46 protein-coding genes and 6 pseudogenes (2 of these 52 cut by a window edge) are annotated in these 57,671 nt (G+C 63.2%); 25 read left to right on the forward strand and 27 right to left on the reverse strand.

Annotated elements, in window-relative coordinates:
- On the forward strand, positions 1-610 hold the 3' end of the coding sequence (locus LOY22_RS07080; protein WP_258596973.1) for a DEAD/DEAH box helicase. 716 nt of this gene lie to the left of the window's left edge; 610 of the gene's 1,326 nt are visible here — the last part of the coding sequence; its start codon lies off the left edge, out of view; the stop codon is at positions 608-610.
- 96 nt (positions 611-706) lie between these two features.
- Here LOY22_RS07080 and LOY22_RS07085 read toward each other — a convergent pair whose 3' ends face one another.
- Complete coding sequence (locus LOY22_RS07085) at positions 707-976, reverse strand: hypothetical protein (protein WP_045193398.1); 270 nt, start codon at positions 974-976, stop codon at positions 707-709.
- 126 nt (positions 977-1,102) lie between these two features.
- Between LOY22_RS07085 and LOY22_RS07090 the strand changes: the two genes are divergently transcribed.
- A complete protein-coding gene (locus tag LOY22_RS07090; protein WP_093385881.1) occupies positions 1,103-1,495 on the forward strand; it encodes a transcriptional regulator in 393 nt (130 codons plus the stop codon).
- A gap of 109 nt (positions 1,496-1,604) precedes the next feature.
- Positions 1,605-2,532: pseudogene (locus tag LOY22_RS07095) on the forward strand (DMT family transporter).
- Here LOY22_RS07095 and LOY22_RS07100 read toward each other — a convergent pair.
- Positions 2,483-3,665, reverse strand: a pseudogene (locus tag LOY22_RS07100) (YbfB/YjiJ family MFS transporter). The pseudogenes LOY22_RS07095 and LOY22_RS07100 sit on opposite strands and share 50 nt — an antisense overlap.
- Positions 3,666-3,771: 106 nt before the next feature.
- Here LOY22_RS07100 and ptrR point away from each other — a divergent pair.
- Both ptrR and LOY22_RS07110 read left to right on the forward strand, forming a co-directional pair.
- Positions 3,772-4,665, forward strand: coding sequence for a putrescine utilization regulator PtrR (ptrR, locus tag LOY22_RS07105; RefSeq protein ID WP_045193394.1), 894 nt, complete (start codon positions 3,772-3,774; stop codon positions 4,663-4,665).
- A 124-nt stretch (positions 4,666-4,789) separates the two neighbouring features.
- The gene (locus tag LOY22_RS07110; protein ID WP_010223057.1) at positions 4,790-4,915 is read left to right on the forward strand and encodes a PA1414 family protein; all 126 of its coding nucleotides are present in this window, start codon (positions 4,790-4,792) and stop codon (positions 4,913-4,915) included.
- Between the two features lie 54 nt (positions 4,916-4,969).
- Here the strand turns inward: LOY22_RS07110 and LOY22_RS07115 are convergent, their stop codons facing one another.
- Entirely contained in the window at positions 4,970-6,349 is a 1,380-nt protein-coding gene (locus LOY22_RS07115; protein ID WP_045193393.1) for a sodium:solute symporter, read from the reverse strand.
- 145 nt (positions 6,350-6,494) lie between these two features.
- The gene (gene speB / locus LOY22_RS07120; protein WP_045193392.1) at positions 6,495-7,445 is read right to left on the reverse strand and encodes an agmatinase; all 951 of its coding nucleotides are present in this window, start codon (positions 7,443-7,445) and stop codon (positions 6,495-6,497) included.
- Positions 7,446-7,667: 222 nt separating this feature from the next.
- Between speB and LOY22_RS07125 the strand changes: the two genes are divergently transcribed.
- The 4 genes and pseudogenes from LOY22_RS07125 to LOY22_RS07135 all read left to right on the forward strand — a co-directional run bounded on the left by LOY22_RS07125 (position 7,668) and on the right by LOY22_RS07135 (position 10,940).
- The gene (locus LOY22_RS07125) at positions 7,668-8,561 is read left to right on the forward strand and encodes a LysR family transcriptional regulator (protein WP_045193391.1); all 894 of its coding nucleotides are present in this window, start codon (positions 7,668-7,670) and stop codon (positions 8,559-8,561) included.
- Between the two features lie 141 nt (positions 8,562-8,702).
- A pseudogene (locus tag LOY22_RS27025) lies at positions 8,703-9,008 on the forward strand (PAS domain-containing protein); the annotation flags it as partial.
- A 279-nt stretch (positions 9,009-9,287) separates the two neighbouring features.
- Positions 9,288-10,262, forward strand: a pseudogene (locus LOY22_RS27030) (methyl-accepting chemotaxis protein); the annotation flags it as partial.
- A 78-nt stretch (positions 10,263-10,340) separates the two neighbouring features.
- Positions 10,341-10,940 (forward strand): tRNA-uridine aminocarboxypropyltransferase, encoded by a 600-nt coding sequence (locus tag LOY22_RS07135; RefSeq protein WP_258596978.1) that lies wholly within the window; start codon positions 10,341-10,343, stop codon positions 10,938-10,940.
- A 15-nt stretch (positions 10,941-10,955) separates the two neighbouring features.
- Here the strand turns inward: LOY22_RS07135 and LOY22_RS07140 are convergent, their stop codons facing one another.
- The 3 genes from LOY22_RS07140 to LOY22_RS07150 are packed head-to-tail and all read right to left on the reverse strand — an operon-like array spanning position 10,956 to position 15,883.
- On the reverse strand, positions 10,956-12,311 hold the full coding sequence (locus LOY22_RS07140; RefSeq protein ID WP_045193388.1) for an HlyD family type I secretion periplasmic adaptor subunit: 1,356 nt from the start codon (positions 12,309-12,311) through the stop codon (positions 10,956-10,958).
- 10 nt (positions 12,312-12,321) lie between these two features.
- Positions 12,322-14,469, reverse strand: coding sequence for a type I secretion system permease/ATPase (locus LOY22_RS07145; protein WP_371128686.1), 2,148 nt, complete (start codon positions 14,467-14,469; stop codon positions 12,322-12,324).
- Positions 14,470-14,509: 40 nt separating this feature from the next.
- Complete coding sequence (locus LOY22_RS07150; protein ID WP_045193386.1) at positions 14,510-15,883, reverse strand: TolC family outer membrane protein; 1,374 nt, start codon at positions 15,881-15,883, stop codon at positions 14,510-14,512.
- A gap of 520 nt (positions 15,884-16,403) precedes the next feature.
- Between LOY22_RS07150 and LOY22_RS07155 the strand changes: the two genes are divergently transcribed.
- A complete protein-coding gene (locus tag LOY22_RS07155) occupies positions 16,404-25,745 on the forward strand; it encodes a retention module-containing protein (protein WP_258596979.1) in 9,342 nt (3,113 codons plus the stop codon).
- Positions 25,746-25,761: 16 nt separating this feature from the next.
- On the opposite strand, the gene LOY22_RS07160 is transcribed toward LOY22_RS07155, so the two are convergent.
- Both LOY22_RS07160 and LOY22_RS07165 read right to left on the reverse strand, forming a co-directional pair.
- Complete coding sequence (locus LOY22_RS07160; RefSeq protein WP_045200076.1) at positions 25,762-26,127, reverse strand: YbaN family protein; 366 nt, start codon at positions 26,125-26,127, stop codon at positions 25,762-25,764.
- 10 nt (positions 26,128-26,137) lie between these two features.
- Complete coding sequence (locus tag LOY22_RS07165; protein ID WP_045200079.1) at positions 26,138-26,725, reverse strand: YecA family protein; 588 nt, start codon at positions 26,723-26,725, stop codon at positions 26,138-26,140.
- 245 nt (positions 26,726-26,970) lie between these two features.
- Between LOY22_RS07165 and recQ the strand changes: the two genes are divergently transcribed.
- Both recQ and LOY22_RS07175 read left to right on the forward strand, forming a co-directional pair.
- Positions 26,971-29,109, forward strand: coding sequence for a DNA helicase RecQ (gene recQ, locus LOY22_RS07170; RefSeq protein ID WP_258596980.1), 2,139 nt, complete (start codon positions 26,971-26,973; stop codon positions 29,107-29,109).
- 118 nt (positions 29,110-29,227) lie between these two features.
- On the forward strand, positions 29,228-29,662 hold the full coding sequence (locus tag LOY22_RS07175) for a MarR family transcriptional regulator (protein WP_045200083.1): 435 nt from the start codon (positions 29,228-29,230) through the stop codon (positions 29,660-29,662).
- A gap of 6 nt (positions 29,663-29,668) precedes the next feature.
- On the opposite strand, the gene LOY22_RS07180 is transcribed toward LOY22_RS07175, so the two are convergent.
- Positions 29,669-31,858, reverse strand: coding sequence for a patatin-like phospholipase family protein (locus LOY22_RS07180; RefSeq protein ID WP_258597792.1), 2,190 nt, complete (start codon positions 31,856-31,858; stop codon positions 29,669-29,671).
- Between the two features lie 70 nt (positions 31,859-31,928).
- Here LOY22_RS07180 and LOY22_RS07185 point away from each other — a divergent pair, with 70 nt between their 5' ends.
- Positions 31,929-32,213: a SelT/SelW/SelH family protein gene (locus LOY22_RS07185; protein ID WP_045200087.1), complete on the forward strand. Its 285-nt coding sequence runs from the start codon at positions 31,929-31,931 to the stop codon at positions 32,211-32,213.
- 3 nt (positions 32,214-32,216) lie between these two features.
- Here LOY22_RS07185 and LOY22_RS07190 read toward each other — a convergent pair whose 3' ends face one another.
- Positions 32,217-33,101 carry a DMT family transporter gene (locus LOY22_RS07190; protein ID WP_093385851.1) on the reverse strand — a complete coding sequence of 295 codons (885 nt, stop codon included), beginning with the start codon at positions 33,099-33,101 and terminating at the stop codon, positions 32,217-32,219.
- Positions 33,102-33,179: 78 nt separating this feature from the next.
- Positions 33,180-33,943: pseudogene (locus LOY22_RS07195) on the reverse strand (AraC family transcriptional regulator).
- A 135-nt stretch (positions 33,944-34,078) separates the two neighbouring features.
- Here LOY22_RS07195 and LOY22_RS07200 point away from each other — a divergent pair.
- The gene (locus tag LOY22_RS07200; protein ID WP_258596983.1) at positions 34,079-34,918 is read left to right on the forward strand and encodes a UDP-2,3-diacylglucosamine diphosphatase; all 840 of its coding nucleotides are present in this window, start codon (positions 34,079-34,081) and stop codon (positions 34,916-34,918) included.
- On the opposite strand, the gene LOY22_RS07205 is transcribed toward LOY22_RS07200, so the two are convergent.
- Together LOY22_RS07205 and LOY22_RS07210 are read right to left on the reverse strand one after the other, a co-directional pair.
- Positions 34,892-35,485, reverse strand: a complete 594-nt coding sequence (locus tag LOY22_RS07205; RefSeq protein ID WP_258596985.1) for an HD domain-containing protein — start codon at positions 35,483-35,485, stop codon at positions 34,892-34,894. The genes LOY22_RS07200 and LOY22_RS07205 overlap by 27 nt on opposite strands.
- 96 nt (positions 35,486-35,581) lie before the next feature.
- The gene (locus tag LOY22_RS07210) at positions 35,582-35,893 is read right to left on the reverse strand and encodes a DUF962 domain-containing protein (RefSeq protein ID WP_045200097.1); all 312 of its coding nucleotides are present in this window, start codon (positions 35,891-35,893) and stop codon (positions 35,582-35,584) included.
- A 161-nt stretch (positions 35,894-36,054) separates the two neighbouring features.
- Here LOY22_RS07210 and LOY22_RS07215 point away from each other — a divergent pair, with 161 nt between their 5' ends.
- Entirely contained in the window at positions 36,055-37,134 is a 1,080-nt protein-coding gene (locus LOY22_RS07215) for an AraC family transcriptional regulator (protein ID WP_045200099.1), read from the forward strand.
- On the opposite strand, the gene LOY22_RS07220 is transcribed toward LOY22_RS07215, so the two are convergent.
- Positions 37,091-38,545 (reverse strand): TrkH family potassium uptake protein, encoded by a 1,455-nt coding sequence (locus tag LOY22_RS07220; protein ID WP_093385829.1) that lies wholly within the window; start codon positions 38,543-38,545, stop codon positions 37,091-37,093. The genes LOY22_RS07215 and LOY22_RS07220 overlap by 44 nt on opposite strands.
- A gap of 100 nt (positions 38,546-38,645) precedes the next feature.
- Between LOY22_RS07220 and LOY22_RS07225 the strand changes: the two genes are divergently transcribed.
- Entirely contained in the window at positions 38,646-39,200 is a 555-nt protein-coding gene (locus LOY22_RS07225) for a nitroreductase family protein (RefSeq protein ID WP_213602085.1), read from the forward strand.
- 86 nt (positions 39,201-39,286) lie between these two features.
- On the opposite strand, the gene LOY22_RS07230 is transcribed toward LOY22_RS07225, so the two are convergent.
- From LOY22_RS07230 to LOY22_RS07255, 6 genes are all read right to left on the reverse strand, one after another.
- Positions 39,287-40,621, reverse strand: coding sequence for a cell wall metabolism sensor histidine kinase WalK (locus tag LOY22_RS07230; RefSeq protein ID WP_258596989.1), 1,335 nt, complete (start codon positions 40,619-40,621; stop codon positions 39,287-39,289).
- Positions 40,622-40,684: 63 nt separating this feature from the next.
- Complete coding sequence (locus LOY22_RS07235; protein WP_045200107.1) at positions 40,685-41,101, reverse strand: Spy/CpxP family protein refolding chaperone; 417 nt, start codon at positions 41,099-41,101, stop codon at positions 40,685-40,687.
- A gap of 119 nt (positions 41,102-41,220) precedes the next feature.
- Complete coding sequence (locus LOY22_RS07240) at positions 41,221-41,898, reverse strand: response regulator transcription factor (RefSeq protein ID WP_045200109.1); 678 nt, start codon at positions 41,896-41,898, stop codon at positions 41,221-41,223.
- A gap of 7 nt (positions 41,899-41,905) precedes the next feature.
- Positions 41,906-42,310: a translation initiation factor 2 gene (locus LOY22_RS07245; RefSeq protein ID WP_045200111.1), complete on the reverse strand. Its 405-nt coding sequence runs from the start codon at positions 42,308-42,310 to the stop codon at positions 41,906-41,908.
- Positions 42,311-42,431: 121 nt separating this feature from the next.
- The gene (locus LOY22_RS07250; RefSeq protein ID WP_258596991.1) at positions 42,432-42,731 is read right to left on the reverse strand and encodes a YciI family protein; all 300 of its coding nucleotides are present in this window, start codon (positions 42,729-42,731) and stop codon (positions 42,432-42,434) included.
- 1 nt (position 42,732) lies between these two features.
- Positions 42,733-43,341: a septation protein A gene (locus LOY22_RS07255; protein WP_195883338.1), complete on the reverse strand. Its 609-nt coding sequence runs from the start codon at positions 43,339-43,341 to the stop codon at positions 42,733-42,735.
- Positions 43,342-43,407: 66 nt separating this feature from the next.
- Here LOY22_RS07255 and LOY22_RS07260 point away from each other — a divergent pair, with 66 nt between their 5' ends.
- From LOY22_RS07260 to LOY22_RS07285, 6 genes and pseudogenes are all read left to right on the forward strand, one after another.
- On the forward strand, positions 43,408-44,271 hold the full coding sequence (locus LOY22_RS07260; protein ID WP_045200118.1) for a PHP domain-containing protein: 864 nt from the start codon (positions 43,408-43,410) through the stop codon (positions 44,269-44,271).
- 13 nt (positions 44,272-44,284) lie between these two features.
- Positions 44,285-44,914: an L-threonylcarbamoyladenylate synthase gene (locus LOY22_RS07265; RefSeq protein ID WP_045200120.1), complete on the forward strand. Its 630-nt coding sequence runs from the start codon at positions 44,285-44,287 to the stop codon at positions 44,912-44,914.
- A 128-nt stretch (positions 44,915-45,042) separates the two neighbouring features.
- Positions 45,043-45,741, forward strand: a complete 699-nt coding sequence (locus tag LOY22_RS07270; protein WP_213604460.1) for a ScpA family protein — start codon at positions 45,043-45,045, stop codon at positions 45,739-45,741.
- Positions 45,742-45,756: 15 nt separating this feature from the next.
- Positions 45,757-46,515 (forward strand): annotated as a pseudogene (scpB, locus tag LOY22_RS07275) (SMC-Scp complex subunit ScpB); the annotation flags it as partial.
- A gap of 171 nt (positions 46,516-46,686) precedes the next feature.
- Positions 46,687-47,817, forward strand: a complete 1,131-nt coding sequence (gene rluB, locus LOY22_RS07280; protein ID WP_258596994.1) for a 23S rRNA pseudouridine(2605) synthase RluB — start codon at positions 46,687-46,689, stop codon at positions 47,815-47,817.
- Between the two features lie 627 nt (positions 47,818-48,444).
- Positions 48,445-49,866 carry an amino acid permease gene (locus tag LOY22_RS07285; RefSeq protein ID WP_045200547.1) on the forward strand — a complete coding sequence of 474 codons (1,422 nt, stop codon included), beginning with the start codon at positions 48,445-48,447 and terminating at the stop codon, positions 49,864-49,866.
- A 45-nt stretch (positions 49,867-49,911) separates the two neighbouring features.
- Here the strand turns inward: LOY22_RS07285 and LOY22_RS07290 are convergent, their stop codons facing one another.
- From LOY22_RS07290 to LOY22_RS07315, 6 genes are all read right to left on the reverse strand, one after another.
- Complete coding sequence (locus LOY22_RS07290) at positions 49,912-51,039, reverse strand: DUF1120 domain-containing protein (RefSeq protein WP_176794288.1); 1,128 nt, start codon at positions 51,037-51,039, stop codon at positions 49,912-49,914.
- An 87-nt stretch (positions 51,040-51,126) separates the two neighbouring features.
- On the reverse strand, positions 51,127-53,589 hold the full coding sequence (locus LOY22_RS07295) for a fimbria/pilus outer membrane usher protein (protein WP_258596997.1): 2,463 nt from the start codon (positions 53,587-53,589) through the stop codon (positions 51,127-51,129).
- Entirely contained in the window at positions 53,586-54,302 is a 717-nt protein-coding gene (locus tag LOY22_RS07300) for a fimbria/pilus chaperone family protein (protein ID WP_093385785.1), read from the reverse strand. The genes LOY22_RS07295 and LOY22_RS07300 overlap by 4 nt, the downstream gene beginning before the upstream one ends.
- A gap of 138 nt (positions 54,303-54,440) precedes the next feature.
- On the reverse strand, positions 54,441-55,082 hold the full coding sequence (locus LOY22_RS07305) for a DUF1120 domain-containing protein (protein WP_256326755.1): 642 nt from the start codon (positions 55,080-55,082) through the stop codon (positions 54,441-54,443).
- Positions 55,083-55,126: 44 nt separating this feature from the next.
- Positions 55,127-55,765 (reverse strand): DUF1120 domain-containing protein, encoded by a 639-nt coding sequence (locus LOY22_RS07310; protein ID WP_258597000.1) that lies wholly within the window; start codon positions 55,763-55,765, stop codon positions 55,127-55,129.
- A gap of 164 nt (positions 55,766-55,929) precedes the next feature.
- Positions 55,930-56,583, reverse strand: coding sequence for a DUF1120 domain-containing protein (locus LOY22_RS07315; RefSeq protein WP_093385776.1), 654 nt, complete (start codon positions 56,581-56,583; stop codon positions 55,930-55,932).
- Between the two features lie 313 nt (positions 56,584-56,896).
- On the opposite strand from LOY22_RS07315, the gene LOY22_RS07320 reads away from it, so the two are divergent.
- The 3 genes from LOY22_RS07320 to arfB form a co-directional block, all read left to right on the forward strand.
- Positions 56,897-57,262 carry a helix-turn-helix domain-containing protein gene (locus tag LOY22_RS07320; RefSeq protein WP_249744369.1) on the forward strand — a complete coding sequence of 122 codons (366 nt, stop codon included), beginning with the start codon at positions 56,897-56,899 and terminating at the stop codon, positions 57,260-57,262.
- Positions 57,263-57,366: 104 nt separating this feature from the next.
- Positions 57,367-57,573: a hypothetical protein gene (locus LOY22_RS07325; RefSeq protein ID WP_093385766.1), complete on the forward strand. Its 207-nt coding sequence runs from the start codon at positions 57,367-57,369 to the stop codon at positions 57,571-57,573.
- A gap of 22 nt (positions 57,574-57,595) precedes the next feature.
- On the forward strand, positions 57,596-57,671 hold the 5' end (the start) of the coding sequence (gene arfB / locus LOY22_RS07330) for an alternative ribosome rescue aminoacyl-tRNA hydrolase ArfB (RefSeq protein WP_093385761.1). The gene runs 338 nt beyond the window's last position; the window shows 76 of its 414 coding nt (coding positions 1-76); it begins with the start codon at positions 57,596-57,598; its stop codon lies beyond the right edge, outside the window.

Below are 57,671 nucleotides of genomic sequence, written 5' to 3' on the forward strand. Positions count from 1 at the left end.
GAACGAGACCTACGACAAGGCGATCATCTTCACCAACACCCGGGTGATGGCCGACCGCATCTACGGTCACCTGGTGGCCAAGGACTACAAGGCTTTCGTCCTGCACGGCGACAAGGACCAGAAAGATCGCAAGCTGGCCATCGAGCGCCTGAAGCAGGGCGGCGCCAAGATCCTCGTGGCTACTGACGTTGCCGCCCGCGGCCTGGACGTCGATGGCCTGGACCTGGTAATCAACTTCGACATGCCGCGCAGCGGCGACGAATACGTGCACCGCATCGGCCGTACCGGCCGTGCCGGTAACGAAGGCCTGGCGGTGTCGTTGATCTGTCACGGCGACTGGAACCTGATGTCGAGCATCGAGCGCTACCTGAAGCAGACCTTCGAGCGCCGGGTCATCAAGGAAGTCAAAGGCACCTACACCGGGCCGAAGAAGGTCAAGGCCTCGGGCAAGGCGGCCGGTGTGAAAAAGAAAAAGACCGATAAAAAGGGCGACAAGAAGGTTGTGGCCAAGCGCAAGCCAACAGCCAAGCCAAAGCCTAACACGCCGCTGGCCAGCGCCGACGGCCTGGCACCGCTCAAGCGCCGCAAACCGGCGCCGGCTGCGGAGTAAGCGCAGGCTTCATAGTCCTCCCACAGGTTCTTTGCAGCCCTTGTGGGAGCGGCGGTGCGGCGACCCGACTTGACCCGCGATTGTTTCACCCCGATTTCAAGTCTTCTTCTCAGCGGTCTTCAATTCCTGCATCCGCTTGTCGATCAGTTGGCACTTGTCCGGCAAGTCCTTGCTGGCCGTGCCCAGCTCCATCTTCTGCAGCTCGTCGTTGATCTCCTTGGCCTTCTGCGGGTTCTGCTCGGTGAGCTTGCTCACTTCCTTGGCCAGTTCTTCGCGCTTGGCCGTCGCTTCCTCCAGCGTGCACGCCCAGCCGGGCAGGGCCAGCAGCAGGCTGGCGGCGGCTGCAATGTTCAACAGGGTTTTCATCGGCAGGCTCCTGGGCAATCAAGGTGAAGTCTTGCGGTTGAGCCTGGCCGGGCGGCGAAAGTTCAGTCGAACCGCAGCCGCGTACACCGGTCACAATCTTACCTACCCCTGATTGAGGCTATGCCGATGACCACCTACGACTGGGACCTGATCGAACGCCTGTTGCACGAAGCGCAGAACAGCGCCGGCCACAGTTTTACCCCCAGGCCCTACGCCGAGCAGCATGCGGCCCAGCTGGCGGCCGAAGGCGCAGCCCCTGGCGATCTCGATCATCTGAAAACCCTGGCATGTGAGTATGAAAAGCTGCTGTTCGAGCGCGGTTACTTTGCCTCACGCCCGGAAGACGAGGGCGGCAACGGCGAGAACTTCATCCTTACCGAGCGGGGCTCGCGGCTGCTGAGCCTGCTGGACAGCAGCATTCCGGGCAACGATCACCCGCGCCAGGTGCTGGATGAACAGGAGGATGCATTGGACGAGGCGACTTTCGATCATTTGGCCTCCAAGGCGCAGATTGCCTGAAGCAGGTAACACAAGGCTGGCATTGAGCGGCCGCCGCCGCTGATAATCGGCGCTGGATCCACTTCTGCCGAGAGCCTGCCATGTTGCTGCCAGAAACCGGGGGCGCCCGATGAGCGCCAGCCGCCGCAATACCGATGCCTTTGCCCTGCAAGTGATGCTGGTGCTGTGCCTGATCTGGGGCATCCAGCAGGTGATGATCAAGTGGGCCGCACCGGATATTGCCCCGGTGATGCAGCAAGCCATGCGCTCGGGGATGGCGGCAGTGCTGGTCGGCCTGCTGATGTGTTTTCGTGGCGGCTGGGACCAGGTCTCCAGCACCTGGCGCGGCGGGCTACTGGCCGGTTCCCTGTTTGGCCTGGAGTTTCTGTTCATCGCCGAAGGCCTGAAGCTGACCTCGGCGGCGCACATGTCGGTATTCCTCTACACCGCACCGGTGTTTACCGCCCTGGGCTTGCATTTCATGCTGCCCAGCGAGCGGCTGCGGCCCTTGCAGTGGCTGGGCATCCTGCTGGCCTTTGGCGGTATTGCCTTCGCCTTTGCCGGTGGCGTTTCCCTTGAGCATCTGGACGCACAAATGCTGCTGGGTGATGCCTTCGGGGTGCTGGCGGGCCTGGCCTGGGGCGCAACCACCGTGGTGGTGCGCGCTTCGCGGCTGTCGGAGGCGCCAGCGACCCTGACGCTGTTCTATCAACTGGCGGTCGGTTTTGTCGGCCTGCTGTTGATCGCTGTCGCCAGTGGCCAGGTTACCCAGGTGCAGTTCACCCCGCTGTCGATCGGCAGCCTGCTGTTTCAGGGCCTGATCGTGTCGTTTTTTCAGTTACCTGACCTGGTTCTGGCTGCTGCGCCGCTATCTGGCCTCGAACCTGGCGGTGTTCTCGTTCATTACTCCGTTGTTCGGGGTGACTTTCGGCGTGCTGTTGCTGGGCGAGCCGTTGAGCCTGAATTTCGTCCTCGGCGCGATCATGGTGCTGCTCGGGGTGACCCTGGTCAGCGCTGAACAGTGGGTGCGCCGGCGCCTGCGCAGCCTGCTCGGCTAGCCTGCGGGCGCAACAGCAGCAGGCCGGCGAGCACCAGGCCCGCTGGCGGCGATCAGCAGCGCTGCCTGCAGGCTGCCGGCGAACTGATTGCTCAGCGCCGCCAGCAGCGGTCCACTGAGCTGGCCCAGGGCAAAACAGGCGGTCAAAAGCCCGGCATTGCGCTGGCTGGCGTGCGGTGCCAGCTCCCGCGAGCGTTGCATTACCAGTTGCATGCAGGCCAGGAACGGGCCGCCACAGAGGATTACCCCCAGCGCCAGGCCCGGGCCGTTGCCCAGCAGGCAGGCGAACACGCCGGCGGCCTGCAGCCACAGGGTTGCGATCAGCCAGCTTGAGGTGCTGCCCATGCCTGGGCGGCGCAGGCTGACCAGCAGCACGCCCAGCGCCGCCGCGAGACCAAAGCCGGGCCAGAAAAGGTCGGCCAGCCACTGCCCGTGAAAGCGCGCGCTGGCCATCTGCGACATGAAGGTCGCGGGGATGATGTAGCCGATACCGTACAGCGCATACACCAGGCCCAGGCGGGCAATTCCTTGCCCGGCTGGCTGGACGCGCGCCCCGCTGACAGTAGGCGCTAGCGTCTGCGGGCGTGGCAGCGCTGGCAGCACGATCAGCAGCATCAACAGGGCAACGGCGGCATAGATCAACCACAGCGGCGCCGAGCCCAGTCCGTTGAGGTTGGCGATCAGCGCCAGCATTCCGGTTAAAAAAATTCCCACCCCGGGCCCGGCAAACACCAGGGCGCCGAGCCGTGGCCGATTGCTGGCCGCTGCCACCTGCTGGCTGAGGCTGGTGAGCATCACCAGCACCCAGGCGCTGGCAACGCCGGTGCCAAAGCGCAGCAGCAGGTGAGCCCAGAAACCGCTGGCCGAGAACGACGCCAGGGTCAGCACGACGCACAGCCACAGCCCACCGTGCAGGCGCGCGCTGACCTGGCCCGGGCGGCGGGCGAACATCGCATCCAGGGCGCCGAGCAGATAGCCCAGGTAGTTGGCGGCGGCGATCAGGCCGGCGGCGGTCAGGCTGACCTGCCCTTCGCTGATCAGGTGCGGCAGCTGTGGGGTGAGGGCGAAGCGGCCGATGCCCATGGCCATCATCAGGGCAACGGCACAGGCGAGAAGGCGAACAACTGGCGACATGGCGGCAATTCCTGCACAAGCGTGAATGACCGTCAGGCTAAAGCCGGTTGACTTTCAATAAAATTGAATAATGATGAGTAACTTGTTCTGTTTTGGAGAATGGCTCGTGGAGCTCAGCCAATTGCGGATTTTCCAGGCGGTGGCCGAGGAGGGCTCGGTGACCCGCGCCGCCGAGCGCCTGCACCGGGTGCCGTCGAACCTGTCGACGCGCCTGCGCCAGCTCGAAGAGCAACTGGGCGTTGAGCTGTTTCGCCGCGAGCGCCAGCGCTTGCAGCTGTCGCCGGCGGGCAAGGTGCTGCTCGATTACGCCGGGCGCATGCTCGCCCTGCACGATGAGGCCTTTGCCGCCGTGCAGGGCGGGCAGCCGGCCGGGGAGTTCGTGCTGGGCTCGATGTACAGCACTGCGGCCATTCATTTGCCCGACTTGCTGGCCCGTTACCACAGCGCTTACCCGGCGGTGAACCTGCAGGTGCAGGCGGCGCCCAGCGGCGAGTTGCTCGAAGGCTTGCTCAGCGGCCGCCTGGATGCCGCCCTGGTGGATGGGCCGCTGGCCCTGGCCGGGCTCGACGGCGTGCCGCTGTGCGACGAAACCCTGGTGCTGATCACCGAACCCGGCCATGGGCCGGTGCGCAGTGCCCGCGATGTCGCCGGGCGGGCGGTGTTCACCTTTCGTCAAGGCTGTTCGTACCGGATGCGCCTGGAGGCCTGGTATGCCCACGATCACGCGGCCATGGGCCGGGTCATGGAGATCGAGTCGTACCCGAGCATGCTCGCCTGTGTGATAGCCGGGGCTGGGGTTGCGTTGATGGCGCAGTCGATGCTCGACAGCCTGCCGGGCCGCGAACGGGTGGCGGTGCATCGCCTGCAGGCGCCGTTCGATCAGGCCACCACCTGGCTGATGTGGCGCAAGGGCATGCGCGGGGCGAATTTGAGCGCCTGGATCGATTTGCAACAAGGGGAAACAGTTACCCAGGCAGCGCAGATGGCGCAGGAGGCTTGATTGAGATCAAACTTGCCCTCAAGTCATGTTGCACAGACATGCGCATTGCAATACTTGGGACTATGATCTGTATGAAGCATCGCAGGATTTATTCGCCGTGCAGGCTGACCCGTAAGGGGGAGTTATGAGAAACCATCTGTTCAACTGGCTCCACGACCTGGCCGCTGCCCTGGGCCTGATCCCGCCACCGCTGCAGCCGGTGCCGATCCCTACCGACGAAGAACAGCGCAAGCGCCAGCCACGTCGCTAAAACACATCGGCCGCCGCATCATTGCTGATGCGACGGCCGTGGTGCACCTGTCTATCAGGCCAGGTTGACGGCGCCTACCGGGCGGCGCGACATCAGGCTGACTACCACAAAGCTCACCAGACCGATCGCCAGGCTGTAGTAGATCGGCGTGTTGGCATCCATCCCATCCATGATCATGAACGCCAGGGCGGTAACGAAGCCCAGGGTCATGCTGGTGATCGCCGCCGCAGTGGTGGCGCGTTTCCAGTAGATGGCGCCGATCAGCGGAATCAGCATGCCGCCCACCAGCAGGTTGTAGGCCAGGGTCAAGGCGCTGATCACATCGGTTACCACCAAGGCGATACCCAGTACGGCAATACCGGTCAGCAGGGTGAACAGGCGGTTGATGCCCAGGCTCGACTGCTTGCCGCCGCGCAGTTTCGGCAGCAGGTCTTCAGTCAGGACCGTGGAGGCGGCCAGCAGGCCAGCACTGGCGGTGGACATCATCGCTGCCAGCGCAGCGGCAATCACCAGGCCACGGATACCGTCAGGCAGGGTGGATTTGACGATCGCGGCAAAGGCGTTGTTGGCGTTGTCCAGGTCCGGCAGGAGGACATGCGCGGCCATGCCGATCAGTGCGCACACCAGGCCGTAGATCACGCAGTACACGCCAGCAGTGGTGCCCGCGTACTTGGCGACTTTCTCGTCACGGGCGGTGAACACCCGTTGCCAGATGTCCTGGCCGATCAGGATGCCGAAGAAGTAGATCAGGAAGTAGGTGATGATGGTGTCCCAGCCGATGGTGGTCAGGCTGAAGTTGCTGGCCGGCAGCTTGGCCACCAGTTGATCCCAGCCACCGACCTTGTACAGGCAGATGGGCAGCAGGACAAACATCAGGCCGACGGTCTTGATCACGAACTGGACGATGTCGGTCAGGGTCAGCGACCACATGCCGCCGATGGTCGAGTACACCACCACGACGCCACCACCGAGCAGGATCGCGCCCCAGAACGGCAGGTCGAACAGCACTTGCAAAACGGTGCCGATGGCCAGGGTCGAGGTCACCGCGATCATCAGCGCGTAGGCAAGCATGATCACCGCACTGGCCTGGCGGGCCATGGGGTTGTAGCGTTTTTCCAGCACCTGGGTAACGGTGAAGATCTTCAGGCGCAGCAGCGGCTTGGCCAGGAACAGGTTCAGGGCGATGATGCCCAGGCCCAGCGCGGCGCACAGCCAGAAGCCGGAAATCCCGTGGACATAGCCCAGGCGTACGGTGCCGACGGTCGACGCGCCGCCCAGTACCGTGGCGGCCATGGTGCCCATGTACAGGCTAGGGCCCAGGTTGCGCCCGGCCACCAGGTAATCTTCATGGGTTTTTGCCCGGCGCATGCCGAACCAGCCGAGCGCGAGCATGCCGGCGGCATAAATCAGAACAACGAATATGTCCAAGGCCATGGGTGTCTCCAATTATCTTTATTATGGTGAGATCGACCCCGGCGCCAGGCAAGCCTGGCGCCGGGTCATTCGTCTACTCAGTGGGCCGTCGTTGCGGCCCGACTGTCATGGCTCCTGCCCTGTTGCAACTCCTGGTGTACTACCGTTAGCGGCGAACCACGCCCGGCAGTGCACAGAGCATTTCGTACAGCAGGTTGGCACCGAGCAGCGAGGTGTTGCCGGTGGTGTCGTAAGGTGGCGAGACTTCAACCAGGTCGCAGCCGATCAGGTCCAGGCCCTGGCAACCACGGATGATTTCCATCGCCTGGATGGTGGTCAGGCCGCCGATTTCCGGGGTGCCGGTGCCCGGTGCCCAGGCCGGGTCGATACCGTCGATGTCGAAGCTCAGGTACACCGGGCCGCCACCGACTTTCTCGCGCACTTCGGCCATCAACGGCTCCAGCGACTTGTGCCAGCACTCTTCGGCCTGGACCACACGGAAGCCCTGCTTGCGGCTCCAGTTGAAGTCTTCGGCGGTATAGCCCTGGGCGCGCAGGCCGATCTGCACCACGCGGTCGCAGTCCAGCAGGCCTTCTTCGACGGCGCGGCGGAAGGTGGTGCCGTGGGCGATCTTCTCGCCGAACATGTGATCGTTGACGTCGGCGTGGGCATCGATGTGCACCAGCCCGACCTTGCCGTGCTTCTTGTGGATAGCGCGCAGGATCGGCAGGGTGATGGTGTGGTCGCCGCCCATGGTCATGGGGATGACGTTGTGTTCGAGGATCTCGTCGTAGGCTTCTTCAATGATCCGCACGGCGTCGAGCAGGTTGAAGGTGTTGATCGCCACGTCGCCGATATCGGCAACCGACAACGAATCGAAGGGCGCAGCGCCAGTGGCCATGTTGTACGGGCGGATCATCACCGATTCGGCGCGGATCTGCCGTGGGCCGAAGCGGGTGCCGGAGCGCAGCGAGGTGCCGATGTCCAGGGGGATGCCGATGAACGCGGCATCCAGGCCTTCGGCGCTTTGCAGGTGAGGGAGACGGAGCATGGTGGCGATGCCGCCGAAGCGCGGCATTTCGTTGCCGCCCAGTGGTTGGTGCAGAATCTTGTCCACGGTCGGGCCTCATCGATTCGATTGTTCTAGTTGTTGGAACCTGTCTGGCTGGCCTGGGGCAACCCCTGAAATGCCGGCAAGCAGGTGCATTGCGGCAGAGTCTGCAAAAGGTAGTGGATGAAAAGAATCGCTACAGGCAAATACTTAGTTCAGGTTTTTCTGAACTAATGCCGGTATTGCGGTTAGAATCCGGCCATCTGTAGCCCTGCGGACCGCGATCACATGGCCTCTGCCTTGCCCGACCTGAAACTCCTGCGCATCTTCGTCAGCATCGTGCGCCACCAGGGGTTTGCCAATGCCCAGCGCGAGCTGAACCTGTCGACCTCGGCCATCAGTACCTACATGAGCCAGCTCGAGGCGGCCCTCGGCATCGTCCTTTGCCATCGCGGCCGTGGCGGTTTCAGCCTGACCAGCAAGGGTGAACTGTTCCACCAGGAGACCTTGCGCCTGCTGGCAGAAATGGACGGTTTCGAGCAATACGCGGCGGCGCTCAAGGGGGAATTGCGCGGTACCCTCAACCTTGGGGTGATCGACTCCACCGTCGGTGATCGGGCCTTGCCTTTGGCTGAAGCTATCGGTGCCTACAGCCAGGAGCACCCGGCGGTGCACTTGCACCTGTCGGTGTCGAGCCCCTACGAGCTGCAACTGGGGGTGCAGGACAACCGCCTGGACCTGGCCATCGGCGCCTTTTCGACGCGCATGAGCGGGCTGGTGTATCAGCCGTTGTACCGCGAGCAACATTGGCTGTATTGCAGCAACCGCCATCCGCTGTTCAACGAGCGGCGCATTCCCGAGCAGGTGATTACCCAGCAGCGCATGGTCGGTCGCGGTTACTGGAGCCAGGCTGAACTTGCCCGCCACGGCTTCAAGCACAGCGCGGCAACGGTGGAGAGCATGGAGGCGCAACTGATCCTGGTGTTGTCCGGCGCCTATATCGGCTACCTGCCGGAACACTATGCCCAGGCCTGGGCTGACAAGGGCGATTTGCGGGTGCTATCGCCGGCGACCTTCGGCTATCAGGCACCGTTCTCCATGATCATTCGCCGTGGCCGCAGCCGCGAACCCTTGATCCAGACCTTTCGCGATCTGCTCAAGGCGCAACTCACTCCAGCCTGAACGAAACGGCCCCTAATAAATTTAGTCTTGGCTGCAAAAATTCCTGAAAATATCGGCCGCAACCCCGTAATTGCTCTGCTAAACCTGTATTGGCTTGATGAAATTTCCCATCTCTCCTTTGCAGGGATCGCCCAGATGCGCATGAATTTGCCCGTCACTGAGCATGAAAGAACCTTTCCGAGCGAACAGCGGCTGATTTCCACTACCGACCTCAATAGCCGCATCACCTATTGCAACGACGCCTTTGTCGCCATCAGCGGTTTTACCTACGAGGAATTGCTCGATCAGCCGCACAACCTGGTGCGTCATCCGGACATGCCCCCCGCGGTGTTCGGGCATATGTGGGAAACCATCAAACAGGGCAAACCCTGGATGGGCGTGGTGAAGAACCGCGCCAAAAACGGCGACTTCTACTGGGTCAGCGCTTACGTTACGGCGATTTACGAAAACGGCCGGATCAGCGGCTACGAGTCGGTGCGCTCGGTACCGACCCGCGAGCAGATCCGCCGGGCCACGGCGTTGTATGCACGGTTGCGCCAGGGGCGCAGCCCGGTGCCGCTGGCGGCTCGACTGGGCGCGACAGTGGAACACGGCTGGCCCTTGGTCGGCGCTGGTATTTTGTCTGTGATCAGCTATTTGTGGCTGCCCCAGTACGCCGCCCTGGGTGTGCTGATGGCCAGCCTGCTCAGCGCCTGGTACCTGATCGAGGCGCGGCAGAACCGGGTGATCCGCCGCACCCTGGGCGAACACCCGAAAGCCTTCACCAGCCCTCTGGTGGCCCTGACCTACAGCGACAACAGCGGCCTGCAGGGCCAGCTGGACCTGGCGATCATCAGTGAAGAAGCCCGCTTGCAAACGGCCCTGACGCGCCTGGTGGATGCCGGTGTCGGGGTCAAGACGCGCGCCGCGCAATCCTCCGACCTGTCCGGGGCCCAGGCGCAGATGCTCGACAAGCAACGCAGCGAAACCGATCAGTCGGCCACGGCGATTGCGCAAATGGCAGCGACCATCCAAGAAGTGACGCACAACGTGCAGAACACCGCTACGGCCGCCTCCGATGCCGATCACCTGGCCCAGCAGGGCAGTGACCTGGCGCAGCAAAGCCTGCGCGCCATGGGCAGTATGGCCGAGGCGGTCAGCGACATCGGCCAGGCGGTCAATGCCCTGGCCGATCAGACCCAGTCGATCGGCAGCGTGGTCGATGTCATCACCTCGATTGCCGAGCAGACCAACCTGCTGGCGCTCAACGCGGCGATCGAGGCGGCGCGGGCCGGCGAGCAGGGCCGGGGCTTTGCCGTGGTCGCCGACGAGGTGCGCTCGCTGGCCCAGCGTACCCGTACCTCGACCGAGGAGATCCACCAGATTATCGCCTCGTTGCGCGCCGGCGCCGAGCGGGCGGTGTCCAGTGCCAGCAAGGGCGAGCAGATCTCCCGCGACAGCGTGCACAGCGTCGAGGCGGTGCAGTCGGCGCTGGTGGGCATCACCCAGGCGGTCAGCCGTATCACCGGCATGAGCCAGCAGATGGCCACGGCCTCGGAACAGCAGAGTCATGTCGCCGAGGACATCAACCAGCAGATCACCCGCATTGCCCAGCTCTGCGATCACAGCGCCGGGCAGGCCAAGCAGGGCGCCGAGATCAGCCAGGACCTCGAACGCATGGCCGATTACCTGTACAGCCTGGCCGAACGTTTCAACCGCTGAAGCTTTTCGTCTCTCCCACAGGGAAGTGGGCTTTTTTCGGGGCTGCTGTGGCACACTTTGCCCGCTCAGGAGAACCCGATGTCCAGAATCCACTGCGAGCGCTGCCTGCGCCCACAAGCCCATTGCCTTTGTCCGCTAATCCCTTCCCTCGACAGCCGTACCCGCGTGCTATTGCTGCAGCATCCCAGTGAAGTGCGCCATGCGCTCAATACCGCCAAGCTGGCGGCGCTTGGCTTGCGCAATGCGCAATTGCACGTGGGCGAAGTGTTTGAGAATCTGCCTGAGCTGCTGCAAGCACCGGGGTACCGCAGTGCCTTGCTGTTTCCGGGCGATGCGGCGCAGCCGCTGGTGGCCTATGCCGACGGCGAGGATCAGCGACCGTGGCAACTGGTGGTGCCTGATGGTACCTGGCGCAAGGCGAGCAAGTTGTTGCATGTGAACCCGTTGCTCGGCACGTTGCCGCGAGTGACCCTGGCCCAGGTCCTGCCTTCGCGCTATCGCCTGCGCAAAGCGCCGCAGGCGGGGGCAGTATCGACTCTGGAGGCACTGGTGCAGGCGCTCAACGTGCTGGAGGCGCCGGTTAATTTTGACGCGCTGTTAAAACCGTTCGAGGCGCTGATCGAGGGGCAGATTGCGGCGATGGGGCGCGAGACCTACGAGCGCAATCATCTGCGTTGAGCCACTGCGAGCGCCTCAGCGTTCGCGCATGGCTTCGGTACGTGCCTTGAGCACCGGCTTGAGCAGGTAATCGAGCACGCTCTTGTGGCCGGTGATGATATCCACCGTGGCAGTCATGCCGGGGATGATCAAAAGCGGTTTGTTATCACCACCCAGGTGGTTCTTGTCGGTGCGCACCTGGATCAGGTAAAAGGCGTTGCCCTTGTCGTCGGTGACGGTGTCGGCGCTGATCAGTTCGAGCTTGGCCTTCAGGCCGCCGTAGATGGTGTAGTCGTAGGCGCTGAACTTGACCATCGCCGACTGCCCGGGGTGCAGGAAGGCGACATCTTGCGGGCGCACCTTGGCCTCGATCAGCAGGTTGTCTTCCAGCGGCACGATCTCCAGCAGGTCACTGCCGGGCTGGACCACGCCGCCGATGGTGTTGACCTTGAGCAGCTTGATGATCCCGTGTACCGGTGAAACCACGGTGGTGCGGGTTACCCGGTCATCGATGGCAATGCTTGAGGCGGTGATCTTCGACAGGTCGGTGCGTTTTTCGTTGAGCTCCTTGGCCGCCTCTGAGCGAAACCCGGCTTCGGACTCTTCGATCTTGCTCTTGATCTCGGCCACCGCCGCTTCGGCGCGCGGGATTGCCAGGCTGGTGGCGTTGAGCGAGCCGCGGGCCTCAACGGCGCTGCGCTTGAGGCGCAGGATTTCCACCGGTGAGATCGCCCCGGTGCCAACCAGCGGCGTCGACATGTTCAGTTCCTGCTGCAACAGCGCCAGGGCCGAGCGGTACTGCTCGACCTTGGAGCGAAATTCGGCCAGTTCCTGGGTTTTTTGCCGCAGTTGCTCGTTGAGGGTCTGCTTTTCGCTGCTTAGCCGACGCTGGCGCGACTGGTACAGCGAGAGTTCGTCTTCAGCCACTTGTGGCGCCTTGCTGCGCACTTCTTCGGAGAGCTGGAACGGCCGGCCTTCGGCTTCGGCGGCAAGGCGCTCGACCTGGGCGGTGAGGGCAAAACGGTCAGCTTCGCTCTCGCCCTTGTTGGAGAGAAAACGCGTGTCGTCCAGGCGCAGCAGGGTATCGCCCTTGTTCACCATCTGCCCTTCACGGACGAAGATCTCGGTGACGATGCCGCCTTCAAGGTTCTGGATCACCTGGACCTTGCTCGACGGAATGGCCTTGCCTTCGCCCATGGTCACTTCATCGAGCACGGCGAACTTGGCCCACAGCAGCGCCACCAGCAACAGCCCCGCGGCCAGCCACACGGTGATCCGCGACAGACGCGGCGAGTCCTGCAGGGTGGCGCCGGCCACATCGGGCATGAACTCGCGTTCGGCGGTCTTGCCGAAACTCTGGAAGTAGCTGCGCAGGCCTTGGCTTACGGACATGAATGACCCCCTAGAGTGCCGCGCCAACGCGGCCTTTGCGCAGTGCATCGATGACCGCTTCCTTCGGCCCGTCGGCAACGATCTTGCCGTTGTCCAGTACCAGCAGCCGGTCGACCAGGCTGAGCATTGAGGTGCGGTGGGTGACCAGCAGCAGGGTTTTGCCCTGCACCCAGCCATGCAGGCGCTGGCGCAGCTGGTCTTCGCTGCTGTTGTCCATGTGGCTGGTGGGTTCGTCGAGGATCATGATCGGCGGTTCGAGCAACATCGCCCGGGCCAGCAGCACGGCCTGGCGCTGGCCGCCGGAAAGCAGCTGGCCGCGCTCGCCGACCGGGCGGTCGAAGCCTTGCGGGTGCTGGCGGGCCAGCTCGCTGACGCCGGTCAGCTCGGCCACTTCAAGCATGCGCGCGTCACTCACATAGCGCGCGCCAAGGGTCAGGTTGTCGCGCAGGCTGCCGGCCAGCAGCGGCAGGTCATGAGCGACGTAGCCCAGTTGGTGGCGCAGGTCGGCGATGTCCAGTTGGCGCAGGTCGAGGTTGTCGAGCAGGATCTGCCCTTCGTCCGGGGCATAGAACCCCATCAACAGGCGCGCCAGGGTGCTCTTGCCCGAGCCGCTGCGGCCGATGATGCCGATGCGTTCGCCCGGCTTGACGCTGAAGCTGATGTCATTGAGGGCGGCAGCGTTCTGGCCGTGGTAGCGAAAGCTCACATGGCTGACGTCGAGGCCGCCGTGCAACTGGGTGCGCTCCAACGGTTGCTGGCCGGCCTGGCGCTCCTGCGGCAGGGCCATCAGCGCGTCGGTGCTGCGCATGGTCAGCTGTGCCTGCTGGTAGCGGGTGATCAGCCCGGCGATTTGCCCGAGCGGTGCCAGCACCCGGCTGCCGAGCATGTAGCTGGCAACCAGGGCGCCGACGCTGAGGTTGCCGGCAATGATGCTGTAGACCCCGGCAACGATGGTGGCCATGCCGCAGAACTGCTGGATGAACAGCGTGCCGTTGGTGGCCAGTGCCGACAGGTTGCGGGCGTGGGCGTCGAGGCGGGTGAGGGCGCCGTGGGTGCTTTCCCACTGGTACTGGCGCTCGCTTTCGGCGCTGCAGGCCTTGAGGGTTTCCAGGCCGCCGAGGGTTTCGATCAGCAGCGCCTGGCGCACCGCGCCCAGGGCCAGGCTTTTTTGCACGGTATCGCGCAGCCGCACCTGGATGAACAGGGCAAAGAAAATGGTCACCGGGAAGGCAATCAGCGGGATCACCACCAGCCAGCCACCGAGCAGGCCGATCACCGCCAGCATCAGCACCACGAAGGGCAGGTCGATAATGCTGGTCAGGGTCACTGCGGTAAGGAATTCACGCAGGCCCTGGAAGTCATGAATGCTCTGGGCAAAGCCGCCAACCGTGGCCGGCCGGGCTTTCATCGACATGCCGGTGATGCGTTCGAACAGGGTGGCGGAAAGAATCAGGTCGGTCTTTTTCCCGGCCTGGTCGAGCAGGTGGGCGCGGACCACGCGCAGGGTCAATTCGAACAGGGTGCCGATCAGCAGGCCGGCGCTCAGTACCCACAGCGTCGAGGTAGCCTGGTTGGGCACCACGCGGTCGTAGGTCTGCATGACGAACAGGGGCACCATCAGCCCCAGCAGGTTGATCAGCAGGCTGGCGAGAATGGCGTCGCTGTAGAGCCAGCGTGAGAGTTTGAGGGTGTCGCGAAACCAGGCGTTGACCCGTGGCATCAACGGCGCACGCAGGTCTTCGAGTTCATGGCGGGGGCGGGCGAACAGCGCCTCGCCGGCGTAGGCTTGCAGCAGTTCTTCGCGGCTGACCCACTGCTCGCCGCCTTCGGCTTCACAGGGCAGGATCAGCGCCCGGCCGTCATCGCCCCAACGCCGCAGCACCGCGCAGCGGCCGTCCTTGAGCAGCAACAGCACCGGCAGGTTGAGCGCCGAGATCGCTCCCAGCTCACGCCGCAGGATCCGCGCCTGCAAACCGGCCCGTGCCGCTGCCCGGGGCAGCAGTTCAAGGCTCAGGCGTTGCTCGGGCAGCGGCAGGCCGGCACTCAGGCCGGCGCGACTGACAGTGCAACCATGCAGCTTGCAAAGGATCAGCAAGCCATCGAGTAGCGGGTCATCGAAACTCTGGCGCGGATCTATTGCCGAGCTCGCAGGTTGCATGCTGGTCACAGTCGCCTACTCCTGCCGCAGTTGGAGGGGTTTAGCGCATATCGGGCAGGCGCGCCTCGCTCTTCACTTCGCTCTTGGCGATCGCCTCGGGTGGCAGCGAGATGCGCTGCTTGTTCAGCAGTTCACCCATGTTGGCCAGCACCCGGTACATGGAGAACTCTTCGGTGTAGCGCACTTCGGTGTAGCGGCGGTTGGCGTTGTACAACTCGTTTTCACTGTCGAGCAAATCGAGCAGGGTGCGTTGGCCGAGGCCGAACTGGTCCTGATAAGCGGCGCGCACACGGGTGGTGGTCTCGGCGTACTCGCGGGCCGCCGGCAGTTGCACGCGGGCGTTGTTCATGGCGTTCCACGACAGCGACAGGTCTTCGGTCAGCTGGCGCAGGGCGTTGTTGCGGATGTCCATGGCCTGGTTGATCTTGTGCGCATCGGACTGCAGGCGGGCCTTGTCGCTGCCGCCGCGAAACAGGTTGTAGCTGAGCTCGACACCGGCCTGCCAGTCGTTGTTGTCGTGGCCGACCTGACCTGCAGTGTTGTTGTTGGCACCGGTTGCCAATACTGCGTCAATACGCGGGTAGAACGGCGACTTGGCCACTTCGTATTGCTGCTCGGCCGCATTGACGTCGGCCTGGGCGGATTTCAGGTAAGGGTTGTTTTCGAGCATGTCCTGGCGTGCAGCAGCCAGGTCAGCAGGCACTTCACCCTTGATGGTCACCGGGGTTTCCAGCTCATCGGGCTGGCGACCGACGACGCTATAGAACCTGGCCTCGGCATCGGCCAGGTCGACCTCGGCGGTGTACAGGTTGTTCTCGGCCAGGGCGCGACGGGCGGTGGACTGGTCGCGGTCGGCATTGCTGCCGACCCCGCGCTCACTGCGCAGGCCGATCTGGTCGTTGACCCGCAGGTGCGCCTGCAGGTTGTTCTTGGCCAGGGTTACCAGCTCGCGGCGTTTGAGCACTTCAAGGTACACCTCGACGGTACTCAGGGCGACGGACTGGGCGGTGGCCTGGGTGTAGTAGGCCCGCGAGTTCACCACTGCCTCGGTACGGCCGACTTCGTTGGCGGTGTTGAAGCCGTCGAAGAGCATCTGCCGCAGGCGCAGGTCGGACTGGGTGTAGGTCAGTGTCTCTTTATTATGATTACGCGTGCCGTCGGCATTGAAGCCACGGGTATTGGTGTTGTCGGAGCGTTGTCGACCGTAACCGGCCACCAGGTCGACGGTGGGGAAGTAACCGCCTCGGGCGAACTTCACGTCTTCATCGGCCGACAGCCGGCTGTTTTTGCTGGAGCCGATTTCCGGGTGGTAATCCACGGCGCTTTGCACAGCCTCATTAAGTGACATCGCCTGGGCATTGGCACATGCCATGGCCAACAGAATTGCGCTGGTGATGGGGGTCAAAACGCGCATGGGTTACTTCTCCCTGATTTCTAATAATGGTCCTGCGATTCGTCAAAAAAGTGACGAAAACCTGAGGTCAAACCGTATCAGGCTTGTAACAACAGAGCTAAGAACATTTACGCGCGAAGCTAAGAAGATTTTTTCATAAGAGTTATGCGAAAAAAAACTTATGCGGTCTAAGAAATCCGAGACATTGTTCATATCAGGCAGCCCGTGGAATCAGCGCTAGGGTGCATTTTTTCGGGCGTCAGAGAAAGTTCCCGTGTTTTTGCAGCAGAGGGCATGGATGTAGCGGAGGGGATGGAGGCGGGGCGAAGTTTGGCGACAAATTTTTGGCAGGTGTCACTAGGCCACTTCGCTCAATCACTTTCACCGCAGCTCTGGCAGGCGAAGTCATTGATTTCATTGAAATCATCTCGCACTCCAGGGCTGTTTTAGCGTTGGCCCGGGTTAATTCCGCCGGGCTGGCCACGCGATAGTTCAGCGCACGTTGCTGCAATCAACCGATTTGCAGTGGAGGAGTGCGCTCATGGCTAAGTTAATCGGTGTCGTCAGCAAGGTGGTGGGCGAAGTCTTCGCTGTAGGCAGCGATGGCAGCCGCCGGCCGCTGATCGAGGGCGACAAGGTATATGCCGGCGAGCAGCTGGACACAGGCCTTGCTGGCGCAGTCGCCGTCCACCTGCAAAACGGTGCCGAACTGACCCTCGGCCGTGACAGCAACCTGACCCTGACCCCCGAGCTGTTGGCGGATCGCGCGCCGCATGTTGATACACCGGAGTCGCAGACCCCCAGCCAGGCGCAACTGTCTGATGTCGAGAAACTCCAGCAAGCCATCGCTGCGGGTGCCGACCCGAGCCAGGACGCCGACCCCACTGCAGCCGGGCCAAGCACTGGCGGTGCAACGGGGGCACTGGGCGGCGGGCATACCTTCGTGATCCTCAACGAGGTGGCCGGGCGCGTTGATCCGCAGATCGGCTTTCCCACTGCAGGCTTCAACGGCTTTCCCGAGTTGCCGCAGCTGGACGTCGGCCTGATCAACAACAATGACGAAGCCCCGCCAGTGCCGGTGATCGACAACCCGGTCAGCCTCGAAGGGCTTGCCGTCGAGGGCGGCGAGCTGTCGTTGAACGAGGCCAATCTACCCCAGGGCTCGGCCAGCAATCCGGCGGCCCTGACCCAGGCGGGCAGTTTTACCGTGCAGGCACCCGATGGGGTGTTCAACCTTAACGTCGGCGGCATCAATGTGGTCACCGCCGGTGCGGTGACCGGCATCGGCCAGTCGATCACCACTGGCCTGGGCAATTTGCTGACCATCACCGGCTATGACCCTGCCACTGGCGTGGTCAGCTACAGCTACACACTCAACGGTGCCGAAACCCACCCCAGTGGCGCGGGTGCCAACGGGCTTGGTGAAAGCATCGCGGTACTGGTCAGTGATACCGACGGCGACGTAGCCACTGGCTCGCTGGATGTCACGGTGATTGACGACGTACCGCGGGCAGTGGCCGATAGCAATGCCGTCACCGCCACCGAGAACCAGCTGACCCTGACCGGCAACGTGCTGACCAATGACGTGCAAGGCGCAGACCGGGTACCAACCGGGCCGATTACCGCCGGCACCTTCGTCGGTACCTACGGCACTTTGGTGCTGGCCGCCGACGGTTCCTACACCTATACGCTGAATACTGCCGATCCGGATTTCATCAATCTGCATGGCGGTGGTAATGGCGTCGAGACCTTCACCTACACCCTCACCGATGCCGACGGTGATGTTTCCAGCGCCAATCTGGTGCTCAACGTCAGCAACCTCAATGACCCGGTGGAACTCAACGGGCTGAGCATCAATGGCGGCGAGCTGGTGCTGTTCGAGAAGAACCTGGCAGCTGGCAGCAGCCCTGATGCGGCGGCACTGACCCAGAGTGGAACCTTCACCGTGACCGCCGCCGACGGCCTGCAATCGCTGACGGTGGGCGGTATCAATGTGATCAGTGCCGGGGTGGTCAATGGCTTCCCGCAATCACTCACCACGGCCCTGGGCAACACCCTGACCATCAACGGTTTTAACCCGGCCACCGGGGAGGTCACCTACAGCTACACCCTCAATGGCAGCGAAGCGCATGCCGCCGGCAATGGCAGCAACTCACTGGGCGAGAGTTTCAACGTGGTTGCCACCGATACCGATGGCAGCAGCGCGAGCATGAGTATCGATGTTTCCATCGTCGACGACGTGCCGAACGCGGCGGCAGATACCAACGCCGTTACCGCTACCGAGAACCAGCTGACCCTTACCGGTAATGTGCTGACCAACGACGTGCAGGGTGCGGACCGTGTACCCACCGGGCCAATTACTGCCGGCACCTTCGTCGGCACCTACGGCACCTTGGTGCTGGCCGCCGACGGTTCCTACACCTACACGCTGAACACTGCCGATCCGGACTTCTTCAACCTGCATGGCGGCGGTAACGGGGTCGAGACCTTTACTTACACCCTGACCGATGCTGATGGCGATGTGTCCACCGCCAACCTGGTGCTCAACGTCACCAACCTCAACGACCCGGTGACCCTCAATGGCTTGAACGTTGAAGGCGGCGAGCTGACTGTTTTCGAGAAGAACCTTGGCGACGGCAGCAACCCGGATACGCCAGCGCTGACGCAAACTGGCAGCTTCACGGTGACCGCGCTGGACGGTGTGCAAACCCTGACCGTCGGTGGCATCACCGTAGTCAGTGGCGGGGTGGCCAGCGGCTTCCCGCAATCGGCGACCACCGCCCTGGGCAACACCTTGACCATCACCGGTTATGACGCCTCGACCGGCGTGGTGACCTACAGCTACACCTTGCTCGACAACGAGGCCCACCCGAACGCCAACGGCACCAACAGCCTGGGCGAGAGCTTCACGGTGAGCGTGACGGACACCGACGGCAGCACTGCCAGCGGGTCGATCGATGTGAACATCGTCGACGACGTGCCGACCGCGGCAGGCGATACCAACGCCGTCACCGCCACCGAGAACCAGCTGACCCTGACCGGCAACGTGCTGACCAACGACGTGCAGGGTGCGGACCGTGTACCCACGGGGCCAATTACTGCAGGCACCTTCGTCGGCACCTACGGCACCTTGGTGCTGGCCGCTGACGGTTCCTACACCTACACGCTGAACACTGCCGATCCGGACTTCTTCAACCTGCATGGCGGCGGTAACGGGGTCGAGACCTTTACCTACACCCTGACCGATGCTGATGGTGACGTATCCAACGCCAACCTGGTGCTCAATGTCACCAACCTCAACGATCCGGTGACCCTCAACGGCTTGAACGTTGAAGGCGGCGAGCTGACGGTTTTCGAGAAGAACCTTGGCGACGGCAGCAACCCGGATACGCCAGCACTGACGCAAACTGGCAGCTTCACGGTGACCGCGCTGGACGGTGTGCAAACCCTGACCGTCGGTGGTATCACCGTAGTCAGCGGCGGCGTGGCCAGCGGCTTCCCGCAATCTGCGACCACCGCCCTGGGCAACACCTTGACCATCACCGGTTATGACGCCTCGACCGGCGTGGTGACCTACAGCTACACCTTGCTCGACAACGAAGCCCACCCGAACGCCAACGGCACCAACAGCCTGGGCGAGAGCTTTACCGTAACGGCTACGGACACCGATGGCAGCACTGCCAGCGGGTCCATCGATGTGAACATCGTCGACGACGTACCGACCGCGGCAGGCGATACCAACGCCGCTACCGCCACCGAGAACCAGCTGACCCTGACCGGCAACGTGCTGACCAACGACGTGCAGGGTGCGGACCGTGTACCCACGGGGCCAATTACTGCAGGCACCTTCGTCGGCACCTACGGCACATTGGTGCTGGCCGCTGACGGTTCCTACACCTACACGCTGAACACTGCCGATCCGGACTTCTTCAACCTGCATGGCGGCGGTAACGGGGTCGAGACCTTTACCTACACCCTGACCGATGCTGATGGTGACGTATCCACCGCCAACCTGGTGCTCAATGTCACTAACCTCAACGATCCGGTGACCCTCAACGGCTTGAACGTTGAAGGCGGCGAGCTGACGGTTTTCGAGAAGAACCTCGGCGACGGCAGCAACCCGGATACGCCAGCACTGACGCAAACTGGCAGCTTCACGGTGACCGCGCTGGACGGTGTGCAAACCCTGACCGTCGGTGGCATTACCGTGGTCAGTGGCGGCGTGGCCAGCGGCTTCCCGCAATCGGCAACCACCGCACTGGGCAACACTCTGACCATCACCGGCTACAACCCGGCCACCGGCGTGGTGACCTATAGCTACACCTTGCTCGATAACGAGAACCATCCGACGGCCAATGGCGCCAATAGTCTCAACGAAAGCTTTACGGTAACCGCCACCGATACCGACGGCAGCACCGCCAGCGGTTCCATCGATGTGAATATCGTCGACGACGTACCGACCGCGGCGGGCGATACCAATGCCGTCACCGCCACCGAGAACCAGCTGACCCTGACCGGCAACGTGCTGACCAACGATGTGCAGGGCGCGGACCGTGTGCCAACCGGGCCGATCACCGCCGGCACCTTCATCGGCACCTACGGCACCTTGGTGCTGGCAGCCGATGGTTCCTACACCTACACGCTGAACCCTGCCGATCCGGACTTCTTCAACCTGCATGGCGGCGGTAACGGGGTCGAGACCTTTACTTACACCCTGACCGATGCTGATGGCGATGTGTCCACCGCCAACTTGGTGCTCAACGTCACCAACCTCAACGACCCGGTGACCCTCAACGGCCTGAATGTCAACGGCGGCGAGCTGACTGTTTTCGAGAAGAACCTTGGCGACGGCAGCAACCCGGATACGCCAGCCCTGACCCAGACCGGCAGTTTCACGGTGACCGCGCTGGACGGTGTGCAAACCCTGACCGTCGGTGGCATTACCGTGGTCAGCGGCGGCGTGGCCAGCGGCTTCCCGCAATCGGCAACCACCGCACTGGGCAACACTCTGACCATCACCGGCTACAACCCGGCCACCGGCGTGGTGACCTATAGCTACACCTTGCTCGATAACGAGAACCATCCGACGGCCAATGGCGCCAATAGTCTCAACGAAAGCTTTACGGTAACCGCCACCGATACCGACGGCAGCACCGCCAGCGGTTCCATCGATGTGAATATCGTCGACGACGTACCGACCGCGGCGGGCGATACCAATGCCGTCACCGCCACCGAGAACCAGCTGACCCTGACCGGCAACGTGCTGACCAACGATGTGCAGGGCGCGGACCGTGTGCCAACCGGGCCGATCACCGCCGGCACCTTCGTCGGCACCTACGGCACATTGGTACTGGCCGCTGACGGTTCCTACACCTACACCCTCGATCCTACCGACGCAGACTTCAAAAACCTGCACGGTGGCGGCAATGGCACCGAGACATTCACTTACACCCTGAAGGACGCCGACGGCGACATCAGCACCGCCAACCTGGTGCTGAATATCACCAACCTCAACGACCCGGTGACCCTCAACGGCCTGAACGTCAACGGCGGCGAGCTGACCGTTTTCGAGAAGAACCTTGGCGACGGCAGCAACCCGAATATTCCGGCCCTGACCCAGAGCGCGAGCTTTACCGTCACCGCCCCGGACGGCCTGCAGACTCTGACCGTCGGTGGCATCACCGTGGTCAGCGGCGGCGTGGCCAGCGGCTTCCCGCAATCGGCAACCACCGCCCTGGGCAACACCCTGACCATCACCGGCTACAACCCGGCCACCGGCGTGGTGACCTACAGCTACACCTTGCTCGATAACGAGAACCATCCGACGGCCAATGGTGCCAACAGCCTCAACGAAAGCTTTACCGTAACGGCTACGGACACCGATGGCAGCACTGCCAGCGGGTCCATCGATGTGAATATCGTCGACGACGTACCGACCGCGGCGGGCGATACCAATGCCGTCACCGCCACCGAGAACCAGCTGACCCTGACCGGCAACGTGCTGACCAACGACGTGCAGGGTGCGGACCGTGTACCCACCGGGCCAATTACTGCCGGCACCTTCGTCGGCACCTACGGCACATTGGTACTGGCCGCTGACGGTTCCTACACCTACACCCTCGATCCTACCGACGCAGACTTCAAAAACCTGCACGGTGGCGGCAATGGCACCGAGACATTCACTTACACCCTGAAGGACGCCGACGGCGACATCAGCACCGCCAACCTGGTGCTGAATATCACCAACCTCAACGACCCGGTGACCCTCAACGGCCTGAACGTCAACGGCGGCGAGCTGACCGTTTTCGAGAAGAACCTCGGCGACGGCAGCAACCCGAATATTCCGGCCCTGACCCAGAGCGCGAGCTTTACCGTCACCGCCCCGGACGGCCTGCAGACTCTGACCGTCGGTGGCATCACCGTGGTCAGTGGCGGGGTGGCCAACGGCTTCCCGCAATCGGCAACCACCGCACTGGGCAACACCCTGACCATCACCGGCTACAACCCGGCCACCGGCGTGGTGACCTATAGCTACACCTTGCTCGATAACGAGAACCATCCGACGGCCAATGGCGCCAATAGTCTCAACGAAAGCTTTACGGTAACCGCCACCGATACCGACGGCAGCACCGCCAGCGGTTCGATCGACGTCAATATCGTCGATGACTTGCCGAGCGCTGTTAACGACACCAACGCAGTTACGGCCACTGAGGTACAGCTGACCCTCACCGGCAATGTGCTGACCAACGACGTACAGGGCGCCGACCGCGTAACCGGGCCGATCACCGCTGGCACCTTTGTCGGTACCTACGGCACCCTGGTGCTGGCCGCCGACGGTTCCTACACCTACACCCTGAACCCCAACGATACGGACTTCATCAACCTGCACGGCGGTGGCACAGGTGTCGATACTTTCACCTACACCTTGCGCGATGCCGATGGCGACACCAGCACAGCGACGCTCAAGCTCAATGTCAGCAACCTGGACAACCCGGTCACCATTGACGGCCTGAACGTCAACGGTGGCGAGCTGACCGTCTACGAGAAGAACCTCAGCGACGGCACCAGCCCGGACTCTCCGGCCCTGACCCAGAGCGGCACCTTCACCGTGACGGCCCCTGACGGGCTGCAAAGCCTGACCGTCGGTGGCATCAGCGTGGTCAGTGGCGGGGTGGTCAACGGCTTCCCACAGAGCGGGACTACGCCGCTGGGTAACTCGATCACCATCACCGGTTACAACCCGGCCACCGGGGTGGTCAGTTACACCTACACCTTGCTCGACAACGAAAACCACCCGAACGCCAATGGCATCAACAACCTCAACGAGAGTATCAATGTCGTCGCCACCGACACCGATGGCAGCTCCGCCAACGCGACGATCGATGTGAAGATTGTCGACGACGTACCGAATGCAGTCGGGGCAGAACGCTCGGTGACTCCGGGGCAGGTGGACTCCAACCTGCTGCTGGTGATCGATGTGTCCGGCAGTATGAATGAGGCGTCCGGCGTGCCGGGGCTGACGCGTATGCAACTGGCCAAGCAGGCGATCAATGCCTTGCTCGACAAGTACGATGAAATGGGCGATGTAAAGGTCCAACTGGTGACCTTCTCTACCGGGGCCAACCAGCCTTCAACTGTGTGGGTGACCGTCGACCAGGCCAAGGCTATCGTCAACGGCCTCAGCGCGGGTGGTTCGACCTATTACGATTCAGCGATTACCTCGGCGCAGTCGGCCTACACCACCGGAGGTAAAATCACCGGTGCGCAAAATATCGTGTACTTCTTCTCCGACGGCGCACCTACGTCGGGGCACGCGATTACCGCGCCGCGCGAAGTTGAATGGGAGGGTTTCCTCGACAGTAATGGGATCAAGTCCTACGCGATCGGTCTGGGCAGTGGCGTCAATGCCGGTAACCTCAACCCGTTGTCCTACGACGGTAGTACCCACACCGACACCAATGCCACGGTGGTCACCGACCTCAACCAGCTCAACTCGGTGCTGTCCGGCACCGTCCAGGGCGCACCGATCACTGGCAGTCTGATGAGTGGCGGCCAGTTCGGCGCTGATGGCGGCTTTATCAAGTCGCTGGTTATCGATGGCACTACCTACACCTACGATCCGAAGGGCAACGGCGGTGCGGGCTCTTATGCCACCAGCGGTGCGGCGGACCGGGGTACTTTCGATACCGGCACCAACAGCATTACCGTGAAGACGGCGATCGGCGGCAGCATCGTGGTCAACATGGATACCGGCGACTTTACCTACACGCCGCCCAAGGACACCGGCAGCGGCCAGGTCGAGCAGATCGGCTTCGTCGCCAGTGACAACGATGGCGATACCGCCAGTGCCAACCTGGTGATCAATGTCTACGCCAATACCGCGCCAGTGGCCGGGGCCGACCATGTCATCAGCAACATTCTGTCGAGCAGCATCACCGTGCCCGCCGAAGCCTTGCTGGCCAATGACAGCGATGCCAACCATGACCGCCTGAGCGTACCTTCGACGACCACCTTCGATACCGGCTGGGCGGCAAAAGGGGCAGGCTTTACCGTGGGCAGCGGTACACCGCCGACGGTTGTCTTCAACGGTACCAACAACACCGGCGCCAACCAGCTGCGGGACCTGCCGCGCAGTGCCTTCAGAGGCCCGGCCGATGCCATGACGGCGGCACTGGTTGTCAGCGGCTACCTGGGGGCTGTAACCACGGCCAATGCCAACGATGAGGACCTGTTGACCGTTACCCTGAAAAAAGGCGAGACGCTGACCCTCGATCACAACCTGGCAGCGGGCAACATCCTGATGGAATGGAAAGACGAGAGCGGCAGCTATCAAACCATCGCCGACGGCGGCTCTTTCACCGCCAGCCATGCCGGGGTCTACAGCATCCACCTGGTCAACCTCACCAACTCGTCAGGCAGCAACACCAACGCGGCTGAAAATTACGCGCTGACCATGACTGTCGACTATTCCAACGCCCAGAACGAAACCGCCTACGGCACCTATACCGTCAGCGACGGGCATGGTGGCAGCAGCACCGGCAATGTCGACATCGTTTATCAGGAGGGCAATACCCTCACCGGTACCAGCGGTGACGATACCCTGCTGGCCGGCGCCGGCAACGATATCCTCAATGCAGGTGCGGGCAACGATGTGTTGATCGGCGGGGATGGCAACGACTTCCTCTACGGCGGTGATGGCAATGACCTGTTGATCGGTGGTGCCGGCAACGACCTGCTCGACGGTGGCGCGGGTATTGACACCGCCAGCTACGCCAGCGCCGGCAGCGCGGTGACGGTCAATCTGAGCACGGTCGGAGCGCAGAGCACCGGGGGTGCCGGCACCGACACCCTGGTGGCGATCGAAAACCTGATCGGCTCGGACTACAACGACAACCTGACCGGTAACGATAACGCCAACGTGCTCAACGGCGGCCTGGGCAACGACACCCTGATCGGCGGTGGCGGTGATGATGTGCTGATCGGCGGCCCAGGCAACAACACCCTGACTGGCGGCACGGGTAGCGATACCTTCCTGTACCAGCAGGGCAACACCGGGCACGACGTGGTCACCGACTTCACCCCGGGCACCGATCGTCTGGACCTGTCGCAACTGTTGCAGGGTGAGAATGCAACGACAGCGTCGCTGGATGACTACCTGCACTTCAAGGTCACCGGCAGTGGCGCCAGCGTGGTGTCGACCATCGAGGTCAGCTCGGTGGCAGGTGCGGCGCCGACCCAGACCATCGACCTGGCAGGGGTGAACCTGGCCCAGCACTATGGTGTGACGGCAGGTGCGGGCGGGGTGATTGCGGCAGGGCAGGACACGGCGACGATCATCAACGGCATGCTCAACGATCATTCGTTGAAGGTGGATACCGTATAGGCCTGTTGCTGCAGTCTCAGGACGGGCGCCGCAGGGTTTTTTGCCGCAGGATGTAAATGCTCACCAGCACCGCGCTGGTGAGCATGAACCCCCGCGCCCAGATCAGCGGCACCAGGTAGCAGGACAAACCGATGCTCAGCCACATCAGGCCGATGGCGTAGACCTTGCCTTTGAGGGGAATGCCTTCGCCACTGAGGTAGTCACGAATCCACGGCCCGAGCTTGGGGTGGTTGACCAGCCAGTGGTGAAAGCGCGGCGAGCTGCGCGCAAAGCACGCAGCAGCCAGGAGCAGGAACGGGGTGGTCGGCAGTACCGGCAGGAAGATCCCGATCACCCCCAGCGCGACGCTGAGCCAGCCGATGGCCAGCAGCAGGTAGCGCATGGACGCCGACTCAGTGGTGGCGAGGCTTGAGCAGGGCTGGCTTCTCGTCCGGCGCGTGCAGCAGCAGGTACAGCGCGGTCAGGGCTTCAGGGATCTGCACGATCATGTCGTCCTGCAGGTTGGCGTCCTTGGCGATGTCTTCGAATTCTGGCTGTTCATCGAACAGGCCGGAACCGACCATGATCGGCAGGAGCATCTCGCTGACTTCGTCTTCAGCGGTCTCGAACCAGGCCTCTTCGCGCATGAACACGCCTTCCATGAAGCCGATGCACCAGCCGCGCAGGTCGGAGTCGTCCGGGTCTTCACCCAGGTCGAGGTCGCACGGCAGTTCGAACTCTTCGTCGCTGGCCAGCTGGCGGGCAACGTGGGCTTTGAGCTGGATCAGCGTGGCTTCGATCTCTTCACGCTGGGCGTCGTCCTTGTAATGCGGCTCTTCGGCGAACAGGGCGTCGATCCATTCGCGCTCGGGAACCTCTTCGGCACCGATCGACAGCGCGGTCAGGAAGCCGTGGGCGGCCACGTAGTCGAGCGCCTCTTCATGCAGCTCGTCGGCGTCGAGGAAGGCTTGCAGGCGGGTCAGTTGCTCGGCGAAGGACATTACGGGGCTACCTTGGGAATAAACGATACTGAATTCTAGCACCTTGCAGCGCAAACGAGGCAAAGGAAGACGTCTATCGCAGAGCATCCTGCTAGGCCGCAGGCTCCGGTATAATGCCCGGCTTTTATCCCAGGGCCCTTGTAACTCGGAGGGCGGGTAAAAGCCGCTTACGCATTTTCGGGTGTCGCCAGCGGGTTTTTCGTCCAGCCTGTGCCCAGGATGGTTCTGCGATTTTTGGAGTTTTTATGCTCGAACAGGCTCAGCGCGTCCTCAAGGACATCTTCGGTTACGACAGTTTTCGGGGTCGCCAGGGCGCGATCATCGAATGCGTGGCCAAGGGTGGCGATGCGCTGGTCCTGATGCCCACCGGCGGCGGCAAGTCGCTGTGCTTCCAGGTCCCGGCCCTGTTGCGCCCTGGCCTGGCGGTGGTGGTATCGCCGTTGATCGCGCTGATGGACGACCAGGTGGCGACCCTCGACGAATTGGGCGTGGCCGCCGCTTCGTTGAACTCGACCCTCAGCGCCGAGCAGCAACGCGAACTGGCCGGGCGTATCCGCCGCAGCGAAGTGAAGATGCTCTACCTGGCTCCCGAGCGCCTGGTGCAGCCGCGCATGCTCGATTTCCTGCGTACCCTCGACATCGCCCTGTTTGCCATCGACGAGGCCCACTGTGTGTCGCAGTGGGGCCATGACTTCCGTCCCGAGTACCTGCAACTGGGGCAACTGGCCGAGCTGTTCCCCAACGTGCCGCGCATTGCCCTGACCGCCACCGCGGACATGCGCACCCGTGAAGAGATCGTCACCCGCCTGCACCTGCAGAACGCCGAGCGCTTCCTGTCGAGCTTCGACCGGCCGAACATCTTCTACCGCATCGTGCCCAAGGAGCAGCCGCGCAAGCAGTTGCTGGCGTTCCTCGGCGAGCGGCGCGGCAATGCCGGTATCGTCTACTGCCTGTCGCGCAAGAAGGTCGACGACGTCGCCGCCTACCTGTGCGAGCAGGGCTTCCCGGCCTTGCCTTACCATGCCGGCCTGCCTGCCGAGACCCGCGCCTCCAACCAGCGGCGCTTTCTCAACGAGGAAGGCCTGATCATGGTCGCCACCATTGCCTTCGGCATGGGCATCGACAAGCCCAACGTACGCTTCGTTGCTCACCTCGACCTGCCCAAGTCGCTCGAGGCCTACTACCAGGAAACCGGCCGCGCCGGTCGTGACGGCCTGCCTGCCGATGCCTGGATGGCCTACGGCCTGCAAGACATGGTAATGCTCAAGCAGATGCTGCAAAACTCTGAAGGCGACGAGCGCCACAAGCGCATCGAGCAACACAAGCTCGATGCCATGCTCGCCTTGTGTGAAGAAACCCGCTGCCGCCGCCAGACCCTGCTCAACTACTTCGACGAAGAGTTGCCGCAGCCGTGCGGCCACTGTGACAACTGCATCGATGGCGTGCAGACCTGGGATGCCACCGAGCCTGCGCGCCAGGCGCTGTCGGCGGTGTACCGTACCGGTCAGCGTTATGGCGTCGGCCACCTGGTGGATGTGCTGCTGGGCCGCGATAACGAAAAGATCCGCAATTTCGGCCACGAGAAACTGGCCGTGTACGGCGTTGGCAAGGACCGCTCCGAGCACGACTGGCGTTCGCTGTTCCGCCAGTTGGTCGCCCGCGGCCTGGCCGACATCGACCTCGAAGGCTACGGCGGCCTGCGCCTGTCCGACACGTGCCGGCCGTTGCTGCGCGGTGAAGTCAGCCTCGAGCTGCGTAAAGATCTCAAGCCACAAACCAGCAGCAAGGGTGGCAGCAGCAGTGGCGGCAGCCCGGCCAGCCAGCTGGTGCGTGGCGAAGAGCGCGAACAATGGGAAGCCCTGCGTGCGTTGCGCCGCAAGCTGGCCGAAGAACATGGCGTGCCGCCGTATGTGATCTTCCCCGATTCGACCCTGCTGGAGATGCTGCGCAGCCAGCCCACCAGCCTCAGCGAGATGGGCCGGGTCAGCGGCGTCGGTGCGCGCAAGCTCGAGCGTTACGGCGAAGCCTTCCTCGAAGTGCTGGGTGGCGGCGTCGAAGCGCCAAAGATCGTCACCGACCTGCGCCACGAACTGGTCAGCCTGGCCCGCGCCGGCATGACTCCGATGCAGATCGCCGGGCAGCTGAACTGCAGCGAAAAGAACGTCTACAGCCTGCTTGCCGAGGCCATTGGCCGCCAGGAGCTGTCGCTGGACCAGGCCCTGGACCTGCCGGAAGACCTGCTGGGCGAAGTTCAGGATGCCTTCCTCGATGGTGAAGGCGAGTTGCCGCCGGTGTCGGCGATTGCCGAGCAGTTTGGCGGGCGAGTGCCCGAAGGTGTTTTGTATTGCGTACGGGCCGCGCTGGCTGCCGAATTCGAGATGTAAAACCGGCCTTGTCATCATTTATAACGATTATCGAAGCACCGCCAGCCGTATGAGCCTTGCCTGCGGCTCACGGTCATGGTTAGCTGACTAATAATTAGTTCTGATGATGAGTTTCTCTATGCCGTTGACCGACCAACACAAATTCGGGATGCAGCTGGCACACATGTCCCGCGGCTGGCGCGCCGAACTGGATCGCCGCCTGGCCGGGCTGAACCTGTCCCAGGCCCGCTGGCTGGTGCTGCTGCACCTGGCTCGTTTCGACGAGGCGCCGACCCAGCGCGAGCTGGCCCAGAGTGTCGGCGTCGAGGGGCCGACCCTGGCCCGCTTGCTCGATAGCCTGGAAACCCAGGGGCTGGTGCGCCGTCAGGCGGTGCTCGAAGACCGACGGGCGAAAAAAATCCTCCTCTGCCCACCGGCCAAGCCTTTGATCGACCAGATCGAAACCATTGCCAACGCCTTGCGCGCCGAGCTGTTCGTCGGTGTTGACGAAGAGGACATGCGCATTTGCATGCGCGTCCATGCGCGGATCCTGGCCAACCTGGAAAAGTCCTGATCCTGCTCAGAAGGTGTGACCCAGGTTCAGGTACATCGCCTTCTGATTCTCGCTGTTGGCCCCGTAGCTGAAGTTCAGCGGCCCCAGGGGCGTCTCGAAACCGACGAAGATGCTGGCTGCATTGATGTAGCCACTGTCGAACTCGTTGTCGTTGTTCCAGGCCCGGCCGCGCTCCAGCGAACCGCCCAGGTACAACGGGAAGTCCAGCGGCAGGTAGGCGCGTGGGGTCAGGCGGCGGTAGTAGACCACGCGCATCAGGCTGACGTTTTGCCCGGATACCGAATCCTGGCGAAAGCCCGACAGCTGCCGGGCGCCGCCGAGCACGAAGCTTGAGGTGACCACTTCGGCATCATCCAGGGTCCTGCCGTAGCGCCCGCCTACCACCCAGGTGTTGGGGCCGCTGCTCATGGCCTTGTCGATGTTCAAGTCCCACTGCCGGTAGCGCTGGTCCGAGCCCAGGTTCGGGTCGTACTGGCGCAAAGTCAGGTTGATGTCTTCGCCGCTGTGGGGGAAGTAGACGTTGTCGAGGCTGTCGAACGAGTACTTGAGTTCGTAGAAGCCTTCGTTGAAGTTGACCTTGGGCAGGTCCTGGTCGCCGATGCGCACCTCGGCCTGGCCCCAGGCCTGGCCGACGCCAAAGCGCACTTCGCCGTTGTTGCCGATCTGCCGACCGAAGTTGAGACCGAAGCCATAGCGCTCCAGACGGTATTCGGCAATCGGGTCGTCGTCCAGGGTCGCCTCGATGTTTTGCGAGCCGAGGTCAATGTATGGCGCGATGAAATAGCGCGAGCCGGCATCCAGCGGCTGGTAGAACTCGCTGTACAGCTCTTGCTGGTCGCCGATCTGCGCGCGGGTCAGCCATTCGGCGCCGAGGGAGTTGATGCCGTTGACCCGGTAGCTGGCACCGATGTTGAAGGCGCTGTCGCCGCGCATGTCGTCCGACAGGTTCAGGCCCAGGCGCAGGTAGTCGGTGCCGCCGCGACGGCCACGGGCGTTGATCACCAGGGTGTTGTCGTCACCCTTGTGCACTACCCGGTACTGGACCCGGTCGAAGTAGTCGAGGCCGTAGAGGGTGCCCATGTCGGTCTGCAGGCGGCCCAGTTCCAGTGGCTCGCCGATGGGTTGGCGAATGTAGTAGCGGATCACGTCGTCGCTGACTTTTGAATCGTTCTCGATGCGGATCGCGGTGATCACCGGTGTGCGCTGGCTCGGCGAGCGTGCGGCCAGCAGCTCGCCGTCGCTGGCCTGCGGGCGCTTGAGCACCGCCAGGCGTGCGTCCAAAGCGCGGGCGGCGCGGTAGCCGGCGTCGATCATGTCCTGGGCGCGGCCGAAATCGGTGACGCCAAAACTCGACAGCGGTGGCTGGATGAGAATGTCGTCGCGGTGCAGCGCTGCCAGTTGCTCTTCGGAGTTGCGTCGGGTCATCAGGGTGATCGACTGGTTGAGCACATCGACCACGGTTGCCAGCTGCTTGCGGCTGCGCAGCGGGGTGCCGATGTCGACGACGATGGCCACGTCCACACCCATCTCGCGCGCGACGTCCAGGGGAATGTTGTCGACCATGCCGCCATCGACCAGTAGCCGGCCATCGATCTCGACCGGGGCGAACACCGCCGGGATCGACATGCTGGCGCGAATCACCTGGGGCAGGTGGCCACGACGGAATACCACCTTTTCGCCGCTGGCGATGTCGGTGGCCACGGCGCGGAAGGGAATCGGCAGCTTGTCGAAGTCGCGGGTGTCGCTGGTGTGGGCGAGCATGCTTTCCAGCAGCAGCGCCAGGTTCTGGCCCTGGATCACCCCCAGCGGCAGGCCCAGGCTGCCGTCGTCGCGAAAGCTGAGCTTTTGTTTGACGAGAAAGTCGCGGTCATCCTGCTTGCGCCGAAACGGCACGTCCTTGCGCGGCGGCGCGTCGGACAGCGCCTGCTGCCAGTCGATGTTGAGGGCGAGCTTTTCCAGTTCGTCGATCTTGTAGCCGGAGGCGTACAGGCCGCCGACCACCGCGCCCATGCTGGTGCCGGCAATCGCATCGACCTTGATGCCCTGTTCTTCCAGGGCCTTGAGCACGCCGATATGGGCCAGGCCACGGGCAGCACCGCCGGAGAGCACCAGGCCGACTTTCGGTCGGGGCGCTTCGGCGGCCAGCAGCGGGAAGCAAACGAACATCAGCAGCAGGGATAACAGCAGGCGGTGCATCATGACTCTCGGAGCGAAGGCTAAAGACCGCTAGTATAAGCGCGCCCACCTGTCAGGAGACCTTCAGTGTATGTCCGCGCATAAACCGGAAATTGTCATTACCTACTGCACCCAGTGCCAATGGCTGCTGCGTGCCGCCTGGCTGGCCCAGGAACTGCTGAGCACCTTCAGTGACGATCTGGCGCGGGTGGCCCTTGAACCCGCCACCGGTGGCTCCTTCCGTATTACCTGCGACGGCGTGCAGATCTGGGAGCGCAAGGCCGATGGCGGCTTCCCTGAAGCCAAGGTGCTCAAGCAGCGCGTGCGCGACCAGATCGACCCGCAGCGTGATCTGGGCCACAACGACCGGCCCTGACCCTCAGCCCTCGGCGACCGCCGCCTTGCCTACTTGATTGCCGGCCGCCAGGCGGCTGGAAATGACGATGGCGAGAATGATCAGCACACCGCCCATAAGCATGCGCAAAGTCGGGGTTTCGGCGAAGATCAACCACGCCATGGCGATGCCGTAGACCGGCTCCAGAGCAAACACCACGGCAGCGGTGCGCGCCTTGATCACCGCCAGGCTGGCGACGAACAGGCTGTGGGCGACGCCGGTACAGAACACCCCGAGCAGGCCGATCCACAGCCAGTCCATGGCGCTGACGCTGCCCAGCGCCGGCGCGGCCACCGGCAACAGGCACAGGGCGACCACGGCGTTCTGGCACAGTGCCGCCTGCACCGCCGGGATGCGCCCGGAGCCTGCACGGTTGGTCAATGACAGCAGTGAAAACAGCAGGCCTGACAGCAGCGACCAAAGCAGGCCGCCGGTGGCCTGGCTGGCCAGGTCGAAGTCCGGGGTTACCAGCACCAGGCCGATGCTCACCAGCAGCACCAGGACGATCTCGTTGGTGCGGATGCGCTCGCGAAACAGCAGGCCTTCAAGGATCACGGTAAAGGCCGGGAAGCTGGCAAAGCCGAGGGTGGCGATGGCGACACCGGCGACTTTCACCGAAATGAAAAAGCTCACCCAGTGCCCGGCCAGCAGTACGCCGCCGAGCAGCAGGCGGCGCCAGTCCTGGGCCTGCAGGGGCTGCCAGGCCTTGCGCGCAAAGCCTGCGAACACGGCCAATGCCAGCACGGCAAAAGCGGCTCGGCCGAAGACGATGATCGCCGGCGCGGCGCTGGCCAGTTTGCCGAATACGCCGGTCAGGCCGAAAAACAGTGCGCCGATGTGCAGGGCGCCGAGGGCAGTGCGGTGATTCATGGTGGTCCTTGTCAGAGAGCAGGGCAGCGGCGCCAGTTTACGGGGGCGGCGCTGGCGCTGTCTGTCGCGGTCCTCGCGTCAATTGTCGGCACAATCGCGGCGCAAGGCACCAGGCGTGCGGCCAAACGCCTTGAGCATGGCGGCGGCAAAGGCGCTTTGCGAGCTGTAGCCGACCTGGCAGGCGATATCGCCGATCGGCAAGCGGGTATCGCGTAGTAGCTGCCGCGCGCGTAGCAGGCGACGCTGGCGTACATAGTCCATGGGCGTGACCCGCATTCAGCCATGAACCGCGCATGCAGGCGCGCGCTGGATAGCCCGGCCAGGCGCGCCAGGTCGGCCACCTGCAGCGGGTAGGCGGCGTTCTGCTCGATATGCGCATCGAAGCGGGCATAGGGCAGTGAGGTTGTCGGCGCAACGGGCGCCGCGCCGCCGTTCAGGCTGGCCAGCAGCAACACTGCACCTTGCTGGGCGATTAGCGGATCGTTGATCGGGCTGGCCGCCAGCCAGTCGACCAGTTGCTGTTGGCGAGTGTCCAGGCTCAACGGCCTGGCCCGCTCCAGCAGGCGCTGGCTGGCGTCCAGGTGCGCGCCCAGGCTCTGGCCCAGCCAGTTGTCGACCGGGACGTCCAGCACCAGGCAATCGCTGCCGACAGTACTGCCGCAGGTGTGATGGCGGCCAGCCGGGACCACCATCAGGTCCTGGCGGTCCAGCTGCGCGCCGCGGCCTTCGACCTCGAACTCCAGGCGCCCGCGCAGGCCGAACACCAGTTGCGGATGGTCGTGGCTATGGGCGATCAGGTCGTGGCGATAATGGCGCAGGGAAAGTATCGGGGCGCGGCTCATCGAAGGCTCCTCCGGCAATCGCAGCAGTGTACAGGCAAGCAGGCGGGCCGGGCATGTCATCAGACCGACACCGGGCGGTCATGTTCGATTCACCGCTGCTTGGCAAGCTGGCGCAAACCTTCCCGGAGCCTGCCGATGACCCGTGCCGAGCTTGTCAGACCCTCGCGCAAACAGCGCGTGCGCACCCTGTGGATCTCGGACGTGCATCTGGGCACCCGGGATTGCCAGGCCGAACACCTGTCGCAGTTTCTCAAGGGTTACCAGGCCGATCGCATCTACCTGGTCGGCGACATCATCGACGGCTGGAAGCTGCGCGGCGGCATGTACTGGCCCCAGGCGCACACCAACGTGATCCGCCGCCTGCTGACCATGAGCAAGCGCGGCACCGAGGTGATCTACGTGACCGGCAACCATGACGAGTTCCTGCGTCGCTACTCCAAGCTGGTGCTGGGCAATATCCAGTTGGTCGACCAGGCCGAGCACCTGACCGCCGATGGCCGGCGCCTGCTGGTGATTCATGGCGACCAGTTCGACGTGATCACCCGTTATCACCGCTGGCTGGCGTTCCTCGGCGATTCGGCCTACGAATTCACCCTGACCCTCAACCGCTGGCTCAACCACTGGCGTGCGCGCTATGGCTACGGCTACTGGTCACTGTCGGCGTACCTCAAGCACAAGGTCAAGAGCGCAGTCAGCTTCATCAGCGACTTTGAGGAGGCCATCGCCCATGAGTGCGTCAAACGCGGCTTTCATGGTGTGGTCTGCGGGCACATTCACCATGCCCAGATCCGCAAGGTCGGCGAGGTGGATTACCTCAATTGCGGTGATTGGGTCGAGTCGTGCACGGCACTGATCGAGCACTGGGACGGCAGCATCGAGCTTTATCGCCTGGCCGACGCCCAGGCCGAAGCCGCCCGGCGCCAGGCCGGGCTGGAGAAGCTGGTGGATTCAGGCAGTGGCGGCGGGTTGCTCTAGCGCGGCCTTGTAGATCGACTGCCGGGGCTTGGCGAACAGGCGCTGCAGCATCGGCTCGAAGAAGCTCAGGGGCAGGCTGTCGTAGCCCGGATCGAAGGCGGCGGCATCGTAGCGGGCACAGAACTCGATGGTTTGCTGGAATTGCGGATGGCCCTGGAATTGCTCGCGCAGGTGCCGGTCCATGCCCAGGTGATGGAAAAAGTAGTAGCCCTGGAACACCCCGTGTTTTTCTACCATCCACAGGTTTTCCGGGCTGATGAACGGCTTGAGGATGGCGGCGGCGATGTCCGGGTGGTTATAGCTGCCGAGGGTGTCGCCGATGTCGTGCAGCAGCGCGCAGACCACGTACTCTTCATCGCGCCCGTCACGCCAGGCGCGGCTGGCGGTTTGCAGGGAGTGGCTCAGGCGGTCGATGGGAAAGCCGCCGAAGTCGCCATCGAGCAGCCGCAGGTGCGCCAGGATGCGATCGGCCAGCTGGCTGGCATAGGCCCTGAAATCCTCGGCGATGATTGCCCAATCCTGCTCGGTACCGTCCTGCATGTGGTTAAAGCTGGCTTGCTGGTTCATCGGCGCTCCGAAACGCGGGGTTTCAGGGCACTCTACCTGTACCGTTGGTCGGGGCAGTGGCCGCCCGGGACGGGTTTCTGACCTTGCGGGCCGAAATCAGAAGCTGACCTTGCCGCGCAGCATGTCGCGGTACATGGCGAAGTCGCCAATCAGGCTGTACAGCGGGTGCTTGAAGGTGGCGGGGCGGTTTTTCTCGAAGTAGAAGTGCCCGACCCAGGCAAAGCCGTAACCGGCAAAGGGCAGGGCCAGCAGCAGCAACCAGTTGCCGCTGCCCAGGGCAAAGGCGAGTACGGCGATGACCAGGCTGGTACCGACGAAATGCAGGCGCCGGCAGGTGGGATTACTGTGCTCACCCAGGTAATAGGGGTAGAACTCGGCAAAACTGCGAAATTGCTGAGGGCTGTTCACGACACTGCTCCAGAGTCTGGTCAATCTGACGAAGATACACGGCGTGGAGCCTGATCTGAGTCTAGAGTGAGTAACACTACAGAGCAGTGACAATAGGCGCCAATTGAGTATCCTTTGAGATCGCCGCAGGAGCGGCTAGTCGGTAACAAAAGAAGCCAGCCATGAGCGAAAGAACCACGTCAGCAAGCTGGGCATCAGGGATCGTCAAGGCACTTGAACTGGAAGGGCTCGATTGCCGTGCCATGTTCAAGCAACTTGGCCTGGATTTCACCGCGCTGGACGATCCCGACGCACGCTTCACCCAGGACTCCATGACCCGCCTGTGGCAGTTGGCGGTCGACCTTTCCGGCAACCAGGCGATCGGCCTGAACATGGCGCGGGTGGTACGCCCGGCGTCCTTTCATGTGGTCGGCTACGCGCTGATGTCGAGCCGCACCCTGGCCGAAGGTTTCGAGCGGCTGGTGCGCTATCAGCGGATCATCGCCGAAAGCTCCGACCTGAGTTTTCGCCTTGAGCCCGACGGCTATGCGTTGATTCTGACCGTGCATGGCGATCACCTGCCACCCACCCGGCACAGTGCCGAAGCCTCGCTGGCCTGCGCCCTGGCGCTGTGCAGCTGGCTCAGCGGGCGAGTGATCCAGCCGCGTCGGGTGCTGGTCCAGGGGCCGCAGCCCAAGGACTTGGGCCCTTACAAGACCGCATTCCATGCCCCGCTGGTGTTCAGCGCGCCCTACGATGCGCTGGTGTTCGAGCGCGCCGACATGGAGGCGCCGCTGCCGACCGCCAACGAGGCCATGGCCACCTTGCACGACCGCTTTGCTGGCGAATACCTGGCGCGCTTCTCGGAAAGCCGGGTTACCCATCGTGCGCGCCAGGTGTTGTGCCGGGTTTTGCCCCAGGGCGAGCCCAAGCGCGAAACCATCGCCCAGGCCCTGCACCTGTCGCAGCGCACCTTGCAGCGGCGCTTGCAGGAAGAGGGCACGAGCTTTCAGACACTGCTGGACGATACCCGCCGCGAGCTTGCCGAGCAGTACCTGGCGCAAGCCAACATGACCCTGCTGGAGGCTGCCTATCTTCTGGGTTTCGCCGACCCGAGCAATTTTTTCAGGGCGTTTCGCCGCTGGTTCGATGTCACCCCTGGCGAGTACCGGGCGCGCTTGAACGGGGCTGTGGTGGCCCCGGTAGAGGATCCGCCGGTCAGTGACGCCAGAACGCCGGCATACATAGCACCAGCACCGTAATGATCTCCAGGCGCCCGAGCAGCATGCCGAAGGCCAGAATCCACTTGGCCGCATCCGGCAGGGTGGCGAAGTTGCCGGCCGGGCCGATGGTTTCGCCCAGGCCCGGGCCGACGCCCGATACGGTGCTGGCGGCGCCGGTCAGTGCGGTCATCCAGTCGACACCCAGCAGCGACAGGGCCAGGGCGATGACGCAGATGGTGATGGCGAAGAAGAACGAGAAGGTCAGGATCGAACGCACGATCTCTTCATCGAGGCGGTGGCCGTTGTACTTCTGCTTGATTACCGCCCGGGGGTGAATCAGCTGGTTCAAGTTGGCCTTGAGCAGGATGTAGGCCACCTGGAAGCGGAAAATCTTGATGCCGCCAGCGGTCGAGCCCGAGCAGCCGCCGACAAAACCCAGGTAGAAGAACAGCATCAGCGAGAAATTGCCCCACAGGCTGTAGTCGCCCAGGGCGAAGCCGGTGGTGGTGACCACCGAGGTGACGTTCAGGGCCACGTGGCGCAGGGCGTCGAGCCAGTGCAGGTTGGTGGTGGCCCAGTACCAGGTACCGAGCACCAGCCAGGTCGCCACCAGCATCGCCAACAGGCCCTGGACCTGCTGGTCCTTGATCAGCGCCTTGCGGTTGCCGCGGATGGTCGCCACGTACAGGGCGAACGGCAAGCTGCCGAGGATCATCACCACCACCGCTACCCAATGCACCGCCGGTATGTCCCACTTGGCCAGGGACTGGTCGGAGGTAGAGAAACCGCCGGTGGAAATCGCCGACATGGCGTGGTTGATCGCGTCGAAGGCGTTCATGCCCGCCAGCCAGAAGGCCAGGGCGCCGAGGGTGGTGATGCCGATGTACACCAGCACGATCGACTTGGCGACCATGTGCGAGCGCGGCATGACCTTTTCCGAACGGTCCGAGGACTCGGTCTGGAACAGGCGCATGCCGCCGATGCGCAGCAGCGGCAGGATCGCCACGGCCATGGCGATAAAGCCGATACCGCCGAGCCAGTGCAGCAGCGAGCGCCACATCAGGATACCCGGCGACATGCTGTCGAGGCCGCTGAGTACGGTGGCGCCGGTGGCGGTAATGCCGGACATGCTTTCGAAAAAGGCGTCGGTGTAGCTGATGTGCTGGGTCAGCAGGAACGGCAGGGCGGCGAAGATGCACACCACCAGCCAGCTGCTGACCGTCAGCAGGTACATATCGCGCGGGCGCAGGTGCACGTGCTCGGGGCGGCCCTGGATGACCAGAGCCAGGCCTGCGATAAAGGTGATCATGCTGGCCCACAGGAACGACGGCAGGTCGCCCGTGCGGTCGAAGATCACCAGGGTGGCCATGGGCACGACCATGCTGATCGCCAGGGTGATCAGGAAGATGCCGATGATGAAACCAATGATCCTTAAGGTCGGCAACGCCATGTGATCTGCTCTGACTCAAAACGGAAGGGCGCCATTCTACCTATGGACCTTTTTAAGTAAACGCTAGAATAGCCCGACATTTATCCACAAGGGGTAGCCAATGGAGGCTCTCGACGCATTGCTCAACCGGGTTTCGGTTCCACGTCTGCTGGATCCGGCACCCAATACCGCACAACGCGAGGCGCTGTTTCAGGCCGCCCTGCGGGCACCGGACCACGGCCAGTTGCGGCCCTGGCGCTTCTTGACGGTCGAGGGCGAGGCGCGGGCCAAGCTTGGCGAACTGCTCGCCGAAGCGGTCAAACTCAATGGCGAGACCGGCCAGGCGGCGCTGGACAAGGCCCGGGCCATGCCGTTGCGGGCGCCGTTGCTGGTGGTTGTGGTTGCGCGGCTGCAGGATCACTTCAAGGTGCCGCAGTCCGAGCAGCGCCTGGCGGCCGGTTGCGCGGCCCACGGTATTTTGCTCGCGGCTCATGCCCAGGGTATCGGCGCGGTATGGCGTACTGGCGAGCTTTCGTACAGCAAGCATGTGGCCAAGGGATTGGGGCTGGCGGACAACGAAGAGATCATCGCCTTCCTGTACCTGGGTACTCCACAAAATGAACCGCGCACCGCGCCGGTGCTGGCGACGGCTGATTTTGTCAGTGCCTGGGAGTAGCAGCGGGGGTTAGGGCCTCATCGCGGGGCAAGTCGAGGCGTCGCACCGCCGCTCCCACAATGTAGGAGCGGGCTTGCCCGGCGAAGCTATATTGAGTCAGGCCTTGCCAGTGGCAACTCTAGCGTGGCAACAAACCCGCCCTGGGGATGATTGCCCAGGCTCAAGCTGCCGCCATGGCGCTCCGCCGCCTTGCGCGCAATGGCCAACCCCAGGCCATGGCCTGCGGTACTCTGCCCGGGCGCCCGGTAGAACGGCTCGCCCAGCTGCGCCAGGTGCTCTGCGGCCACTCCCGGGCCATGGTCACGCACACTCAGCACAATCTTGTCGCTTTCGCGCACCCCGGTGATTTCAATCGGCTGCCCGGCCGGGTTGAAGCGCACGGCATTGCGCAGCAGGTTATCCAACGCCCGTTCCAGCAGCGTCGGCCAGCCTTGCAGGTTGAGCCCGGGTTCATGCTGCAGGAGGATCTCCTGCTCCGGCGCGCCCAGTTGCGCGTCCTTGTGCACGGCGGCCAGCAGGGCATCAAGGTCCACCGGTTCGGCCCGTGCCTGTTCGGCATCGACCCGGGCCAGCACCAGGATCTCACTGATCAGCGCTTCGAGGCGGTCGCATTCGCGGGTCAGGCGCGGCCACAGGGCCTGGCGCTGCTCGGGTTCGGCGCGTTCGGCCAGGGCCAGGGCGATACGCAGGCGTGCCAGCGGCGAGCGCAGTTCATGGGAAACGTCACGCAATAGCTGGCGCTGGCTGCCGATCAGGCTCTGCAGCCGCGCACCCATGCGGTTGAAGTCGTTGGCCAGTACGCCGAACTCGTCACGGCGGTTGGCCAGGCGCGCCAGGCTGTTCTGCTGGTAGGTAGTTTGCCCCAGGTCATGCACGGCGCCGCGCAAGCGGCTCAGCGGGCGGGTGATCGACAGGGTCACCAGCAGGCTGAACAGGGTCAGCACCACCAGGGCGATGCCTAGGGCGCTCAACGGCCAGAGCAGGCTGTCGCGGTGCCAGGCATCCAGTTCCGGGTGCGGGATGCGATAGATCAGCAGGTAGGTCTCGCCGCTGTCGGGGCTGGTGTATTCCTCGGTCAGGCGGCGCCACGGCAGGCGCCGGTCGTCGTTGTGGCGGCGCGCCTCGAAGGCGGCGGCGCGGCGCGGGAAGGTGCCGGGCACGACGGCGTCGCCACTGTCGTTGAGCACTTGCACATCGATGTTGTAGCGGCGCTTGCGGTGTTCGAGGTAATGCTGGGCGTATTCCGGCCCTTGCTGTTCATAGCGCTGGGTCCAGTTCTTGGCCAGGGTATTGAGGCCCGGGTGGCGGCTGAGAATCCAGGCGTCCTGGTTCAGCATGTGCCCGAGCAGGATCGACAGCCCGGCAACCAGGGCGATGGCTAGCCAGAAACTGGCCAGGATGCGCCAGAACAATGAACGCAAAAGAGGCACCTCTAACGGAAAAAGCCCGGCCTGCTGGGGCAGGCCGGGCGGGTGGCTGACAGCTTACTGGGCCTTGTTGGCTTTTTCAGCTTTCCAGGCTTTGAACTCGGCCCATTCGGCGCGGCGTTCATCCTGCTTTTTCTTCATTTCGTCGAACTGTTTTTGCTGTTCGGGTTTGAGCAGGGCGCGAATCTCGGCCTGGGTCTTGTCCTTCTTGGCCTTGAGCTCGTCTTTCAGGGCCTTCTGGTCAGCGGCCGGGAGTTTTTCCAGGTAGCGCTGGGTGATTTCCTGACGGCTTTTCATCTGCTCGCCCATCAGCTTGCCGATCTGCTGGCGCTGTTCGCGGCTTAGGTCCAGCTGGGCGAAAGGCGCTCCACCGCGGTGGTGCTCGCCGTGGCGCGGGCCGCCGGCATCTGGCATGGCCATGGCAACGGTGGGCAGAGCAGCGGCGAACATCAGGGCGATAAGGGTCTTGCGCATGGTGACTCTCCTTTCTGAGGCCGGTCGTTACCGGATGTGCCCAGTCTAGGGAGATCAAGGTCAGCGGCGGTCAGGCAAGGGTAAAGCTTGGGTAAAGATGCCTGCGCGCCGTGCTGACATTACAGGCTGTAGTAGTAGCCGCGGCTGCGCAGGGCGACGATGCGCGGGCGGCCATCGGCGTGCGGGCCGATCTTCTTGCGCAGGTTGCTGACGTGCATGTCCAGGCTGCGGTCGTACAGGGTCAGCTTGCGGCCCAGGGCGATCTGCGCCAGTTCCTGCTTGTCCAGCGGCTCGCCGGGCTGGCGCAGCAGGGCTTCGAGGATGCGGCTCTCGGAGAGGGTCAGGGCCAGCTCTTGCTCGTCGATGCTGACCACGCCGCGGGCCGGGCTGAAGCACAGGTCGCCGATTTCCACCTGGCTCGGCGTCGCGTTGGGGTGGCTGCGGCGCAGCACGGCGCGCAGGCGGGCGGTGAGTTCACGCGGGTCGCAAGGTTTGGCCAGGTAGTCGTCGGCGCCCAGCTCCAGGCCGAGAATCCGGTCCAGCGGCTCACCACGGGCCGAGAGCATCAGCACCGGCAGTTCGGCGTGTTCGCTGCGCAGCTGCTTGAGCAGCTCAAGACCGCTGCCGTCAGGCAGCATCACGTCCAGCACGACGGCGGCCGGCGCCTGTTCGGCCAGCGCTTTGCGGGCGCTGTGGCCATCGTGGCAGGCACGTACCACGAAACCTTCCTGGGTCAGCCAGCTGCCGAGCAGCTCGCAGAGTTCCTGGTCATCATCAATCAGTAACAGCTCGCTCATGACTCACTCAATTCAACCATTGCCGACGCTTTCTGTGTCCGCCACTGGCAAAGATACCGCAGAGTGCTGCAAACAGGGCAACTGCGCCACCAATCAGGAACCATTGTTGCTGCTCGGTGATGAGTTTCGGCGCGGCGCTGGCCTGCAATTCCTTGAGTGCCAGCTTCAGTTTCTGGTTTTCCTGGCGCAGACGGGTGAGCTGGGCGCTTTCGCGTTCGCTGTCGGCGTTGTGCAGTTGCTGGACCAGGGTTTCGCGCAGGCGCTCGCTTTCTTTGAGGCGCTGTTGCAGCTCGGTGATCTGGCTGCCGGCACTGAGCGACAGCGGGGTGCTGGAGCCGCTGGGCTCTTCAGCCTGGGCCAATGGGGTCAGCAGCAACAGGCACAGCAGCAGGGACAACGGACCTTGACGCATCGGAACTCCTGATTCCATTGGATGGTTCAGGAGGTTGTCGGCCATCGGGCGAGAATAATGAGCATTTGCCAAGAGAAAGCTGCAAGGGGCGGTGCGCCGGCTTGGCCACCGCCCTGCGGCATTACGGCAGGACTTGCTTGAACGGCTTGACGATGACGTTGGCGTAGACGCCGGCGGCAATGTACGGGTCGGCGTCGGCCCAGGCCTGGGCGGCGCTGAGCGAGTCGAATTCGGCGACGATCAGGCTGCCGGTGAACCCGGCGGCGCCCGGGTCGTTGCTGTCAATGGCCGGGTGCGGGCCGGCCAGTACCACGCGGCCTTGCTCCTTGAGCTGCTGCAGGCGTTCGATATGCGCCGGGCGCGCGGCCAGGCGTTGTTCCAGCGAATCGGCTACGTCTGTGGCAATGATGGCGTAAAGCATGTCATTCCTCGTGCTTGGGAGTGGAAGGCGGAGTGCTCGGGTCGCTGTCGTGCAGGTGGCGGGACAGGTACACGCCCTGGGCCACCAGGAACAGCACGGTCATGCCCAGGCTGCCGAACACCTTGAAGTCGACCCAGAAGCTCTGGAAGGTGAAGGCAACGAACAGATTGGCCGCGCCACAGAACAGGAAGAAGCCGATCCAGGCGATGTTCAGGCGCGTCCATACCGGCTCCGGCAGGGTCAGGGCGTGGCCCATGATGCGCTTGATCAGCACCCGGTCGCCGATGAAGTGGCTGCCGGTGAAGGCCAGGGCGAACAGCCAGTTGACCACCGGCGCCTTCCATTTGAGGAAGGTTTCGCTGTGGAAGGCCAGGGTCAGGCCGCCGAACACCAGGCAGGCCACCAGGGTCAGCCACTGGCCTTTCTCCAGCTTGCGTTGGCGAAGGAACAGGGCGCCGTAGACCACCAGCGAGCTGATGATCAGCATCGCCGTGGCGCTGTAGATGCCGCCCAGTTCGAAGGTGTGCCCGGCGAATTCGACGGCACGCGGTTCAAGCTTGTAGACGATGAAGAACAGGAGCAGCGGGATGAAATCGATGAATTGTTTCACAATGGCAGCCAGAAGCAGGATGTGACGGCATAATAACAAACATCAATGACAGCGAAAGCGCCACCTATGAATGTTGATCTGCACTGCCACAGTACGGCCTCCGACGGCGCCTTGTCGCCAACGGTTCTGGTCGCCCGGGCCCATGAGCACGGCGTGCGGATGCTCTCGCTGACCGACCATGACACCCTCGAAGGCCAGCTCGAAGCCCGCGCCGCCACCCAGGCCCTGGACATGCACTGGGTCAGCGGCATCGAGCTGTCGTGCACCTGGGGCGGGGCGACCATTCACGTGCTGGGCTACAACTTCCCCCTCGACGCCGCGCCGTTGCAGGCCGCCGTCGAGTCGCTGCACCGTGGTCGCTGGTTGCGTTCGGAAGAAATCGACCGACGGTTGGCACTCAAGGGCATGAAGGGCGCGCTCGACGGCGCGCGGGCCATCCAGCAGGAACTGGGCGACAGCGGCAATGCCCCGGCGCGCCCGCATTTTGCCGAGTACCTGGTGCGCGCAGGCTATGTAAAAGACCGCGCCGAGGCGTTTCGCAAGTGGCTGGGGGCCGGCAAGCTGGGCGACGTGAAGCTGCACTGGCCAACCCTGGAGGAGACCGTCGAGACGTTGCGCCAGTCCGATGCCTGGGTCAGCCTGGCCCACCCGATGCACTACGATTTAACCCGCAGCAAGCGCCGCCGGCTGATTGCCGACTATATTCAAGCAGGCGGGCAGGCGCTGGAAGTGGTCAACGGCATGATGCCGGCCGAACAGGTAGGCACTCTGTCGATCCTGGCCCGTGAATTCGGTCTGCTGGCCAGTGCCGGCAGTGATTTCCATGGCCCTGGCACCTGGGGCGAGATCGGTGTCTACCGGCCATTGCCAGAGGACCTGCCACCACTGTGGCGCCGATTCAAACATGAGCAGCCTATCGCGGCAGTCTGAACAGGAAGAGAACGTGAGTCAGTTTTTCCAGATTCATGCGGAAAACCCGCAACCGCGCCTGATCAAACAGGCCGTCGAAATCATCCGCAAGGGCGGCGTGGTGGTTTATCCCACCGACTCCTCCTACGCCATGGGTTGCCAGATCGGCGACAAGAATGCCGTTGAACGGGTTCGCCGCCTGCGTCAGCTGGACAAGAACCACAACTTCACCCTGATCTGCTGCGACCTGTCGCAAATGGGCCTGTTCGCCAAGATCGACACCGCCACCTTTCGCTTGCTCAAGGCCCATGTACCGGGGCCGTACACCTTCATCCTCAACGCCACCCGCGAAGTGCCGCGCCTGCTGCTGCACGAAAAGCGCCGCACCATCGGCCTGCGCGTGCCGTCCAACCCGATTGCCCTGGCCCTGCTCGAAGAGCTCGGCGAGCCGCTGATGAGCGTCAGCCTGATCATGCCCGGCGAAGACCAGCCGATGACCGATCCCTACGAGATTCGCCAGGCCTTGGAGCACCACGTCGACCTGATCGTCGATGGCGGCTTTGGTGACCTGAAGGCCTCGACCGTGATCAACCTGGCGGGCGATGAGCCGGAAGTGATCCGCGTCGGTTGCGGCGACCCTGCGCCGTTCATGGTCGAAGCGTGAGCCAGGCGACCACCCCCGAAGCCAGTATCGACCCGCAAGCAGGCGCCCAGCAGGAACTGCCGCTGGTGCTGGTGTATGGCGAAGCCATGACCGAGATGCCGGTGGACCTGTACATTCCGCCGGATGCCCTGGAAGTGTTTCTGGAGGCCTTCGAAGGGCCTCTGGATTTACTGCTGTACCTGATTCGCAAGCAGAACGTCGACATCCTCGACATCCCGGTGGCGGAAATCACCCGCCAGTACATGGGCTACGTCGAGCTGATGAAGACCGTGCGCCTTGAGCTGGCCGCCGAGTACCTGGTGATGGCGGCGATGCTCGCCGAGATCAAGTCACGGATGCTGCTGCCGCGTTCGGCCGAGGTCGAGGAAGAAGAGGCCGACCCGCGTGCCGAACTGATCCGCCGCCTGCAGGAGTACGAGCGCTTCAAGGCCGCCGCCGAAGGCATCGACGGCCTTAGCCGGGTCGGCCGCGAGGTCATCGTGCCGCGCCTGGACGCGCCGCAGGCCAAGGTGCGCAAGCTGTTGCCCGAGGTCAGCCTGGAAGAGCTGCTGGTGTCGATGGCCGAGGTGCTGCGCCGGGGTGATCTGTTCGAAAGCCACCAGGTCAGCCGTGAGGCGTTGTCGACCCGCGAGCGCATGAGCGAAGTGCTTGAGCGCCTCAGGGGCGGCGGCTTCGTGCCCTTCGTCGAGCTGTTCAGCGCCGAGGAAGGCAAGCTCGGGGTGGTGGTGACCTTCATGGCGATTCTCGAACTGGTCAAGGAATCCTTGATCGAACTGGTGCAAAATGAGCCCTTTGCGCCGATCCATGTCCGCGCCCGCGCCGAGTAACAACTGAGCAAGCCCATGAACCTGAACGAACCGCGCGACCTGGCGCCCCTGCTCGAGGCCTTTTTGCTGGCCTCGGGCAAACCGCAATCCCTTGAGCGCCTGTACGAATTGTTCGAGGAAGCCGAGCGCCCGGAACCTGCGGTGTTCAAGAAGGCCCTGGAGGTGCTGCGCAAGTCCTGCAATGGCCGCGCCTTCGAGCTCAAGGAGGTGGCCTCGGGTTACCGCCTGCAGATCCGCGAAGACTACGCACCCTGGGTCGGCCGGCTGTGGGAAGAGCGCCCGCAGCGCTACTCCCGGGCCCTGCTGGAGACCATGGCGCTGATCGCCTACCGCCAGCCCATCACCCGCGGCGAGATCGAGGACGTGCGCGGTGTGGCGGTCAACACCAACATCATCAAGACCCTGCTCGAGCGCGAGTGGATCCGCATCGTCGGCTACCGTGAAGTGCCGGGTAAACCGGCGATGTTCGCCACCACCAAGGCCTTTCTCGACCACTTCAACCTGAAGAACCTCGATGACCTGCCGCCGCTGGCCGAGTTGCGCGAGATGGAGCCTGAGCCCGAACCGGTACTGGAACTGGACGATGCCCCGGTACCGGCGCACCTGCAGGCCCTGGCCGATGCCAGTGCCGAGCCGCAAGAGCCCCAGGAAGAAACCAGCTTCCGCAGCCTGTTGACCGAACTGGACGCCATGGAAGAAGGGCTCAAGACCGATTTCGATGACCTGGTCGACGACACCCAGGTGGATCTGGACGACGAGCCGTTGGCAACCGAACCGCAGACGCCGCATCAGTAACCCTGGCCTTCGGGCGGATAGACCCGGCAACTTTTGCAATTTCGGCTAGTCTCAGGTGCGTTCACGTCGCGATCAGCGTATGATTCGCGACCCTTTTTGGCGCTTGTTCGCCATACCAGATTTTCGTAAATACACCGGGAGGTGCCCAGCATGAGTGAAAAAGACCTGCAAGAAACCCAGCCATTGCCGCCATCAGGCGAGAAACTGCAAAAAGTTCTCGCCCGTATCGGCGTGGGCTCGCGCCGCGACGTCGAGGCCTGGATCAGCCAGGGCCGGATCAAGGTCAATGGCGTCAATGCCACCCTTGGCCAGCGCGTCGACCTGCACGATGCGATCTCGGTCGACGGCCGCGTGATCAAGCGCGAAGAAGCTGCCGAAACCGTGCGCCGGGTGATCATGTACAACAAACCCGACGGTGAGATCTGCACCCGTGACGACCCGGAAGGCCGTCCGACCGTGTTCGACCGCCTGCCACGGCCGAAAGAAGGTCGCTGGATCAACATCGGTCGCCTCGACATCAACACCACCGGCCTGCTGATGTTCACCACCGACGGTGAGCTGGCCAACCGCCTGATGCACCCGTCCTACGAAATGGACCGTGAGTATGCCGTGCGTGTGCGTGGTGAAGTCGACGAAGACATGATTGCCCGCCTCAAAGCCGGTGTCGTGCTCGAAGACGGCCCGGCGCGTTTCACCGACATCCAGGAAGCCCCTGGCGGTGAAGGCTTCAACCACTGGTACCACTGCGTGGTGATGGAAGGTCGCAACCGTGAAGTACGCCGCCTGTGGGAATCCCAGGGCCTGGTGGTCAGCCGTCTGAAGCGCGTGCGTTTCGGCCCGGTGTTCCTCAACTCCGACCTGCCGATGGGCCGCTGGCGCGAAATGAGCCAGCAGGAAGTCGACATTCTTGCCGCCGAAGTGGGCCTGACCCCAGTGGCCATGCCGACCCTGAACCACAAGAGCAAGGACAAGCTCGAGCGCCTGCAGCGCAAGTCCACCCGTCCGCTGGGCCGTGGCGAGCGCGTGCGCACCCTGCGTCCGGCCCAGGATGGCGCTGCAACCGGCGAGCGCCCTGCGCGCCAGCCTCGTGGTGAAGCCGAGCGTCCGGTTCGCCAGCCCCGTGGCGACGAGCGTCCAGCCCGTCAGCCGCGTGGTGAAGCGCCGCGCAAGGACAGCGGCCGTGGCAGCAGCACCGTGGCCGAGCGCCCAAGCGACATGAACAAGCGCGGCAAGCCGGCGCCCAAGCGTCCGGGCAGCACCCGCAACAAACCGCGCCCGTAAGTCGGGCCGGTTAAACAAGCCAACCTTCGGGTTGGCTTTTTTTTGCGCAAATTTCCTTGTCTTACAGACACTTCCGTAAGCCGTGGAAAGTTTTTACACCATCGTGTAAATAAATCGTTACAAATGTCAGCCGGTACACGGGCCCTGGCTGGAGATTTCTATGGGTGTAAACAGAACTTGCCGAAAGCCCCGGGTCAGGGCGCTTTACCTGCCCGTCAACAGCTTGTTCGCAGGCCCCGGGAGCGGTGAGATAGGCGCCATTGCCGTGTGCAAAGCCGGGCCGGAGAGCCGGGCATTCAATAAGAACAAATGGAGGCGCCATGTACGCCGATTACCTCCCCAGGCTAGAACCCTTCCCCAGGACCGGTGCGTTTTGTCGTCAGACAGTCACGCAACGTGTTGACCCCTGCGCGTCTGTAGGGGTATACAATGCGCCGCGTTTTAACTGTGACCCCAATGCGTACCGCGCACTCTTGCTGACACCCGGCTGATTCGCCCACGGCTTATGCCCTGGACGGGCAGCAGTTGGCCAAGATCCTCAAGGTAATCACCTTGTTAATTCCGCTGCGCCACGAGCGCGGTGGGTCCGATTCCGTCACAGATAAAAACAAGCAGGTGACTTCGTTCATGAGTGGACAAAACACGCATTCAGGCGAGCTGAAACGCGGCCTGAAAAATCGCCATATCCAGTTGATCGCCCTGGGCGGTGCAATCGGTACCGGGCTGTTCCTGGGGTCGGCCGGGGTGATGAAGTCGGCGGGCCCGTCGATGATCCTCGGCTATGCGATCTGTGGCTTCATTGCCTTCATGATCATGCGCCAGCTCGGCGAGATGATCGTCGAAGAGCCGGTGGCCGGCTCCTTCAGTCACTTCGCGCACAAATACTGGGGCGGTTTTGCCGGCTTCCTGTCGGGCTGGAACTGCTGGGTGCTGTACATCCTGGTGGGCATGTCGGAGCTCACCGCCGTCGGCAAGTACGTGCACTACTGGTGGCCGGAGATCCCGACCTGGGCCTCGGCGGCTGCTTTCTTCATCCTCATCAACGCGATCAACCTGGCCAACGTCAAGGTGTTCGGCGAGGCCGAGTTCTGGTTCGCGATCATCAAGGTCCTGGCCATTGTCGGCATGATCGCCCTGGGCAGCTGGATGCTGGCCAGCGGTAGCGGCGGCCCGCAAGCTTCGGTGAGCAACCTGTGGGAACACGGCGGCTTCTTCCCCAATGGCGTCAGCGGCCTGGTCATGGCCCTGGCGATCATCATGTTCTCCTTCGGCGGCCTGGAAATGCTCGGTTTCACCGCCGCTGAAGCCGACAAGCCGAAGACTGTGATCCCCAAAGCGATCAACCAGGTGATCTACCGCATCCTGATTTTCTACATCGGTGCCCTGGTCGTGCTGCTGTCGCTGACCCCATGGGACAGCCTGGTCACCAGCCTCGATGCCGCCGGTGGAACCTACGGCGCCAGCCCGTTCGTGCAAGTGTTCTCGCTGCTGGGCAGTGATGTTGCTGCGCACATCCTCAACTTCGTGGTGCTGACCGCGGCGCTGTCGGTGTACAACAGCGGTACCTACTGCAACGCCCGTATGCTCTACGGCATGGCCGAACAGGGCGATGCCCCGGCGGGCCTGGCGAAGATCGACAAGCGCGGTGTGCCGGTGCGTTCGATCCTGGCTTCGGCAGCGGTGACTCTGGTTGCAGTGCTGCTCAACTACTTCATCCCGCAGCACGCGCTGGAGCTGCTGATGTCGCTGGTAGTGGCCGCCCTGGTGATCAACTGGGCGATGATCAGCTACTCGCACCTGAAGTTCCGCCAGCACCTGAACAAGACCGGCCAGACTCCGCTGTTCAAGGCGCTGTGGTACCCCTATGGCAACTACATCTGCCTGGCCTTCGTGGTGCTGATCCTGGGCATCATGCTGCAGATCCCGGGCATCCAGATCTCGGTCTACGCGATTCCGGTCTGGCTGCTGGTGATGGTGGTCTGCTACAGCCTGAAAACCAACCGCAGCAAAGCGGCGGCAGCGGCTACCCCGGCCTCGCTCAAGCGCTGATTCACACGGTTGAAAAAACGCCCCGGTTATCCGGGGCGTTTTCGTTTACAGGTAAATGATCTCGATCGTCGCCGAGCCGTCGAGGTGGATGTCCTGGCGGTTGTCCAGCTCGCTGGTGGCGGCGATCACCGGCATGATGTTGATTGGCGTGCTCAGGTGGCGGATGGCGATCGGGCCGTTGCTGTTGTTCTCGACATCATTGAAGCCGAGCAGGGTGGTGGTGGTCAGCGCTTTGCTGGTGCTGCCTGCGGTGCTCCAGCCGGTGCCGCGGGTCGACTGGGTGAGGTACACCGCCGGCAACTGGTCGGCGCTGATGTGCAACGGGTCGATCTGCACCTCGTACAGGCCGATTTTATTCTCGCTGGCATCGCGGCCCAAACCGTAGAAATTCAGCGAATCGACCACCGCCGTGCCGTCGCGGTTGTCCTGCATCAGCAGGGCATAGCGCGCCGGGCTGTCGCACTGGATCGACAGGTTCAGCTGGCGCGTGGGCAGGCGCGTGCGCTTGTCGCTGTTAAGGCTCTGCAGGCTGATCTTGCCGTAGTCCACCACCCCGCCCTGGGACAGCAATGGCGTGCAGGCCGCTGGCTGGATCTGCCATTGCAGAGCCAGTTCGGCAGTGCTGCCGGAGGCCGGGGCAGCGAACTGCCCGCTGCTGCGCAATGAGGTCGACTCGCGCACTTCGAAAGCCTTGGCAGACAGCTCGGCTTCGAACACCAGAGTCAGATTCAGGCTGCGGCCTTGCACGGCTTTGCCGGCCCGGACCGGGACCATGCCGCTACGCGGCTGCCAGCCCAGCGAGGCGCTGGCCGGGCCCGGCACGGCGCCGGTTTGTTCGATCCGGGCCAGGTCAACGCGTTCGCCGTCGACCACGGCATCGGCGGCACGTATTCGGTAGTGCCCGCCAGCGGCGAGTTCGAAGCGCTCGCCGTCCAGGGCATTGGCTGTATAGAACACACTCAGGTCGGTGCTTTCGCTGCAGCTCAGGGCCAACTGCGCGGATTTCTCCGGCAGTGCCAGGCCTGGGCTGCCGGGCTGCAGGCGGCTGCGGTCGAGGGTGCCATAGTCCAGCGGCGTCGGCGTGATCTGTAATCGGCATTCATTGGCGAAGGCTGTCAGCGGCAGGCCGAAGAGCAGGAGCATTGCAAGCTGGGGTTTGTACCGGGTGTTCATGATTTGACGCATCCTCACCAAAGCGGTGTATGGAAGGACGACACAAGGTGTAGCTGCCGTCTGGCGTCATGTCGTCGCGAAGGGGGGTCAACTGCAGGTGCGTTGGGCCTGGGTGTAGTAGCTGTCGCTGCTGGCGCCGGTATCCGGGTCGAGGGTGACGCGGCATTCGCGGGCCTGGTGGTCGCTGATGATCAGGTGGCCGATGTCGGCGCTGTTGTCGATGAACACCAGCCCGCCCGGTTGCACCAGGTTGATGAAGCGCCCACGGTCGTCGAACACCGACGCGCCGCTGGGCAATGGCTGGCCGCTGCTGTCGAGCAGGGTCAGCAGCAGCCGACGGACACTCCAGGCGCGGAAACTCAGGCGCGGCACCGCGCCGCGAGTGGCGCGCAGCACGCCGGCGCCCTGGTCGACGTTGATGTGGGTCGGCAGGCTCTGGGTGTCGACCTCGACCGGGCTTTTGCCATAGGCGGTGAGCGAGGCCACCACCGCGTTGCCGGCATGATCGGTCCACACTGGGCCGCTCGGGGTGCTGGCCTTGACTCCGGGGGTCTCGGTGACCGAGAGGATCGCGAAGGTATCGCGGATCGGATAGGGCGAGGGGGTGATCCCGGCACCATGCACGGCTATGCCGCCGCGCAGGCCGAGGTTGTAGTTGCTGTTGTCGCCGTCGCCGCTGTAGTTCAGGTCCAGTTGGGTGTAGCGCGGCAATGCCGAAAGGCCGGCGCTGGCCAGGGTGCTGGAATCGCCGGAACGATGTTCGGCACCCAGGCGATAGCCAAGGCTGTCACTGACCTGCTCGTTGTAAGCCACCGTGCTGGTGGTACTGCTGTCGTTGTGGCGCACGCTGCTGCGCAGACGCCGACGACCATCCAGGGGGATGCTGGCACTGAAATACACGGCGTCGTCGTTGTAGCCGTCGCTGCTGCCCAGGGCTTTTTCCACCGTCGCCGAGAATGTGACGCCGCCGTAGCTGTTGCCCCAGGACAAAAACAGCCGTTGCGTGCTGTCGTGCTCGTAGTAGGTGCTTTGCGTGTACCCCAGGTTGAGGCTGCCCAGGGCGCGACTGGCCCAGCGCAGGCTGGTGCTGAACTGGTCGCGGTAGCTGGAGGCGAACTGATCATTGTTGCGGTAGGTGCTGTCGAGCAGTTCGCGGTAGCCGCGACTGCGGTGGTTGGCGGCCACCAGGCTGCTCCATTGCTCGTGCATTTGCCAGTTGAGCTGGCCGCCCAGTTGCGCGCCCTGCTGGTCGAGGCTGCTGGCTTGCGCGCCGATGGCAAACACCTCGGTGCTGAGCTGTGGCGTGAGCGCGGTGCCGAGGCTGGCGCCAAGGCTGCGATAGCCCTGGGCGAGGATCAGGCCGCTGCTGATGACCGAGGTATTGCCCAGCGCGCCGCTCTGGCCCAGGCTCACCACCGCCGGGTCGTCGCTGCCATGGCCATGGCTGCGCACCACGCCGGCGCCGATACTGTAGCCGCTTTGCGGGCGGGCGCTGGCGGCGAGGCTGGCCGGTACGCGAAAGCGCCGTTGCTCGCCATTGGTTTCGATCACTGTCACTTCCAGGTCCGAACGCGAGGTGATGCGCGGGATGTTGGTGAGGGTGAAGGGCCCGGGCTGTACCACAGTGCTGTACAGCAAGGCGCCGTTCTGGTGCACCTCGACCCGCGCCTGGCTGTTGGCGATACCCTGCACGCTGGCGTTGTCCAGCTGCGAGAGCAGGCCATACTCCGGCGTGAGCTGCGCGCCAATGATCTGCGCGCCGTTGAGCACCGGGTTGACCAGGCTGATCTCGCCGGCCTGGAACAGGCTGCGGTGCTGGGCGAAGCTGCGTTGCACATAGGTGTCGAGCATCTCGCTGCGTATCTTGCCATCGAAGCGGCTGTGCACCTGGCGGCTGCGCAGGATCCAGTTGTCCAGGTTCAGGCCCAGCTCGGTATTGGCTGCGGCATAACGGCTGGACTGGCCATCGTAGCGGTTGAACGAGCTGAAAATGTCGTAGTTCAACAGCCCGGCAATGCCGCCCTGGCTGTAGTCGTCGGACAATTGCCGCTCGTCCAGCAGCGCCTGGTCCGGTACGAACAGTCGCACCTGGTGCTGACCGGGCTGCAGTTCGACCTGAGCCTGGGGGAAGGCCGTGGCCAGGGCCAGGCAGTCCGGATCGGCAGGCTGCTCTTGGGCATCCAGGGTGATAGACCACTCGGCGGGTTGGCGCAGCCCGGCGAAGGCCAGCAAGGGATTATCGACGCACAGGCTGCCATCCTCGCCGAAGCGCGCCTGGGTAGTGCCCCTGTCGCGGCCGTTGACGCTCAGGTTTATCTGCTGACGCCCTGGCGGGAAGCGGGTTTGCCGGCCAAACAGGGCAGCAAGCCTGGGGTCGATACCGCGCTGGCGCAGGACCTCCTGGTCGAACACGCTGTGCCCGGGCGCTGCGGCTTCATTGGCGGCTCGCGCCGGTTTGAAGGTCTCAAGTCCCAGCAGGGTCAGGCACAGGCCCAGTATCAATTGCTCGCGTGGTCGCGGTTTGCCAATGGCATTGACGATGACCTTCACAGGATGCGCGCCTCGTATGGATCGACCGCAAAGCCATAGACCGTGGCCGGCTGAAAGCGCACGGTGTTGGCCGCAGTGGCGGCATCAGGCAAGTCGAGGGTGATGGTTTGATTGGCCAGCAGGTAGGTGCGGCCAAGGTCCAGGGCGTGCTGGCCGGGCAACAGTTTCAGCTCCTGGGCCAGGCGCACCACGTAGGGGGTGTTGTTCTCCACCCGCAGTTGCTTGCCGTCGATACGCCAGCTCAGGCCTTTCCACGGTTCGCTGTTGCGCGCCAGGCCCTTGGGGTGAAGGATAACCGGCAGGTTCTGGCGCACGCCGAAGTTGACCCGCATGGCCCCGGGATCGCCCGGTGCGGTTTCGCGGATACCTTCGAAGATCACCCGGCGCAAGCGTTGGGTCTGCAGCGGTTCCTTGCCTACATAGTGGAAGATCACCTGTTGTTCTTTGCCGGCTTCGACCCGCGCCACGGTGGGCTGGACCACCAGCAGGTTGTCGGTGTCTTCGCTCGGGTTTTCGATGAACACCGCCAGCAGGGCGGCATGCGGGTCGGTATTGGTGACCACGAAGTCGCTGCCATTGGCGCGGGCTTCCTCAACGATCACCACCGAGGTTCTGGGCACCATACCGTCGGCGTGTGCCTGCATCAGGGGTAGGGTGCAGATGAAAATCGCAGGCAGCAGGCTGCCAGCAAAGGATTTGCACGCAATAGTCATGGTTGTAAGGTTCTTGTGCGGCGTCGGGCGCAGCTCCCCTCAAGCTGCATCCGGCAGGCTCATGGTGGGGGAGTGCGCTGGCCGTGGGTCATGGCCGGGGTGCGAGGGGTCCCTGTTCGCGCCCCTTGGGGGCAGCGGTCAGAGGTAGACGACTTCGATGGTCGCGCTGCCGTCGATGGGGATGCTGCCGTTTACTACCAGGCTCTTCTTGATGAAACCTCGGACGTCCATCATCACGTTGACGTTCCTGATAGGTTCAAGGCGATGACTTATTCTTGAGTTGAATCCGGTTCGACTCAACGGCACTCTACTGGCATTGAGCAGGTTTCCACGGTCGTCTCCCATGCCGTCCCAGGACTGGCCGCCATCGTTCGAATAGAAATTGAACCCTTGTTCACCATCGACCAGGGTGTTTTCAAACTCCCAGGTCATCATGTATGAGCCGATGCTTTGGTCCTGGTGCATGCCCAGTCCGAAGGTGTAGTCCCGTGGGTCTAGGGTGTCGAGGCGATTGTCGCGGGTCATCAGGGCAAAAGTGGTTGCGGCGTCGCAGTCGATTGCAAGGCTCAGGGTCTTGACAGGCAGCCTGTAATTGGTCGAATCGCCTTCCAGATCGGTCAGGGACACCGCGCCGTAGTCGATCACGCCGCCATTGCCCAGGGTTGGCGAACAGGCGGCTGGAGTGATGGTGCCGGTGACAGTCAAGTCGGTGGTGGCGGCGAAGGTGTTGGCGCTCACCACGCCTATGAATACAGCAAGGGTCAGTACGGAAGTTTTCACGGCAAATTCCTGTTGGATGTTGGCGCAGGCTAGCGGCCCGCTTGTCAGAGGTAGACGACTTCGATAGTCGCGCTGCCGTCGAGCTCCATGGCACCGTTCAGGGTCAGACCTTTGTTGATGCTGCCGCGGATGTCCATGATGACATTGACGCTGCTCGCCGGAGCTGGGCCCACGCTGCTACCGGTAGAGCTAAAGGCTGCGCGATAGTCAGGAGCTCTTCCGGCGTCTTGAAGTATGCCGTCCATGATGTTGGTCCAGGTGTTGCCGGCATCCTCGGAGGCCAGGTGGGTACCCGGTGCGCCGTCGACAATGGTGTTTTCATGGTCCATGGTCATGCCGAAATAACCGATAGCCTGGTCCAGGTGATTGCCGAGCCCGAACAACCAGGCATTGGCAGGACTGCTGTCGCGGCGGTTGTCGTTGGTAATGAGCGCAAAGGTGGCCGGGGCGCTGCATTCGATCGAAAGATTCAGGGATTTGGCCGGCAGTTTGTAACCGATTGAGGTTTCTTCAAGCTCGGTCAAGGACAGCGAGCCATATTCGACCAGGCCGCCATTGCTCAAGGTTGGCGTGCAGGCGGCAGGGGTAATGGTGCCGGTTACGGTCAGGTCGGTCGTGGCGGCCATGGCATTGGCGGTGGCCAGGGTCATCAGCACAGCAAGGGACAGTACGGACTTTTTCACAGCGGTTTTCCTTTTAAGTGTTGGTGGTGGGTGTTGCGAATGACCCGTTTTTCGAGCGCAGCAGTCCGTTCCCTGTCGCTGGTGGCAGGGAAAGACCTGGGCATTCGCCGGGTTCTTTTTGGCGGTCGGTGAAGGACCGTTACGCGTGGGCGTTCTGTTACCCGCTAGAGGTACTGCAACTCGATGGTCATGTGCCCATCGAGTAGCGCCTCATCGACATGGGTCATGTCATTGCGCAGCCAGCCGGCCACGTCCAGGCGCAGGTTGAGGACTTCGGCTGCGCTAGGGCTGGTCTGCCCGCGCAGGGCAAAGCCCAGGCGCGACTCGGGCTTGTCGCCCAGGTGCTCGAAACCGCTGCCCGGGACTTTCACCCAGGTGCTGCCACTGTCTTCGGAGTACAGGGTGTCGGCCGGCAGGTTGTCGAGGGTCGCGCCGTTGTCGGGCCAGGTTGCGCTGTAGAAACCGATGGCCTGGCCGCTGGTGGTGGAACCCAGGCCGAAGGCTTTGGGCAGGGGGATCGAGCTGCTGTCGCGACGGTTGCCGGTGGCTACCAGGGCAAAGCGGGTGGCACGGTCACAGGTGACGCTGAAGGTCAGGCTGCGCGGCGCCAGGACCGAGTGGTCGGGGATGCCGGGCTGCGGAGTGAGATCGGGCATGCTGATGTTGCCGAAATCGACCTGGCCATTGCTGGAGAGCGACGGCGTACAAGCTGCAGGAGTGATGGTGCCGCTGATATTGACGTCGGTACTGCTGGCATGAGCGCCAGCACTGACAAAGGTCAGCAGTGCGGTCAGGGTGCACAAAGGCTTGGTGTTCATTATTCGGTCCTTTGAAAATGAATGAACCTCCGCGCCGTGATTGGTCTTATGGTGGGGCCGGCAGCGGATGGCTCGTCAGGCGCGCTAGGCATGCCTGCTGTACCAGTTACCAGGGCGAACCCTGATCCTGTGTCATCCGTGACGATTTTTCACACGTTTTGGCTAGACGATAGAACGTGCGAATGTTTGGTTTTATGTGCTTTGCTTGGCCTTGCCCAGGAGTAAACAGCGGGGGCATAGTGCTCGGCAAGGCTGTCTGTGTTGTTCGGATGCCGATTATGCCCAAAAAAATGTTCTTGTAAAGGGGTTTTGATTGAAAAATTGTGCAACAACTGCACCGAAATCGGCAGAAAGCGGTGAACGATTGCGTCAGGAGCGTACCCGCCTGGGCCTTCGCCAGGATGATTTCGCCCAGCTTGGCGGGGTCAACCGCAATACTCAGGGCAGCTATGAAAAAGGCGAGCGCAACCCGGACGCGGCGTATCTTGCGGCGGTCGCCGGGGTTGGTGTCGATGTGCGCTACGTGATCACTGGCGTGCGCACGATCGATGATGGCGCTTCGTTGAATGAACCGGAACAGCGATTGCTGGCTCAGTATCGATCATTGGCTATCGCTGACCAAGAAGTTGTGCATAGAATTGTCGGGGCCATGCACGACGCGAAGGGTAGTGGCGCATAGCTATTATCTCAATTTTCCTACGAAACGCTCGGAACGGTCCTGGTGGGTCCGCAGGGAATTGCTCGTAACGTCGATGCATTCAGTCTCGCTAGGGAAGGGTGATCATGTCGGAGCATAAAACCTGCGCATTCAACACGGAAAGTAACGCTTCGCCTGTGCAACGCTTGAGTGAAGTCGAAAACGAGCTGCTGATTTTGTTTCGCCAGTTGTCCCCGGTGGACCAGGGCTGCGTACAGCGTGTAGCCCAGGTGCTGTGCCTGGGGGCGCAAGAGGCCGAGCGGGGACGCTGCCGAATACCTGAGTCAGCCTGAATGTTTGATCAAAGGATGTGTGATGTTGCAGTTATCCAACGCGGTGCAGATCCCGGACGACGAGATCGAGTTGACTGCCATCCGCGCCCAGGGCGCCG

Source organism: Pseudomonas sp. B21-035 (assembly GCF_024748945.1).
Taxonomy (GTDB): Bacteria; Pseudomonadota; Gammaproteobacteria; order Pseudomonadales; family Pseudomonadaceae; genus Aquipseudomonas.

Coding starts and splice junctions, on each gene's coding strand:
- LOY22_RS07085 (WP_045193398.1), bottom strand. CDS start 976: ATGAAAACCCTGTTGAACATTGCAGCCGCCGCCAGCCTGCTGCTGGCC.
- LOY22_RS07090 (WP_093385881.1), top strand. CDS start 1,103: ATGACCACCTACGACTGGGACCTGATCGAACGCCTGTTGCACGAAGCG.
- LOY22_RS07110 (WP_010223057.1), top strand. CDS start 4,790: ATGAGAAACCATCTGTTCAACTGGCTCCACGACCTGGCCGCTGCCCTG.
- LOY22_RS07115 (WP_045193393.1), bottom strand. CDS start 6,349: ATGGCCTTGGACATATTCGTTGTTCTGATTTATGCCGCCGGCATGCTC.
- LOY22_RS07125 (WP_045193391.1), top strand. CDS start 7,668: ATGGCCTCTGCCTTGCCCGACCTGAAACTCCTGCGCATCTTCGTCAGC.
- LOY22_RS07135 (WP_258596978.1), top strand. CDS start 10,341: ATGTCCAGAATCCACTGCGAGCGCTGCCTGCGCCCACAAGCCCATTGC.
- LOY22_RS07140 (WP_045193388.1), bottom strand. CDS start 12,311: ATGTCCGTAAGCCAAGGCCTGCGCAGCTACTTCCAGAGTTTCGGCAAG.
- LOY22_RS07145 (WP_371128686.1), bottom strand. CDS start 14,469: ATGCAACCTGCGAGCTCGGCAATAGATCCGCGCCAGAGTTTCGATGAC.
- LOY22_RS07150 (WP_045193386.1), bottom strand. CDS start 15,883: ATGCGCGTTTTGACCCCCATCACCAGCGCAATTCTGTTGGCCATGGCA.
- LOY22_RS07155 (WP_258596979.1), top strand. CDS start 16,404: ATGGCTAAGTTAATCGGTGTCGTCAGCAAGGTGGTGGGCGAAGTCTTC.
- LOY22_RS07160 (WP_045200076.1), bottom strand. CDS start 26,127: ATGCGCTACCTGCTGCTGGCCATCGGCTGGCTCAGCGTCGCGCTGGGG.
- LOY22_RS07165 (WP_045200079.1), bottom strand. CDS start 26,725: ATGTCCTTCGCCGAGCAACTGACCCGCCTGCAAGCCTTCCTCGACGCC.
- recQ (WP_258596980.1), top strand. CDS start 26,971: ATGCTCGAACAGGCTCAGCGCGTCCTCAAGGACATCTTCGGTTACGAC.
- LOY22_RS07175 (WP_045200083.1), top strand. CDS start 29,228: ATGCCGTTGACCGACCAACACAAATTCGGGATGCAGCTGGCACACATG.
- LOY22_RS07180 (WP_258597792.1), bottom strand. CDS start 31,858: ATGCACCGCCTGCTGTTATCCCTGCTGCTGATGTTCGTTTGCTTCCCG.
- LOY22_RS07185 (WP_045200087.1), top strand. CDS start 31,929: ATGTCCGCGCATAAACCGGAAATTGTCATTACCTACTGCACCCAGTGC.
- LOY22_RS07190 (WP_093385851.1), bottom strand. CDS start 33,101: ATGAATCACCGCACTGCCCTCGGCGCCCTGCACATCGGCGCACTGTTT.
- LOY22_RS07200 (WP_258596983.1), top strand. CDS start 34,079: ATGACCCGTGCCGAGCTTGTCAGACCCTCGCGCAAACAGCGCGTGCGC.
- LOY22_RS07205 (WP_258596985.1), bottom strand. CDS start 35,485: ATGAACCAGCAAGCCAGCTTTAACCACATGCAGGACGGTACCGAGCAG.
- LOY22_RS07215 (WP_045200099.1), top strand. CDS start 36,055: ATGAGCGAAAGAACCACGTCAGCAAGCTGGGCATCAGGGATCGTCAAG.
- LOY22_RS07220 (WP_093385829.1), bottom strand. CDS start 38,545: ATGGCGTTGCCGACCTTAAGGATCATTGGTTTCATCATCGGCATCTTC.
- LOY22_RS07225 (WP_213602085.1), top strand. CDS start 38,646: ATGGAGGCTCTCGACGCATTGCTCAACCGGGTTTCGGTTCCACGTCTG.
- LOY22_RS07235 (WP_045200107.1), bottom strand. CDS start 41,101: ATGCGCAAGACCCTTATCGCCCTGATGTTCGCCGCTGCTCTGCCCACC.
- LOY22_RS07240 (WP_045200109.1), bottom strand. CDS start 41,898: ATGAGCGAGCTGTTACTGATTGATGATGACCAGGAACTCTGCGAGCTG.
- LOY22_RS07245 (WP_045200111.1), bottom strand. CDS start 42,310: ATGCGTCAAGGTCCGTTGTCCCTGCTGCTGTGCCTGTTGCTGCTGACC.
- LOY22_RS07250 (WP_258596991.1), bottom strand. CDS start 42,731: ATGCTTTACGCCATCATTGCCACAGACGTAGCCGATTCGCTGGAACAA.
- LOY22_RS07260 (WP_045200118.1), top strand. CDS start 43,408: ATGAATGTTGATCTGCACTGCCACAGTACGGCCTCCGACGGCGCCTTG.
- rluB (WP_258596994.1), top strand. CDS start 46,687: ATGAGTGAAAAAGACCTGCAAGAAACCCAGCCATTGCCGCCATCAGGC.
- LOY22_RS07285 (WP_045200547.1), top strand. CDS start 48,445: ATGAGTGGACAAAACACGCATTCAGGCGAGCTGAAACGCGGCCTGAAA.
- LOY22_RS07290 (WP_176794288.1), bottom strand. CDS start 51,039: ATGAACACCCGGTACAAACCCCAGCTTGCAATGCTCCTGCTCTTCGGC.
- LOY22_RS07300 (WP_093385785.1), bottom strand. CDS start 54,302: ATGACTATTGCGTGCAAATCCTTTGCTGGCAGCCTGCTGCCTGCGATT.
- LOY22_RS07315 (WP_093385776.1), bottom strand. CDS start 56,583: ATGAACACCAAGCCTTTGTGCACCCTGACCGCACTGCTGACCTTTGTC.
- LOY22_RS07325 (WP_093385766.1), top strand. CDS start 57,367: ATGTCGGAGCATAAAACCTGCGCATTCAACACGGAAAGTAACGCTTCG.